The organism is Alloscardovia sp. HMSC034E08, assembly GCF_001813415.1.
Lineage (GTDB): Bacteria > Actinomycetota > Actinomycetes > Actinomycetales > Bifidobacteriaceae > Alloscardovia > Alloscardovia omnicolens.
Genome location: NZ_KV812460.1, coordinates 1 through 57,671 on the forward strand (window position 1 = coordinate 1; position 57,671 = coordinate 57,671).

A 57,671-nucleotide genomic window follows, 5' to 3' on the forward strand; every position below is an offset into this window, starting at 1 on the left:
TCCCTTATCATCCGCTTTTGTCATGTCTCACGACATAGTTCCGCTGGCTGTGTCGTGAGATTTTTTGTTTTCATGTGTTGTGGTGTGATGTTTTGTTTATTTTCCTCCATGCTATATCGTGTGTTGAAGTAATTCCAGAGCTGTACTATCTCTTGCAGGAACGATGTTATGGGACTGGTATTAGGGTATTCCTTGGGGATTGTGTGCTTGTGCGATGAGCTAAGAGCAACGGATCTGTCTGCATATTGCTAAGGTCCCTAGGACGTTTTGTGAGGTAGAATACGCCGGTGTAATCAATGAGTGCGTTTTGGTTTGATGTGCGAGTTCGACACGCACGGATAAAAACGGAATTATGCCATGACACCACACACCTGTTGAAGTGACTCGTGTAATGACCCACTTGTTCCCTAGGCAAGTAAAAAATGGTGTTTATGATTTATCTCGCACCTGCCCTAAAGATTTTGTTCGGCCTCGAGAGAGTGTATGGAACCATATTTTTGTTAATCATGGTTATAATTCAAATGATGAAAATAAAACACGTTTCCCTGAAGAGTGGACTGAAGAATATATTAAATATGCGGTAATGGAAAGTGTTACCAATCCTGATTATACAGAATTAAAAGGCGAGAATCGGAAATTCTGTTATAAAAAGGTCGGTAATCAGTTACTTCGAGTTTGGTTACAGAAAAGACGTAATACTTGCGGTCGGTTTATGGTTAATAGAGTGCATCCTGTTACTGAACAACAAAAGGAGATTATATGGGGGCAGATAGAGAGTATGAAGAAGCATACCAGCAGTTAAAAAAATATTGTGCTGGTACCCCTGTTGTTGATGAATTCGTCGATTTAGATGAGGGGGCTGATGCAGGTGAGCAGTACTATAGCTTAAGTTGGCTGTTTGCATCGATTCTTGAGCATCAAGTCGCGATTCCTAGAAACGTGCTTATTGATGTTTATGGTTTACTTCAGCAAGAAGATAGAGATGAATATCGTCCTGCAGTTAATAAGTTGTTATTAAAAAATTCCTGATTATATATAGATTTAGGGTTATACGACAAAATTGTTGGTGGGGTGTTATTCGTTGATTGTGTTGACATTTTGGCTCGACTATGCTAGTCCTGCCTAGCGTTGTCTTGCTCACAGTGCAGGCTACTGGGTGATTCGTTTGGCAATACGCTAGACGAGAATGTTGATGAATCCGTATAAGAATGAGCTGACTCATCCTGGTTCACCAAGGTGATGTCATTGACCTTGGAATCGTGATATTCCTGTGGGTTTCATGGTGGAACGATTCACAGCTTCACACAAAACTGGGGTACTGCATCCGGCTAGAAATTGAAACCCAGTACACTTCAGTAGAATACGCGAGAGCAACAGCTCTTCGAATTTAACGGGCGTGTAGGTTTAAGGCGCATGAAAGTTCGGATGCCATATGATAAGCCGTTTAAGGCGTGAGCGTCCTTAGAGTGAGCAACGCTGATAACAATATCATCTCTTCAAAAGCGGGAGGGGAATTGTGACGGATAAGTCCAAGACGAATCGTTCTTTGATTCTTCAACTGCATGAAGATGCTAGTCCCAGTTTGCAAGCTAATCTAGATGCGTTATATAAGAAGCATCAAGAAATGATTAAACAGATTGATACTGTTTTTAATCAACGTATAATCCAGCTTGAGGGTTCAGACGATTTTCTAGTACAAATTGAGTTATATCGTAATATCGTCACTGATTATGCAAAACAGTTGAGCGAAGAAGCTGCTCGTTACTACGCTGCTAGTCGCGAATTGTGGGCTACTGCATCGGATATAGAACTTGAAGATTATAACGAATTCATTGTTCAAGCAGACCAAGGTTTATATGATACGTTACATTGGTCTTCTCATACGAATTTTGATGACCTAACTTGGAAACAGGTATATACGGGATATGATTGTGCGCGTTTAACCATTGAAGATATGTGGGAGCAAGCAGTTGCTCAGTTCAATCGTAATGATTCTTTGCAGTAGATTAATCTTGCATATGATGTAGCGCATCGTACCTCGAATTTAACCACATTGTATACAGCTACGAAAGATTCACGCGCTGTACGCTGTGCGCGTGTTCCTCAAGATATAGCCTGTGGATGGTGTGTAATTATTGCTTCTCATGGTTTCGTATGCCATTCTGAAGATACTGCAGGAGAAACACATAAGTTTCATTTGCATGATAATTGTTTGATTATCCCGTCGTGGGGTAAGTAGTCTGTGCCCGACTATAATCCAGACAGGCTGTATGAACAGTACGCGAAGTGTCGCGATGCTGTAGAACAATATGCAAGCCGTGATCGATATCATCAATGGGTATTACAACAGCTTAAAGATACTACGATTCCGGGTTACGATGTATGGAAACGTAACCAGATACTCGCTGAAATGCGTACACGAGACCGCGCATGGCTTAACAATGGAACAAACAGCAGTGTTACGTGGAATGAGCCAGAGGAGAAGATAAAAAATGGCGTGGAACATCGGGATTATGATGTCTACAAGATACTTTCGGAGAACGGATTCAAAGATATCGCGACATTAAAGAGTCTCAATGGTGCGAAAGGCTCTGACATAGACGCAGCAATGAATTCGCAAATTTGGGAAATTAAGAGCCCAATAGGTGAGAGTCAAAAACTTGTAGAGAACAATTTCAGAACAGCAAAAAAACAATTCAAAAAATATTTTCAACGACCAAATCAGCCAGTTCGTGTCATTTTTAATAATTTGAATACAGGTTTATCAGATGACATTGTTATTGGGCTCATTCAGAGAAAGATGAAGGAGAGAGGTATAAACGAGTGCCTTCTCGTCGGTAAAGATAAAAAACTTTTGAGATTCAAAAATGATTAAGGCTAAACCAATCTCCCCAATACGGAGTGACCGTTTAGCCTTTCTCAGATTATCTCATTTGTTGCCGTGACAGTCAAGTGGTCAAAAATGCCAGATTGTAAAACCGAAGCAACTATTACTACGCAAGTTCGGTTCTTGCTCACGCTGCTTGTAAAAACATTCTCCGCTACGAGATATGGTCTGTGCATCTGCATGGCAGAGTGGTCAATAAAAATAGGGAAGACCACAAAATGACCGGACAAGAACCACCAATTCCACAAGATAACCGATGATGTTTCAGTCTCAATAAGTTCCTTGTAACAATGTTAAAAACAGTTAAATCGATGAAAAGTTATGGTGGATTACACATAAGTGGATGAACCGTAAACTATCGAGAGAACAGTACGTAAGCTACTCAATTTTGTCAATGGGTAACCAGGCAACCATGTGCTCAAACTACTTCCAAGAAATCAGTATCGACTACGACGCAAACAGCCCAATCATACGCGGATTTTACCGAGCTTGCACAATCGTTGCCATTACGCTGCAACAGGACATACAGTACCAGTTTCTTCTACGAAATTTGCTTTTAAACGTGTCTATAGTTTTCCTAAAACTTCGCCTTCCCAGCTGTCTTATAATAGTGTCTATCGGTACCGCAGAAATAGGTCAGCATGAAAAAGAAAATTCCAGCACATTGGCTATGCGCTATACTCACTCTATGTTGGTTTGTTTTCACGGTTATCGTCTGTTTTCTAGACAGTGTTCCTCATCAAAATGTTCTGATTAATCTTTATGTAGCTCATATAACTGCGCGGGATGTGTATTACATCTTAGGTTTTATTCCGCTGCTTTGGATCCTTTACGGTTTTATACGCCTATGGAAAATATCTGAGCGTATAGCTAGATTTCTTCTTGTTTTACTGGGATGGATTCCAATTATGCTGATTTCTTTTCTTGCCTCTTTTGTTTTGCTAATGAGTCATGCAGGAGCAAGTTATACAGAATTATCTTCTCCGGATGGTCAGCACACTCTTGTCGCGCAAGAACACTCATTTCTTTTGCTTGGTTCGGCAAGCTTGTATGAACGGACAAGTGTTTTAACTGTGAAAGAAATACCCGATGCCGTGTTTTGCCTGATGATGGTTTCGCGCCTTTTTCTGCTAACGAATACTGGGTGCAGTGGAATCAGCATAAAGTAGCTGTAGCTGTAAATATGAATGATAATCGTAAGTGGGATGCTTTGACTATGGATCTGTCTGCGTCAGATTATGACGTACATTATTATGAGTCACGTTCTTCGAAGCATACGAGTTTGAATGATTTTATAGAAAGAGTTATCAAATAACTGTCCATTTAGACGTGCAGCACACTTCATCCGCTAATAATTTGTCCTAAAACACGTTTTATCAATACATAGAGTGATACTCTCTCAAGAATTAGCGTATTAGTATCCGTGTTACCAGACACAGATAATGTGCCGATGTTATTGGGACTAGCGGAAGATCAATATGAAATCATATAAAACAAGATGTGGTCAAGGTCAAATCCTGTCGTATAAGTGGGTAAGTAATCCCAAACAGGGGATTGAGGAAGTAGCAGATAATCTGGCGGCGAAATTTGCTGGAGACGCGCTCGCTGACGGTTCAGTAAAATCATCAAATAAAGAGAAATATGAAGATGACTTATTCTGTTTCTTCCTAGCAAAACTTGAATTACTGTGTTCTGGCAGCCAGATTAACTGGTATATTGATTCACCTCGGCTCTGTCAAAAGGAAAAGCTACCTATCTTTGAACATCGATGGCGATACTTTACGAATCTGTATAAAAGTAGTTTACCGCCTTCGCAGAAAACTTTACAGATTAGGCATTATGTTGGTGAACCAATTATCCTCATTTAATTATAGGATTAGTGATTCATATGAAGCCGTGACCGCATAAAATCGACAAAATTGTTCGTGAAGAGCAAAATGAATGTATTCGACTTGCGATTCGTCTATTTAAGAGTAGTCAGTATAGTACTTTGTTGCAATAATATTAAATATAGCAATTTTCTGTTGGGCAAGGTTCGGATTATGCCGAATGAACTAAATGGGCAGAGGTGAGAACGCCGTCGTAACGCCTATGCAAACTATCGAGCTGTCGATAATATTCTTATGCAGATGACTGAATTGCGTAGAAAGCGTAAGATGACTCAGGGGCAGCTTGCAGAGAGCATGGGAGTGACGCAAACATATATTTCTCAGATTAAAAATGGCTATACTGGTATGCTCGACAACCTTGTCGATTATGTGCAAGGTGTTAATGGGCGTTTGAAACTTGAAATTATTGCTTCCGATGACTATGAAGACGAGAAAAGTGGTACATCAACATCCTTGAGTTTAGAGTCAGAGATGAAGAAAAATTCTATGTAGCGATCTTTGCATCAGTGGGGAACTCCAGTGTTGACTTTCAGTTAAAGAAGGTGAAAACTGATGGACATTGAACGAGTTACCCTTCTTAGTGATACCAGCCACAAAATTCTTCCTGCTGATAATACGTCTATTCTCAATAGTAGATTTACGCTACACTTCTCTATGGATGAGCAGAAAAATAATGGGTTTATTGATTTCGTTGTGAGAGCGACGATGAGCATACTTTCTGATATCGATAGTGAAGAACAAGGGTTTTTCTCAACAACGTGTGATTATGGAGTGAAATTTGCGGACGAACATATAGAATCTGGTTCTCAGATTGTTGTTCCAGTATGGCCGGTGATACGAGAATCAATTTTAGCGAAATGTCATGAGTATGATGTCAATACTCCGCCATTACCTTTTGTAGCGGATACGAGCAGCTTCCAAAAGCCATAGTTGCACGCATAGAGTGATGTCACTGGAGTCTACATATTGTCGCTTATTAGATCCGTAGAATCATTAAAGAACACATATCAATCGACTCACATCAAGTACAATAAAAACATTGCACCACACATACAAAGGAGTATTTTATGCACACGCGACACGCATCACGTTTAGGGACGCCTGTATCGGAAATTGGATTAGGTACGTGGCAATTAGGCACCGATTGGGGGAGAAGCTACACCAAAGGATGCTTATGCAGTGCTTGAGACCGTGGTTGAGCAAGGCGTTATTTTTATTGATACCGCCGGTGTATGTGGCGATGGCAGAAGTGAGCAGTTTGTAGGTCAGTTCAGAAAGAATCATCTGGATAAGAAACTTTTTATTGCTACGAAAATGGGACGCGGAGGGTCTCAGATTTTTCGATGAGTACGATCGAGATAATTTTATTGTATAGAATGACCGTTCACGCATTAATTTGCAGATGGATACTTTAGATTTAGTGCAGTTACATTGCCCTCCAACGGGTGTGATTACTGCACAGCGCACCTATGATTTCCTTGATGATATGGTAGAGCAAGGTCGTACCGCTCGGTATGGAGTGAGCGTAGAAACATGCGAGCAAGCTTTATTAGCTATGCAACGTGACCATGTGGCATCTATACAAATTATTATGAATGTTTTCCGCAGAAAACCATTAGAAGAAGTGCTTCCACGAGCAATAGAAACAGGAACAGCGATTATTGTTCGCGTACCTCTTGCATCAGGATTATTGAGCGGAAAATATACGAAAGATACCACTTTCGCGCCAACAGATCATCGCACGTACAATCGTCACGATGAGTCCTTCGATGTGGGAGAGACTTTTGCAGGTGTTCCTTTTGATGTTGGGGTAGAAGCTGCTCAAACATTTAGCGCGCTCGCACGCGAATATGTTCCTCAAGCCAGCCCTGCGCAAGTAGCATTGAGATGGATTTTAGACCAAGAAGGTGTAAGCACTGTTATTTCTGGAGGTCGTAATACCACACAGGTGAAGAGCAATAGTCAAGCTGCTGATCTTGCTCCTCTACCAGCACAATTACGTGAGGCTTTAGAAGATTTGTATAACGAGCATATTCGTCAGTATGTGCATGATCGCTGGTAAATAAATATGTGTGGCTTAACTTTCACGTGAGAGCTTGTTAAGCCACACATTGCTTTTTACCCTATATAAGAACAAAGCTCCGCAAATCCACCACTGAATAACACACGCTAACCAGTAACCATTCACTCCCAATAATGGGCATAAAAATATAGCAAGAGGCACGCGTATAGCCCAGATAGTTCCAGCATTAAAGAAGCTGGACACTAAAGTATCCCCAGCTCCTCTCAAAGCAGCAGAAGCTACAATCGACACAGCAAAAAATGGCTCAGCAAGAGTGCCAATCCTCAAAGCAGTCGAAGCAACGGACTGAATATCCTTATCAGGGGAGAGCAAAGCAATAATATAAGGCGCTCCAATAAACATCACTATGCCAGCAATACTCATAGTGACAATTCCCAGTGCAATAGAAAGCCAAGCGAAACGCTGAGACATAATACGTTGCTTTGCTCCAATAGATTGTCCAACAATGGCTGTAGAAGCAGAACCAATACCGTAACCTGGTTGATAACAAATACTTTCAGCAGTTACAGCAAAAGCATTAGCAGCAATTGCTGTGGTTCCTAAAGGCGCAATAATGCGTGTGCTCACCACTTGTGCACAATTAGTCACAGCATTTTCAACGGCAACAGGCGCACTAATTTTCAGCGCAGTCAATAAAATTGAACGATGAAAATGCAAACGTTCATGAGAGTGCAGTTTCAAAAATGGGCTGTGAAGAAGCATATACCACAGATAGATAAGTGCTCCCACAAGCTCAGCAAGAGCTGTTCCTAATGCTGCGCCGGCTACACATAAATTGGCTCCAGGCCACAGCACAGAATAATACCCCCAGCTATATGTGTGAGCAGGATAAATAAGCATAGAGTTGAAGAGAACGTCGCACAAGCACATAATAATGCTAACAACACTGGGGATTTTCATATTTCCAGTGCTTTGAATCATTGCGCTACCCAAAGAAGTAATCTGTAACGCGCACAAAGACGCACCAAAAATACAGATATATGCAGTCGAATCAGAACGAATTTCAGGGTCTCCGCCAAGCCATACAGGTATGAAAGCAGATAAAGAAATATTCAGCACAGATAAAAGGGCAGAAAAACACAATCCAACAATCAAACCTTGTTTCATTGTATTGCGAGCCACAGCATTGTGTTGCGATCCGCAGGCTTGAGCTACCTGAACACTAAACCCAGCGGTTAAAGCAAAACATAATCCTTGAAAAACCCATGTTACAGGCGAAACGAGACCAATAGAAGCCGACGCATGCGTGCTTAAATGACCAACCATACCAGCGTCAATATATTGCATCACAATATACGATAACTGCGCTGCAATTGTTGGTAAAGACAGAATAGCAACCAGATATATGCTACGACGAGCAGATAAGGTCTGCCCAGATTGAACCTGTTGAAGCAGCTGCGCTGACGAGGGAAAAGTTTTTCTCATGATGAGCTAACGCTATCATATAAAAGCACTTTCATAAAATGCTGCTAGAGCTTGTCGCGCAAGCGAGTATTTTCAAAAACAGTGCAATTACTGTTCGTTCGTGTCTTTCGATGGCGTGTATGGCGCTCGCGCAGGAGCAACGCCTTGCTCAAGTAAATCTCCTAAAATTTGTATAGTGCGCTCTCGAGGTACTTTCTTTCCTGAAAGAGCCCAGCGGCGAAAAACATTAACAGAAGAATACACAACAAAAGTGTTGATAAGCTCTTGCTCATCCTCAGTAAAATTTTTATACGGATTGTATCGTAATCTATTTGATTTCGTCGTATGGATAATAAATTGATCAGCAAGAGCACGATAACGTGGATGAGTAAATATTTTTTCTACCTGCTTGGACTGCGTATAAAAATCAAACATAATACGCGATAAAGTGTAATAATCGTATGGCAAAGGAAGATCGCGAATTATCTCACTGTATTGGTGCGCTAAGGTTTGCACATAATCTTCGTATACATCATCAATACTGGTGAAATGCAAATAAAAAGTTTTTCTATGAATTCTTGCATGCTGCGTTAACGAGGAAACTGTTATATCGTCTGGGCTGTGGTTCGATAGCATTTCAACAAAAGCACGTTCAATGGCGTGGTGAGTGCGCATCCAGCGTGAAGAATGTTTGTTGTGAGCCGTGTTCATAATATCCTTTCGCGCTGCTTTAGGCGGGTAATGCGATAAAAGCGGGTGAGCCCAATCACGAGTTTATACCCATTATCCCTTATTGTGTGGCAATGCCACAATTATTTCGTATGTGGTCATTGAGCACACTATGGCTTTCTATATATGCTCGTAGGGTCGCAACGAGGACTCTTTTCACTGGTGAAAGGAGGCGATATGAAGAAAGCGATATGAAGAAAGGATGACTGATGCTTGAACTTAATATAGATGATGTTCTTGCTGTGCTCGGTTCAGTACGGACATATCTTATTACTGCGGGCGTTATAGTTTTGATTGCGCTTTTGCTTACGATTGGTGTGAATAAAAAATTGGTTGCTCATCGTAGCGTGCGTAAATTGAGTCATTCGGGTACGTGGATTGTGGCGTTGACGACCATAGTGGTAACGATGTCGATGATGCTTTTGGGACCTTTGAGTAACGTGCTGACGTTATCTACGAGTGCGCGCCTAGCTCTTACGCACAGCACTGTCGATAAGACGAATGCTCTTGCTGTTAATCTTGAACGTGAAGGTGCAGTTCTTTTACAAAATAAGGAGAACACGCTACCAATTTCTCAGCCAGGGCGAATTAATGTTTTCGGGTGGGCATCTACAAATCCGATTTATGGAGGAACTGGTTCCGGAGCACTGTCTGATGCGTACCCAACCACATCTATTCTTGACTCATTGAAATCTGCTGGTTTTACTACCAACAAAGATTTAGAGAAGTTCTATACCGACTATTCCACAACACGTGGCGAAATTTCTGTGACTAAAGCAGACTGGACCTTGCCAGAACCTCCAGCAACTAACTATTCACAGCAACTGATAGATGGAGCACAAAAATTCTCCGATACTGCTGTTGTAGTCATTGGTCGCGTGGGTGGAGAAGGTCTTGACCTGCCTAAAAATATGAATGCTTCGGATGTGGTGTATACCAACAATTCTTCGCAGTATAAGGATTTTGAAGAGGGGCAGCATTATCTCGAGCTGAATCATACAGAAAAAGATATGCTTGACCTTGTTACACGTTCTTTTAATAAAGTAATCCTGTTGTATAACGGTGCAAATGCTTTTGAAATGGGTTTCCTGCAGGATTATTCGCAGATTAAATCTGTGCTATGGGCACCTCATCCTGGTCAAGCCGGATTCCAAGCTATCGGTGAGATTATGAAAGGAACAGTTAATCCATCTGGTAAAACTGCAGATACATTTATCAAAGATTTCACTGCCTCTCCAAGTTTCAATAATTTTGGAGACTTTAAGTATGTGAATGCTCAGGAATTTGAGATTGAATCTGCTCGAGGACTGCGTTCTCCTCGTTTTGTAAATTACGTAGAGGGTATTTATGTTGGATATCGTTTCTTTGAAACAGCATCTGACTTAGGTGTTATAAACTATGATGACGTTGTTCAGTTCCCGTTCGGATACGGTTTGAGCTACACGACTTTCCAGCAAACGATGGGCGATATAACGTATGCACAGGGTATAGTCAGCTTTGACGTAACAGTTACAAATACGGGTTCTGTGCCAGGCAAAGATATTGTGCAAGTCTACTCGAATCCTCCTTATACTGAAGGAGGAATTGAAAAAGCAACAGCAAATCTGATTGCCTACGACAAAACTGAGGAACTAGCTCCAGGACAATCTCAAACAGTCAAGATCTCTTTCGCTGAAGATGATTTAGCATCGTATGACTACAAGAATGCTCGTGCGTATGTGCTTGAGCAAGGCGATTACAATATTTCTATTCGCCAAGATAGTCATCATATTATTGACTCGAAGAATATTACTGTGGATTCAACAATAACGTACAATACTGCTGAGCATACGCATTCTCAAGATCAGAAAGTAGCGACGAATGTTTTTGATGACGTACAAGGTGGTGTAACCTATCTGTCTCGCCACAATAGTTTCGAAAACTATGCGCAGGCTGTGGCGGCTCCAACGAATTTTGAGATGTCAGATGAAGCTAAATCAACCTTTTACAATAACGGAAACTATGATCCGCACAAGTTCGATAAAGCTGATGATAAGATGCCAACAACAGGCGCCAAGAATGGTATTCGCTTGGCTCAGCTTCGAGGAAAAGCCTATGACGATAAATTATGGGACAAGCTTCTCGACCAGCTTAGCATTGATGAGATGAATAATCTGATTGCCAATGGTGGGTACTCGAATGCGGCGATTGATTCAATTGGCAAAATTCGCTTAGCAGATGTAGACGGTCCAGCAGCACTCAAAGATAATTTCACAGGTGTTTCTTCTATTGGTCTGCCAGCAAATATTGTGTTAGCCAATAGCTGGAACAAACAGCTAGCCCGTGAATTCGGTGAAAACATTGGTGTGATGGCTCACGAACTCAATATTGCAGGATGGTATGCTCCTTCAATTAATATTCACCGCAGCGAATTTGGAGGACGAAATTTTGAATATTTCTCTGAAGATCCATTACTCACAGGCTCTTTAGCTTCGGGACAAGTTCTGGGCGCTGCTCAGTATGGCGTATATGCTTTTACTAAGCATTTCGCGCTAAATGAACAAGAAACGCAGCGTAACGGGCAGCTGACAACATGGTCTAACGAGCAGGCTATTCGAGAAATCTATCTGAAGCCTTTTGAAACAGTCATCAAAGCAAATCTTAATGCAGGTGTGAACTCGATGGCGATTATGGGAGCATTCAACTATATTGGTAATACTTATGCCAGTGCTTCCTTGCCGTTGAACCAAACCGTCTTGCGTGACGAGCGGGGCTTTAGAGGAATGGTAGAAACAGACTACTTCTCTGGTCCAAACTACGGGTACCAAAATACTGATCAGCTTATTCGCGGCGGAACAGATATTATGCTTGCTACAGCAAAAACCACGAATTATGTCACTGACTTCAGTGCTACTGCTGTTATTGAAATGCGTCGAGCAACGCGCAATATTTTGTACACAACGGTGAACTCTTGGCGCTATGAGAATGGAGAACCTCGCGCTCGCATAGACACGTGGAAGATTATCTTGTTTGTTGTTGACGGTATTTGTGCGCTTCTTCTTGCGGCATGGGCTGTTATGGCTCTTCTTAAGTTTAGAACGCGCTGGACAGCTGAAACTTCTGCTCAATCAGTGGTCGATGCTGCGGGAGATGTTGCGGCTGCGAATAACTAAAGCTTTTGCCTCTTCATTATAGCTTTTGCCTCTGCTCGCTATCGTTATTGAGCGTTAAAGAGCGCGATACAAGCCCAAGCCCTGAACTACGTGAACTTTCTGCTCCTTGTTGTAAAACTGGGTCTGGCAGACAAGCTTAGTTCAGGGTTTTTTGTATTACGCATGATTGCTGTGTGTATATTCACATGACACGTGTGTATACACACATTTTGGAGTACAATTGGTAATGAGTTTATTTCAATGATGGAATGAGCTTAAGGATCTCAATGGAGAGAGGGTGAAATGAAAAAATGCAAAATAATAAACATTAGTTTATCTGTTATTACTGCTCTAATGTTGTGTATAGCTTTGCTCCCTCGAGTATATGCACATGAGCGTTCAGCAAATGACAGATTGATATTTTTAGTCAATAGTACTATTAATACTTCAGCGAACCGCATTGGTATTTCTCGTGGTGAGATTGCCCAATTTGTTCAAGAAAACAAGAAAGAGCTTTTCTTAGAAAATTAGTATCAAGGAAGTTCTGAACAATTTGTCAATAGTGTTTATGAAACTATCACTTCAGCAAATAGCATTTTGAAGAGTGGCAATAAAGAGATTTACCCTACAGGTCTTATCCATGAAAAAAGTGGAATTCGTTCTAAACGTTCAAAACCTAACGTCAAGTCGGAGATGTTCTGGTGGGGTTCTAGAACTACTTTCTACACGGATGCTGCTGCTGAAGATTATGCTGATGAGATGAATAGAGCAGCTACTATAAGTAATCTTTTTGCGCTATCAGCACTCTTGTTCCCGGGTATGGCGATACCAACAGGTTTGAGTGTCGCATATGCGAGTGCAGTTGAGAATAGCGTGAGATGGGCGGCTCGTCAGCCTGGAAATGGGGTAATACTCGAGACAAAAATATGGCTAGCTTATACTGCAGTTCCGAGGAAGTAATATTATGAATATTCAACTGATATCTTTTGGGATTATGAGCATACTTCTTCTTATTCCGTGGATTATTTTTAATAGAAAATGGAGTCTGCGAGTAAGACAGATATACGGTGCTTTTTATGTGCTATCAGTACTTCTTTTTGTTCTGATTATGGTACTTATAATAAAATTATAAAATTTATGCGGGGTAGGTAATATTACCCTGCATAAATTTTGTGTGTTTATTAAGCGCATACATTTGATTGCATGCATAGGAATCTATAGGAGTATTGCTACGAATACGACAGAAGTCGAATAAGCGTTCATTTCTGAACATATAATGAGCACCTTCAGGCTATATGGACAATCTCGACACGCCTAGAGAAAACAACAAAAATAAACAGTTTAAACTTGACTTTTCTTCTGCGAATAAATATACTTGACATGTTCTGACTTGTGTCATATTGCGGGCATGGGCTAAAAGCGGTGATGCAAGTGTATATAGCGGCTCTTGCTATCGCTTTCGATAATAACTCGAAAACAATGTAATTACAGCGAATGGTAAGGAATTCCCCTTGGCTGCTCAGAAAAGCAATAGTGCAACGGCAGTAATTGCACGCGCAGATGAGAATGACATCAAACTGCGTAAGGCAACTGACCGTGTTAATTTCGGCTCTATCCGTGAGCCAATTGAAGTGCCTGATCTTCTCGGCGTACAAACCGACAGCTTTGACTGGCTGATTGGTAACGAACGCTGGCAGGCACGTGTTACTGAAGATGAACAGAACGGTACTTTTACTGTTCCTCACATCTCCGGTCTTGACGAGGTTTTTAACGAAATTTCTCCTATTGAGAACTTCGCTCAGACCATGTCTTTGACCTTCTCCGATCCATACTTCGAAGATCCACGTCACACCGTGCAGGAGTGCAAGGAAAAGGATTACACTTATTCTGCTCCTTTGTATGTGAATGCGGAATTCACTAACTATGAGACTGGTGAAATTAAGTCCCAGACCGTGTTCATGGGTGATTTTCCACTCCAAACACCTCATGGTACCTTCATTATTGGCGGTACTGAGCGTGTTATCGTTTCTCAGTTAGTACGTTCCCCAGGTGTGTACTTCGATCGTCAAGCCGTGCAGTCTTCCGATAAGGAAGTTTTCGGCGCAAAGATTATTCCAAGCCGTGGTGCGTGGCTTGAGTTTGAAATCGATAAGAACGACGTTTTGGGCGTGCGTATCGATCGTAAGCGTAAGCAGTCTGCAATTGTCTTCTTGAAGGCCATTGGCATGACTGATTCCGAGATTGCTACCGCTTTCAAGGATTATCCTTTGGTTATGTCTGCTTTGGAGCAGGATAAGACAGAGAGCCAGGAAACAGCTCTTGTTGAGCTGTACCACAAGATTCGTCCAAACGATGCTGCAACTGCAGATGCTGGCCGTAACTTGCTTGACTCCTTCTACTTCAATACCAAGCGTTACGATTTGGCTCGCGTTGGTCGTTACAAGATTAATCAGAAGCTTGGTTTGGAAGCTGATGTTAACGATCGTTCTTTGTCTCGTGAAGACATTATCGCTACCATTAAGTACTTGGTCAGCTTGCATGCAGATAGCGAGACCTTCCCAGGAAAGCGCAATGGTGAAGATGTTGAACTGCGCGTTGACGTAGACGATATTGATCACTTCGGAAACCGTCGTATCCGTCAGGTGGGTGAGTTGGTTCAGAACCAGCTGCGCACTGGTTTGTCTCGTATGGAACGTGTTGTGCGTGAACGTATGACCACTCAGGATGCTGAAGCAATTACTCCGCAGTCTCTGCTGAACATTCGTCCAGTAGCAGCAGCTATTAAGGAGTTCTTCGGTACTTCTCAGCTGTCTCAGTTCATGGATCAGAACAATCCACTGGCAGGAGTAACCAATAAGCGCCGTCTTTCTGCTTTGGGTCCTGGTGGTTTGTCTCGTGACCGCGCCTCCATGGAAGTTCGAGATGTACACCAGTCCCACTTCGGACGTATGTGCCCAATTGAATCTCCTGAAGGTCCAAACATTGGTTTGATTGGTTCCTTGGCAACCTTCGGTCGTGTGAACCCATTCGGTTTCATTGAAACTCCATACCGCAAGGTTGTGGACGGTCAGGTAACCAACGATGTGGTATACATGACTGCAGATCAGGAATCCGAGCACTTCATTGCACAGGCTAACCAGAAGCTCGATGCTGAAGGTCGTTTCTTAACCCAGGAAGCTCTGGTACGAGATGCGAACGCAGAAGCAGAGGACGTTCCTGTTTCTCAGGTTGATTTCATGGATGTATCCCCACGCCAGATGGTGTCTGTGGGTGCTTCCTTGATTCCGTTCTTGGAGCATGATGAGGGTCACCGCGCATTGATGGGTGCTAACATGCAGCGTCAGGCTGTGCCTCTGATTAAGTCCGAACGACCATTGGTTGGTACGGGCACAGAATGGCGTGCAGCTGTTGACTCTGGTGATGTTATTAAGGCTGATAAAGATGGTGTTGTTATCTATGTGTCCGCTGATTTAATTCGCGTACTCAACGACGATGGCACTCAGTCTTCTTACAAGCTCGTTAAGTTCCAGCGCTCCAATCAGACCACATGCTACAACCAGGTTCCTTTGGTCAACGAAGGAGACCGCGTTGAAGTTGGATCTGTTTTGGCTGATGGTCCTGCAACTGATCAGGGTGAATTGGCTTTGGGCAAGAACTTGCTCGTAGCCTTCATGCCTTGGAACGGTTACAACTACGAAGATGCAATTATTATTTCTCAGCGTTTGGTTCAGGACGATACATTGTCGTCCATTCACATTGAAGAGTACGAGATTGATGCTCGTGAAACCAAGCTCGGCGCAGAAGAAATTACTCGTGATCTTCCAAACGTAGGTGAAGATGCTTTGGCTAACCTCGATGACCGCGGTATTATTCGCGTGGGTGCCGAAGTAGAGCCAGGCGATATTTTGGTAGGTAAGGTTACACCTAAGGGTGAAACTGAGCTGACTCCAGAAGAGCGTCTGCTGCGCGCTATCTTCGGTGAGAAGAGCCGCGAAGTACGTGACACTTCTTTACGCGTACCACACGGTGAGAATGGTACTGTTATTGGTATTAAGGAAATTACTCGCGAAGATGCCGAAGAAGACGGCGATGAACTTCCAACTGGCGTAAATCACATGATTCGCGTGTATATTGCCCAGCATCGTAAGATTACGCAGGGCGATAAACTCGCAGGTCGTCACGGTAATAAGGGTGTTATTTCCCGTATTCTGCCAGAAGAAGATATGCCATTCCTCGCAGATGGTACTCCAGTGGACATTATGTTGAACCCATTGGGTGTGCCTTCTCGAATGAATGTTGGTCAGGTTCTCGAATTCCACTTGGGTTGGATTGCTAAGTCCGGTTGGGACATTAGCATCGATCCAGATTTGGAAGCTGCATGGAAGAACTACATTCCAGAAGGTGCAGAAAAGGGTGAACCGGGTACTCCAGTAGCAACTCCTGTCTTCGACGGTGTAAAGCCAGACGTACTCAACGGTTTGTTATCTACCACCTTACCTAACCGTGATGGTGATCATATGGTGGGTAAGAATGGTAAGGCTCAGCTCTTCGACGGACGTACCGGTGAACCATTCGGCAAGCCAATTTCTGTGGGCTACATGTACATGCTTAAACTCCACCATTTGGTAGACGACAAGATTCACGCTCGTTCTACAGGTCCTTACTCCATGATTACCCAGCAGCCATTGGGCGGTAAAGCTCAGTTCGGTGGTCAGCGCTTCGGTGAGATGGAGGTATGGGCTCTGGAAGCTTATGGTGCAGCACATACCTTGCACGAAATGATGACTGTAAAGTCCGATGACGTAGACGGTCGCGTACGTGTATACGGAGCTATCGTTAAGGGCGATAACTTGCCATCTGCAGGTATTCCAGAATCCTTCAAGGTTCTGCTCAAGGAAATGCAGTCCCTGTCTCTGAATGTTGAAGTGCTTAACGCTGAAGGCGTTGCTATCGATATGAAGGAAGAAGACGGAGACCCAGTTTCTGCTACTGATGATCTCGGCTTCAATATTGGATCTCGCCCAGATGCATCTGCTGGTTATGAAGAGCCAGTAGCATCTGAGTTCCAGGTCTAAGCTGCTCGCTGAAGCCATAAGTAAGCCGATAAGTAGACGTAACAAACAGAAAAGACAGGACATTAAATGCTTGATGTAAACGCATTTGATCAAGTGCGAATTGGTTTGGCAACAGCCGAAGAGATTCGCGGCTGGTCCCACGGTGAAGTGAAGAAGCCGGAGACCATTAATTACCGTACCTTGAAGCCTGAAAAGGACGGTCTGTTCGGTGAGCAGATTTTTGGACCTACTCGCGATTGGGAATGTGCATGTGGAAAGTACAAGCGCGTGCGCTTTAAGGGCATTGTGTGCGAACGTTGTGGTGTGGAAGTAACCCGCTCCCGCGTACGCCGTGAACGTATGGGACACATTGAACTTGCTGCGCCAGTAACACATATCTGGTTCTTCAAGGGTGTTCCATCCCGTTTGGGCTACCTGCTTGACATGTCTCCAAAGGACCTCGAAAAGGTTATCTACTTTGCTGCCTATATGGTCACTAAGGTAGATGAGGATGCACGTCATAAGGATATGCCAGATCTTCAAGATGAGTTTGATGTAGAAATTAGCCGTTTGACTCAGCGTCGCGATAACGAGTTAGATACTCGCGCGAAGAAGCTCGAAGAAGATTTGGCTGAGCTCGAAGCAGACGGTGCAAAGTCTCCAGCTAAGGCAAAATTGCGTTCTAGCGCAGAAAAAGAACTCAAGAATATTCGCCAGAAGTACGATGACGAAATTGCTCGTAGCAGTGCTGTATGGGAGAAGTTCAAGAGTTTAAAGCCTGGCGATATGGAAGGCGATGTAGATCTGTGGCGTGAGATGGAAGATCGCTACGGTGATTACTTCGAAGGTTGCATGGGTGCTGAAGCTATTCGTCAGCGCTTGCTCGACTTCGATTTGCAGGCTGCAACTGAAGAACTTCAAGATGCTATTGCTACCGGTACAGGTCAGCGCAAGGCTCGCGCTTTGAAGCGTTTGAAGGTTGTACGTTCCTTCGTAGATACCGGCAAATCCCCAGCAGCTATGGTTCTGGATGTTGTTCCAGTTATTCCACCAGATTTGCGCCCAATGGTTCAGCTTGATGGTGGACGCTTTGCAACCTCTGATTTGAACGACTTGTATCGTCGCGTTATTAACCGTAATAACCGTTTGAAGCGACTGATTGAACTGGGTGCTCCAGAAATCATGCTGAACAACGAAAAGCGCATGTTGCAGGAAGCAGTTGATTCGCTCTTCGATAACGGTCGTCGCGGTCGTCCAGTAACAGGTGCATCCAACCGCCCACTGAAGTCCTTGTCCGATATGCTCAAGGGTAAGCAGGGTCGTTTCCGTCAGAACTTGCTGGGTAAGCGTGTAGATTACTCTGGGCGTTCCGTAATTGTGGTTGGACCATCCTTACGTATGCACCAGTGCGGTTTGCCAAAGTCTATGGCCCTGGAGCTGTTCAAGCCATTCGTTATTAAGCGTTTGGTTGATAAGGGCTACTCTCAGAACATGAAGAGCGCAAAGCGTCTTGTAGACCGCGGTGATGTTGTGGTGTGGGATGTTCTTGAAGAAGTTATTGCTGAACATCCAGTACTTCTTAACCGTGCACCTACTTTGCACCGTCTGGGTATTCAGGCATTCGAGCCTGTGCTCGTAGAAGGTAAAGCAATCCACCTTCCACCACTTGCTTGTGCAGCATTTAACGCTGACTTCGATGGTGACCAGATGGCAGTGCATTTGCCTTTGTCTGCTGAAGCTCAGGCTGAAGCGCGTACTTTGATGATGGGTTCCGACAACATTTTGAAGCCAGCAGACGGTCACACCGTAACCATGCCTTCTCAGGATATGATTATTGGTTTGTTCTACTTGTCTACTGTTGTTGACGGTGCTAAGGGTCAGGGTCGCGTATTCAGTTCCATGGCTGAAGCTCGTATGGCTTTGGACTTGGGCGAGATTGATATGCAGGCTAAGGTACTGATTCGTCAGCCTGAAGGCTTCGTTCTGCCAAAGAACTGGCAGCCAGGCGAGGTAGAGATTATTGATCCTATTGACGGCAATGTAACTGTTGCTCAGGAAGAGCGCTTTGCAGATGGTTCTGTGCTCTTTGCAACCTCTTACGGTCGTATGCTCTTTAACGAGACTTTGCCAGTAGACTACCCATTCGTCAATGAACAGGTAGCTAAGGGCAAGCTCTCTGGCATTGTTGATGACATTGCTGCTCGTTACTCTACGCAGCAGGTGGCAGCAACTCTGGATGCTTTGAAGGATCTGGGCTTCACCCGTGCACCATGGTCTGGTGTGACCATGGCATTCTCCGATATTGTTGCTCCAAGCAATCATCAGGAGATTGTAGAATCCTACGAAGAGCAAGCTCGTAAGGTTAACGACCAGTATGATATGGGTCTGCTGACCGAAGAAGAACGTAAGCAAGAGCTGATTAACCTGTGGACAGAGTGCACCGATAAGGTAGCAGACGCTATGCAGGAGAACTTCCATGACGATAATAATGTGAACATCATGGTTCAGTCTGGAGCTCGCGGTAACTGGATGCAGATTCGTCAGATTGCTGGTATGCGAGGCCTTGTGGCAGATCCTAAGGGTGAAACTATTGCTCGTCCAGTGAAGTCTAACTACCGTGATGGTTTGTCTGTGCTCGAGTACTTCATTTCTCAGCACGGTGCTCGTAAGGGTCTGGCAGATACCGCATTGCGTACTGCAGAGTCTGGTTACCTCACCCGTCGTCTGGTAGACGTATCTCAGGATGTTATTGTTCGTTCTCACGACTGCGGTTCCAAGAAGGGTCTGCCAATGCAGATTGCTGAACGCGATGCTGACGGCAACCTCGTATTGGTTAAGAACGCTGATGGTGGTCCATACTCCCGTATTTTGGCTGCAGATGTGATTGATCCAGCAGATGGCGAAACCGTTCTGTACAAGCGCGGCGATGCTTTGTCTATGGACGTGCTCAACGATTTGGTTGCTCACGGTGTAGAAAAGGTATCCGGTCGTTCCGTACTGACCTGCGAATCCACCAACGGTGTGTGCGCAATGTGCTACGGCTGGTCCTTGGCAACTAATCGCCTCGTGGATATTGGTGAAGCAGTAGGTATTGTGGCAGCACAGTCCATTGGTGAACCTGGTACTCAGCTGACGCTGCGTTCCTTCCACTCCGGTGGTGTTGCATCGGCATCTGATATTACGCAGGGTCTTCCTCGTGTTGCTGAGCTTTTCGAAGCACGTAATCCTAAGGGTGAAGCTCCAATTGCTAGCGATGCAGGTACTGTGCGCATTGAAGATAACGAAGTAGGGCGTAAGATTCTGCTCAGCCCAGATGATGGTAGCGATGTGATTGAATACCCAGTATCTCGTCGTAACCCAGTTATCGTTCAGGATGGACAGCATGTTGAAGCTGGTGACCAGCTGACCGAAGGTTCTGTTGATCCTAAGAAGATTACTGATATTCTCGGTGCTCGTGCAGGTCAGGTATCCATTGTGGAAGGTGTTCACGATGTATACCGTAGCCAGGGTGTAGATATTCACGACAAGCATATTGAAGTGATTGTTCACCAGATGCTGCGCCGCGTTACCGTTATCGAATCCGGTGATACCAAGTATCTGCCAGGTGAATTGGTTGATCAGCAAATCTTCCGCGCAGCTAACAAGGCTGCTGTGGCCGCTGGTAACAAGCCAGGCGTAGGACGTCCAGTATTGATGGGTATTACCAAGGCTTCCTTGGCTACCGAATCCTGGTTGTCTGCCGCATCCTTCCAGGAGACTACTCGCGTCTTGACCGAGGCTGCTTTGAGCCAGAAGGTTGATGATTTGAAGGGTCTGAAGGAGAACGTGATTATTGGTAAGCTGATTCCAGCAGGTACCGGTTTGTCTCGTTACGGCAATATTAAGGTAGAGCCAGATAAGGCTATCCGTGACACTATTTACCCAAGCTTCGGTTTGGATAATGATATGAACGGTGACTTCTCTGGTTTGGGCGATGCAGACTTCTCTGATGTTGACTTCGCAAACATTGACCTTGCTGATCTCGACTTGGGTCAGGAATTTAATCCAGATGACTTCCTCAACGATTTCGGAGGACAAACTGACGGAGGAGACCTGAACTTGGGTGGCTCTGCTGATTTTACTGAGTAAATTCAGCTAATATAAAAAGTCTCGTGCAGTTTATGAGAACTGTGCGAGACTTTTGTTTTGCCTGTATGAGTGAAGTCGATACGTGCAACTGATATACCACTTGTGAAGCCATTTTTGCGCATCAAAACTGGCATAAGAGGTGTATTAATCGGTTAAGTAGGGGGGGAGAAGGGTATGGAGCAGGGGGGGACAGGAGTTCAGGTGACGCGCGTAAAGAAGAACTCCCCAATTACTGATGCATAAGAGCTAAAGCATCCTTATGCAGGCCAATCTTAATAGCGGTTAATAAAACATACGCTTCATGAGAATCGGTGGCATCCCATCCAGTGAGTTGAACGGACTTTTTGAGACGATAACGAATTGTATTAGGGTGCACATTCAAAGCACGAGCAGTTTTTTCCAAAGAAAAACTAGTGAATAAATAATTCTTCAGTGTAGAAAGAATCTGCGTTTTGTGCTCCTCTTTCTTCATAGGAGCATAAACCTTATCATAGAGCTCATCTTGAGCATCAACGTCTCCGAAAAGCGCACGTTCAGCAAGTAAATCTTCTGCACGCATAGGATTTGGATGGTCAGGGTAAGCAAAACGAGCCTTAAAACCATTCACCGCAGCACGCAAAGATGCCGAAGCTCCTTCCAAACGTGAGCGTACAGGACCATAGCATACAGCAGGAATTTTTTCGAAGAGCTCAGTCATCACTTCTAAGAAAGGCTGACGAGAAGATTCTTCACCCATTCCCATTAAAAGAATAGTGTAGGAGTCATGAGAAGTAATGCAGGCTTGTCCGCCAAGCTTCAAAATAGCATTACGAAAATCAGCTTGAATAAAACTGGAATGTAAACTGTTCGAGGTATCAAAATTACCCACCACTCCAAAGAAACGTTCAGCTGGTTGCCATTTAAAATTGGCTATACGTGATTGAAGAGAAGGGGAGTAGTCCTGATTGAGTAGGGACTCAATAATAAATGCTTCATCGCGTGTATCCCAAATACTTCGTGTAGCTGCAACTCGTCCGTAAATACGTGCTGCAGAAAAGGCTGCTTCGCGCGAAAAATACATAGCTGCTCGCACATATGCTGCTTCCTGGCCTGCAGGAGCAAATAATTCAATATGATCTTCGATAATATCTACAACAATGCGAATAGCATCAATCACGTTTTCTAAAGTAATCTCGAAGGTAGTTTCGAGCGGAGCTAAGTTAAATAAATTATCGGCAGAAATATGTTCGTGATGAGTTTTATCTAAAGCATGGGTGCGCGTGTATTCTACGTAATCAGTAACAGCAGTGAGCAGAATAATGCGTAAATATTCTGCTTCTTTTGCTCCTAGATTTCTGTACCAATCTGTCTGAGCATAACATACGTCAAGGCAGCTAATAACAATAAACTCAACGGCTTCGCGCGTTTGTGTATCGAGAGTATCGAACTGAGGTGAACCAGTCATAAAGATATGCTCCATTCTGCCTTGTTGTGGTAAGCGTGCGCTATAAGAACGCACGCTTACCATTCTATAAGAAAAAACACAGTGTTATTAATGCTTACGAGCAGAACTGATAAAACCGATGCCCAAGGTAACAACAATAGCAATCACAGCTTTAATAATATCGAAAGTAACAAAGCCGAGAGAAGCGGTCATCAAAGCTGTCCACGACATGCCGGTAACCACGGACTGCACAGAAACGCCAACGCTGTAGAGGAAAATCATGCAGCCAATAATTAAAGCAGCAAAATATCCGAGAGTGCGTAGAACAGAAGAAGAGATTAGCGAGCGGATTGCGCTAATCAGAGCGTGAGAAATAACAACAGCTGGCAGGAATCCCCAGATAAAGCCACTGCTTGGTCCAAGCAAAGCAGCAGTGCTCATACCGCCAGAGAAAACAGGTGCTCCCAAAGCGCCTACAGTAATATATGAGGCAACAACGCTCACAGCTTCTACCTGAGAAAGATTCAGTGCCACAAGCATGAGAACGAAGGTCTGCATAGTAATGCCAACCTGTGTGCCCGGAATAGATACCTTGCCAGCCAAGCCTGCAGCAATAAAGAGAAGAGTAAACAAAGCGTACTTGGTAACAGAGAAGTTCTTAAAAGCCTTTGTAACGAAAGCATATAAATTTGAGGAAGTGAACAATTTTTATCCTTAAGACGAAGGGAAAGTCATAGGTGAATGACTTAGAGACATGCTACAAAACATTAAAGACGAATTGCAAGTCGAAACGTGGAAAATGCTGGAAATAAGCCGATATTATCTATTCTATTTATGTATAAGAGGTGAAGAGAAAAAATGTATTTGTATATAATCCACAAAACACGCGCATGAAATTTTGTGATTTTATCCATAGGATAATTCAGTTTTTATTGGTAGTTTTATATAAAGTTGTGAAGGAGACTATGTGGACTTATGTGAACACATGAGTGCGGTTACTGTTTCATCGGTCAAACAGTGGCAACACTACCAAACCATAGATTCTACGAATCTAGCGGCTTTACGCTACCTGCGCAAAGCAGATGCATTGTATCTGAGCAGTGCGGGCGAGAAGCCAGAAATACATACGATAATCAGCGCGAACGAGCAAACTCGTGGGCGTGGTCGTATGGGAAGAAACTGGGTAAGTAAGCGCAATCAAGGACTGTATGCCAGTTATATCTGTGTGATGTCTCGCAATTTCTACGATCAGCATGGCGCATGGTTGTCTACGGTTGCAGGAATAGGCGCATTGGAAGCTCTTCGCGAACTCAGCGGTGTGCAGGTTCAATTGAAATGGCCTAATGACCTTTATATCACTGATAAAAAACTAGGCGGTATTTTGTGCGAAAGTATCGTCGATGAGCAGGCTGAGCTTGTGCATGTTGTTGTGGGTATAGGAATTAATCTTCAATCCACTCCTAATCTGGATGCTCACAGCGATGTTCCTTATGTTGCAACATCTTTGGCACAGTGGGCGAGTAAAGACATCGTCTGTGACGATTCCTTGACGTGCGCATTAATAGAACGCATTGCGTATTATCTCAATAATCATTTAGCTCAGTATGATGCTGCTGCAATGCATGAGCTAGCTAAAGAATACAGTGCAACTATAGGCCGCCATATTATTGTGCAGTCTGTAGATGGTAGTCAGTATGAGGCTCAGGCAATTGATATTGCTGCCGATGGTGCTTTGGAAGTTCTTCCCGTGTCTGCTGCTCATGGCGATATTCAAAAGAATTATGCGGCCAATTCAATCGGAGATAATCCACACTCAGTTTTTATTCACGTAGGCGATGTGCTCCATGCGCGTCTTGCTTCAGGCGAGAATCCTACACTGTCCATCAATCAGAACGAGTAGAAAAGGAAATAAGAGGACATAATGAAAAAACTCTTAATTGCTAATCGCGGTGAAATTGCCCTGCGCGTTATTCGTACCGCGCGCGAAATGGGTATTGCCACTGTGGCAATCTATTCTGATCAAGATCGCAACGCTCCTTACGTGGACCGTGCAGATGAAGCTTTCCACTTGCCTGGCGATACATATAACGAAACATATTTGAATATGGATCGAATTGTGGACATATGTGAGCGCAGTGGCGCGGACGCAATTCATCCTGGATATGGATTTTTGTCGGAAAACTCTACTTTTGCTCAGAAAGTATTGGACGCAGACATTGTGTGGGTGGGACCTCGTCCAGAAGTTCTTGACGATTTGGGTGATAAAATTATTGCTCGCCGTTTTGCTGAACGTGCGCAGGTAACTCCTGTTCCTGGAATTTCTGATCCTGTAAGCGATGTGCATACGCTGATTTCTTTCTGCGATGAGCATGGTTACCCAGCGATGATGAAACGTGCTGATGGCGGTGGCGGCCGCGGTATTACTGTGGTGCGCACAGAAGACGATTTGCGTACCTTCTTTATGAGTCATGACTCTTTGCAAGGCGGCGACCTCGATAAGTATTTTATTGAGAAGTTCGTTAGCGAAGCTCGACACGTGGAAACACAGTGCGGACGTGATTCTTTCGGCACTTTTACTGTGTATTCTACACGTGACTGCTCGGTTCAGCGCCGCAATCAAAAGTTGATTGAAGAAGCTCCTGCACCGTTTTTGAGTGATGTAGTAGAAGAAAAACTGCGCGTTTTTTCGCAACGTTTGTTCGATACTGCTGGTTACGAGGGTTTAGGAACCTGTGAGTTTATGGTTACCCCTCATGATGACGTGTACTTCTTGGAAGTAAACCCTCGTTTGCAAGTGGAACATACCGTTTCGGAAGAAGTATGCGGTATTGATTTGGTCCGTGAGCAGCTGACGATTGCATCTGGCGGTTCTTTAACTGTTCCAGATAAAATGCGCGGACATAGCTTTGAATTGCGTATTACCAGCGAAGACCCTGAGAAAAACTTAACTCCAGGTTCGGGAGTTATTGAGAAGATTGCTCTGCCTTTAGGTCCTGGTATTCGCGTTGATTTTGGTGTGGCTCAGGGAGATACTATTTCTCCAAAATATGATTCCATGATGGGCAAGATTATTGTGACGGCAGCAACGCGCGATATGGCTATTGCTCGTGTGCATCGTGCGATTTCTGAGTTTCAGTTAGAAGGCGTGCCAACTCCGATTGCTTTGTATGACGAGATTTTTGCGCATGATGATTTTACAGCTAAAGGACGTTCCGCGCAGTTTAATGTGACTACCAAGTGGTTGGAAAACACCTTTATGAATGAGCACGCCAAGGCTACACGTGCAGGTCAGCCACATAGTGTGCTTGACCGTTCGGTCAATTCTGTGGAGCCAAGCGAACTTGGTTCTATGCGTGCAAATTCCCAGATTGGAAGTTCTCGCGATGTGCATAACACCACCTTTGTGGTGGAAGTAGATGACCGTCGCATGAAGATTTCCGTACCAGATTATGTGATTGCTGCTGTATCGACATCGCATAGGCCTATTGCAAACCGCAAGACACAGCCTTTGCGTGGTGCTGGTTTGAACATCACGGCATCGAGTAGTGAGAATACTCACGGTAGCTTAGTTGGTTCTAATGGTGAAATTAAAGCACCTATGCAGGCTGTGGTCACACGTGTGAATGTGGCTGTGAGCCAGCAAGTGGCTAAGGGTGATCTGCTTGTGGTTCTCGAATCTATGAAGATGGAAAACTACGTGTACTCTCCTATCGCCGGCACAATTTCAGAAATCTACGTGGGGCCAGCAGATGGCGTTGACGCGGGAGAATCTTTGCTCAAGGTCGATATGAATGCTGCGAACAAGAGTGCAGAGTCTGGCGACAATGAGGAGAGCAAAGATGGTGCGGTTGGAGAAGGCGCGAACTTAGGTGCAAGCTCAGTCGCAGTCTCAGGTGCAAGCTCAGTAGCGATCTCAGGCGCAAGCGACAAATCGGCAAACAAGGAGGAGAAGTAAATGGTTAATTCTGCAAGCTTAGATTCCTTGGCATGGGCATCGTCATCGATTATTGCCGGAGATTCGCATCAGCCATTGCGCACGGAAATTCGCCGTGCAGCACAATTGGCGTACGATAGCGAAGACCATGCGCGCGCACGTCAGCATCCTAAAGGAAAATACACGGCTCGCGAGCGTCTCGACTTATTGTTTGACTCCAACACTTTTATGGAGATTGGTCGATTCGCAGGCGGCAATATTAATAAGGGTGTGGCCGGCAGCGCGGTTGTGACTGGTTTTGGCATGATTCGCGGGCGTAAAGTGGGAGTTTATGCGCAAGATTTCTCTGTGCGCGGCGGCACCATGGGTGAGGCTGAGGGTGAGAAAATCTGCCACCTGCTGGATATGGCTATGGATATGAAGGTTCCTGTTATTGCTTTGATTGATTCGGGTGGAGCTCGAATTCAGGAAGGCGTAACTGCGCTTACCCAGTATGGCCGCATTTTCAAAAAGACGTGTGAGGCTTCGGGGTATATACCTCAGATTTCGCTGATTTTGGGGCCATGTGCGGGTGGGGCTGTGTATTGCCCAGCATTAACCGACATGATTGTGATGACCAAAGAAAACTCATATATGTTCGTTACCGGTCCAGAAGTTGTAAAAGAAGCTACCGGCGAGCGCATTTCTATGGATGATTTGGGTGGCGGTTATGTGCATAACGCGCAATCAGGCGTAGCACATTATTTAGGCGAAGATGAAGCCGATGCCATTGATTATGTGCGCACCGTTTTGGCATACTTACCAAATAGTTGTGATGAAAAACCTCCTGTGTACCCGTATTCTAACGGTCATGCAGAAGATGATGCAGCTAAACGTATCGGCACGATTGTGCCAGATAATGATCGTCAACCTTATGATGTGGTTGATGTTATTCACTGCCTCGTTGATTATGGTGAGTTCCTTGAAGTGCACGAACTATTCGCTCCGTCAGTAGTCATCGGTTTCGCCTGTATTAAAGGACAAAGCGTAGGTATTGTGGCTAATCAACCAGCAGTGCGCGCGGGCATTTTAGACGTTGATTCTTCAGAAAAATTAGCTCGCTTTGTGCGCTTATGCGATGCATTTAACTTGCCAGTTATCACTTTGGTCGATGTGCCAGGCTATAAGCCAGGAAGCGATCAAGAACATGCTGGAATTATTCGCCGTGGAGCTAAAGTTATTTACGCTTACGCGAATGCACAAGTGCCTTTGATTACCATTATTATGCGTAAAGCATTTGGTGGCGCATATATTGTGATGGGTTCGAAATCAATGGGTGCAGATTTCAATTTTGCATGGCCAAACTCGCAAATTGCTGTGCTCGGCGCTCGAGGAGCAGTCAATATTATTCACCGTAAAGAGCTGCGTAAAGCGCGCGATAACGGGGACGATGTAGACGTTCTGCGTGTTCAACTGGTTGCGCAGTACGAGGACAGCACAGTCAACGCAAATCTATCGCTCGAAAAAGGGGAGATAGACGCCATGATTGATCCTGCTCAAACCCGAGACATGATTGAAAAATCTCTCGTTCTCCTGTCTGATAAAAAAGCAGAACGTCCTCATCATCGCCGTCATGGTAATCAGCCTCTCTAAACAAAATTTACAGACTTTTATAACTCGAAAAAGATAGAAACAAAGGAATAATAATGTCTCAATCATGGATGAAGCGTGTAGAAACAGAAGCTTTTGCTCTGCTCTTTGGCGGACAATCTACACCATGGACCACAGCTCTACATGATTTATCTCAGAACGCTCATATCTTTGAACGTGTTGCGCGCGTGGTTGACGCTTCTCAAACGCTAATCAGCCCAGTAGCAGCAGACGCGCTCGCTATTGCAGGTCGTCGTATTGATGTGCTTAGTTATGCAAGCTCCTCTCCTGTACTTGGAGTAGCAGCTCAAGCTCAGGTTTCTGTGCCAGGTATTGCTGCCTCTCAACTTGGTGTTGTGCTCGATATGATGGATTTGGGTATTAATCTCAACTCAAAAACGCTTGTTTCTGTTCATGGTCATTCTCAGGGTGTTATTGCTGTGGAGCTTGTGCGCGTACTTGCTGCCGCTCAAGCAGGAACGCTGAGCCAAGACGAGGCAGACGAGAAACTGGCTGCTTTGCTTGCTATTGCGCGTTTGATTGGGCTAGCAGCTGCACGCACAGCTAGTGACGCTCATATGAACAGTGCCAGCGAAGCCACCGAAATGCTTTCTGTGAAGGGCGCTACCCGTGAACAGATTGACGCGCTGATTGCTCGCGTAAAGAATGCTCGCGGTCCATTGTCTGTGGCCGTGAAGAACTCTGCTAGCCACTGGGTATTGTCTGGATATCCAAGCGATTTGCAGACCGTTTTCGAACAAGTACAGCGTGAACATAATCATCAGGACGCTTTGCGCTCGGCTAAAGTGCGCGGCGGTAGCGTTTTCAATCCTCAGATGGAATATTTGGAAGTATCTGTTCCATTCCATAGCCCATTAATGGCTGATGCTGTTGAGCAGGTCGTAACTTGGGCACAGGCGTGTGGTTTGGATGTGAACAGCGCTCGCACTTTGGCTCAGCAAGTATTAGTAGATCCAGTTGATTGGGCTGCAGATATTGACTCTATTGTGCGCTCTGAAGGCGTGGATGCTGCTCAGTTATGGCTCGTTGATATGGGTCCTGGCTCTACTATTGGTAAGCTGGCTACTGCTCTTATTGATGGTACTGGTGCTGGCGTGATTAGCGCTGCTACAGCAGAAGATCGAGTAGCTCTTATTACTGAGGGCACTGAGTATGAGCGCACTACCAATTGGGTTGATTTTGCACCAGAAGTTATTGAAACCGGTCGCGGTAAGCAGGTGGTAACATCCTTTACTCGCTTAACAGGTCGCGCTCCTATTTTGTTGGCAGGTATGACGCCAACCACAGTAGATGCTGAACTGGTTGCAGCCGCAGCAAATGCTGGTTACTGGGCAGAAATGGCTGGCGGCGGTCAGGTAACTGAAGCTGTGTTCGACGCTCATATGGCTGATTTAGAGCAGCTTCTCGAAGAAGGTCGCACAATTGAATTTAACACCATGTTTATGGATCGTTATTTGTGGGGACTGCAGTTTGGTTCTCAGCGTATTGTGTCGAAGAAGCGTGCTTCTGGCGCTCCTATTGATGGTGTGATTATTTCTGCAGGCATTCCTGAATTTGAGGAAGCCGTTGACTTAATCCACAACCTGCAGGCTGATGGCTTCCCATATGTGGGCTTTAAGCCAGGAACTGTGGACCAGATTAAGCAGGTTATTCGCATTGCTCAGGCTGTTCCAGAAACCAAGATTCTTATGGAGGTTGAAGGCGGTATTGCAGGCGGTCATCATTCATGGGAAAGCTTGGATGATTTGCTGCTCAACACCTATGCTCGTGTGCGTGAAAATAACAATATTGTGCTTATTGTGGGTGGCGGTATTGGCGCACCTGAGCGTGCTGCAGATTATATTTCGGGTAGCTGGTCTCATGCATACGATATGCCATCAATGCCAGTAGACGGTGTGCTTGTTGGCACTGCTGCTATGACAGCGAAGGAAGCACATACCAGCCCACAGGTGAAGGATTTCCTTGTTCAAACTCCTGGTATTACCGAGTTTGAGAAGAACGATGCTCCTTTCGCTCCTCGCGGAGAAAGTTGGGTTCCAGCAGGCGGACATGTGGGTGGAGTTGCCTCTGGTCTGTCTCATTTGCATGCAGATATTTATGAGATTGAAAACTCTTCTGCTCAAGCAGGACGTTTGATTGCACACGTTGATAAGAACCCTGAAGAGCTTGTAACGCGCCGTGACGAGATTATTGAGGCTATTAATAAAACGTCTAAGCCATTCTTTGGTGAGGTAGAGGAGATGACCTACCTTGAGATGGTGCAGCGTTTTGCTGACTTGAGCTACCCATGGGCAGACTCAACCTATGTGGATCGTTTCTTGCATTTACTCCAGCGCGTAGAGGCACGAACTATTGATATGGATCATGGTGAGTTTGAGTCTATTTTTGCTGGCGTAGATGATGTGCGCGAACCAGCTGCAGCTATTGAGCGCTTGGTAGAAGCATACCCACAGGCAGCAGATATGAAGGTTAGCGCTACTGATGCTGCTTGGCTTCCACGCTTGTGCCGTGAATATCCAAAGCCAATGCCATTCGTTCCAGTTATTGATGGTGATTTATTGCACTGGTGGGGTCAAGATCAGCTGTGGCAGTCAGAAGACGCTCGATACAGCGCTGATTCTGTGCGTATTATTCCTGGACCAGTTTCTGTGGCAGGTATTACCACTAAAGATGAACCAATTGCTGATATTTTAGGTCGCTTTGAAAACGCATGCATTAACCGTGTTGCCGCTGAAAAGACGGATGATGCGCGCAACGCCTACTCAGGATTGGCTGATTCTGATAGCCCAGAAGACTTTATTCGCCAAGCTCCAACCATCTCGTGGGTAGGTCATGTGATGGATAACCCTGCCTACCAGTCTGTGGAAAGCGATGGTTACTACGAGATTAAGCCAGTAGGCAAGAAAGACGGTTGGCTCCAGTTTGACTTAGATATTCATCTCGATACTTTCTGGGATAACGATCCAGATGGCGGATTGAGCAAGCATGCAGTGCGCGATATTGTGGTGCCTTTGAATATGAACCCATCGCAGCCTGGACGTATGCCAATTGTGGATGGTGAGCGTTTATCTCAGCATGTTTACACTATGCTTGCAGCCGCTGCAGGTATTGGAAATACTGCTATTACAGGCGATAAGCTCGAAGCAATGCCTCAGATTGTGCCATCGAGTGAAGAACAGAAGGCTCAGCGACCATTCGGTACCGCTCACAGCTCCTACACCTTGAGTGCAAACCTCGGTTTCGACCATCAGGCAGCAACAGGTGGCGCGTTACCAAGCGATCTGGTAACCAGTGTTATTGCTCCAGATGCTTTGGTGGGACCAGCATGGCCAGCAATTTATGCTGCTCTTGGCTCCGTATATATTGGCACAATGCCAATTATTGAAGGTCTGCTCAATGCAGTTCATTTGGATCATATGATGGCATTGCGCGTAAGTGAAGGCGAACTGCTTTCTCATACCGGTGAAACTATTCACTTGACCAGTTGGGCAGAACAATACGCTGAATCGGCATCTGGACGTGTGGTGACCATTCACGTGCAGCACACCACAGAAGAAGGAACAGTGCTGGCAGACGAAGTTGAGCGTTTTGCAATTCGCGGACGCGCATACTCCAGCGCTTTGCCTGTAACCGTGCCAGCTTATGGTGGGGTAGAAGGAGAGGTAGAAGAAACTCCTCGCCGCCTATTGCGTCGCGTGAATGTAACAGCTCCAGACGATATGACCGCTTTTGCTCGCACTTCTGGTGACTTTAACCCAATTCACACATCCGTGCGAGGTGCTCGTGTGAGTGGTTTGACTGCTCCGCTTGTTCACGGCATGTGGTTGTCTGCAACAGCTCAGCATGCTGTGCAAAGCACTGATAGCAAGGGTGCTCATTGGGAGATTGAAGGCTGGACCTACACCATGTATGGCATGGTACAGCTCAATGATGAAGTAGAAATTTCTATTGAGCGCGTGGGCAAGGTGCGTCGCGGTGGCTTAGTTCTCGAAGTAACCAGCCGTGTGAACAAAGAAATTGTTTCTGTGGGAACGGCTATTGTGCGCACTCCAGAAAGCGCATATGTGTATCCTGGCCAGGGTGTGCAAAGTCAAGGCATGGTGCTTGATGAGCGTGCATCCTCACCAGCAGCTCGCGATGTGTGGGAACGTGCAGATAAAGTAACGCGCGACAAGCTTGGATTCTCCATTTTGGCTATGGTACGCGATAACCCAACCGAATTGACGGCAAAGGGCGTAACATATCGTCATCCTGAAGGTTTGCTCAACTTGACGCAGTTTACGCAGGTGGCTTTGGCTACCGTAGCTTTTGCTCAGAGCGCTCGCATGCGCGAAGCAGGAGTAACCTTTGAGCCTGCATACTTCGCTGGACACTCCTTAGGTGAATACAATGCTTTGGGTGCTTTTGCCCAGATTATTCCTTTGGAAACTGTGGTAGAACTCGTCTTCCATCGCGGTTCGGCTATGCATCACCTCATTGAACGTGATGCGAAGGGTCGTTCCAACTATCGCATGGGAGCGTTGCGACCAAACCAATTCGGCGTTACCGATGCGACGGTGAAGGATTACATTGCGGGTGTGGCGAAGGAGTCTGGTGAATTCTTGGAGATTGTGAACTACAATCTGGCTGGATCCCAGTACGCTATTGCTGGAACTATCGCCGGTTTGGAATACCTCAACCGCGATGCTTCAGCTCGTGCTCAGGCTGCAGGTGGTAAGCGTCCATTCATGTACGTTCCAGGAATTGATGTGCCATTCCATTCCTCAAAGTTACGTTCAGGCGTGCCAGAGTTCCGCGATAAGCTAGATGCTCTGCTGCCAGCACACATTGACTACTCCATTTTGGAAGGCCGCTATATTCCTAACCTTGTAGCTCGTCCATTCGAGATGACGAAGGACTTCGCTCGCTCAATTCTTGAGGTTGTGCCTTCTGAGCGTTTGCAGGCTGCTCTCGATGATGATGCTGTGTGGAACGAGTATGCTGCTGATGACCAAAAGCTCGGACGTTTGCTCTTAACTGAGCTGCTCAGCTGGCAGTTTGCTTCTCCTGTGCGTTGGATTGAAACTCAGGCTTTGCTCTTTACTCCTCGTGAGCTTGGCGGTTTGGGAGTAGACAATTATGTTGAAGTTGGCTTGGGTAACGCTCCAACTTTGGCGAATATGGGTGCGCGCACTTTGAAGCTGCCTCAGTTTGCTCACTTACAAACAACCGTATATAACGTAGGTCGCGATGAAGCTCGCGTATATCTGACTGATAACGACGCTGACTCCCTTATTAAGAGCGCTGCTCCAGTAGAGGAAACTCCTACTCCTGCTTCTGCTGCTCCGGTAGCTGCCGCTCCTTCTGTTCCTTCTGTTCCTTCCGCGCCTGTAGCTGCTGCGGGAGCCGCACCTGCAGAAGATATTACTTTCACAGCATCTGATGCTATCGCTACACTGCTCGCATACAGTGCAAAACTGCGTCCAGAACAAATTGGAGACACAGATACAACCGACAGCTTAACGAACGGTGTATCATCCAAGCGCAATCAGCTGCTTATGGATATTAGCTCTGAACTGTCTGTAGCCAGCGTAGAAGGTGCGGCAGAAGCAACCGTCGGCTCGCTGTACGGTATTGTTAATGTAGCAGCTCCTCACTATAAGGCTTTCGGTCCAGTTTTGAGCGATGCTGTGCGTGAACGTTTGCACGCACTGTTCGGCGCTGCAGGCGTAAAACCAACACAGATTGCTAAGCGCGTTAACGGAGCATGGGGCTTAGGCGATGGCTGGGTATCTGCCGTTACAGCAGATATCGTGCTAAATACGCGCGAAGGTTCTAGCTCTCGCGGCGGTGATTTGGCTAGCTTACCAACCGAAGCTGTTTCTAATGCAGCCGGAGCAGACGCTCTGATTGACGCTGCTGTACAAGAAGTAGCAGCCTCTCGAGGCGTAACAGTAGCAATGGCTAGCGCAGGAGCAGGTTCTGCTGGAGCAGTAGTTGATTCTGCTGCTTTGAACGAGTTTGCTGACAAACTGACCGGCGAGAACGGCGTTTTGGCTCAAACTGCTCGCTTTTTTTTGCAGCAGATTGGCGCTACCCCTGAACCAGCTGCACTTCACAGCGATGAAAACGCTGCTGTTATTGAAGCAGTAGAAACTGAGCTGGGTCGTAACTGGGTAAAGCAGGTAGAGCCTCGCTTTGACGCTCGTAAAGCTATGTTGATTGATGATCGCTGGGCAAGCGCTCGCGAAGATTTGGCACATATGTATGCTCAGGCAGATATGTCGTATGCTTCTCATGCATTCGAAGGTGCAGGTTCTGCTCTTGCTGCTCAAGCAGCATGGTATGCTCAGCGTGCTCAAGCAGATGGCAACGGTCAGCTGGCAGACGCATTCAAGCAGATTGCTCAGCGTGCCAGCTCAGCTCTAGATGCTGCACATGCTCAGTTTGCATCGGATGTAGCAGTAGTAACGGGCGTGTCTTCTCACTCAATTGCAGGTGAAGTAGTGGCAGCTCTGCTCGCAGGTGGTGCAACAGTTATTGCAACCAGCCACAGCTTTAAGCCAAGCGTTAAGCAGTGGGCGAAGGATGTATATCGTACGCATGCAGTTGCTGGCGCACAACTGTGGCTCGTACCAGCAAACTTGTCGAGCTTCCGCGATGTGGATGCTCTTGTACAGTGGGTGGGCACTGAGCAGAAGGAAACACATGGTGCAACTACAACTGTGGTGAAACCAGCGTTGGGCCCAACATTGTTCTTCCCATTCGCAGCTCCTCCAGTACACGGTACGTTGGCTGATTCGGGTGAGCTCTTCGAATCTCAAGCTCGTCTGATGCTGTGGGGTGTGGAGCGTGCTATTGCAGGATTTGCTCCACTGGGCACCGAAACAAATGTGGCTCATCGTTTGCACGTTGTTTTGCCAGGTTCTCCAAACCGCGGTATTTTCGGCGGTGACGGTGCATATGGTGAAGTGAAGTCTGCTTTCGACGCCATCGTAACGCGTGCACATGCAGAAACTGATTGGTCACAGCACGTAACCTTTGCTCATCCTCGTATTGGTTGGGTTCGTGGAACTGGTCTTATGGGTGGAAATGATCCACTCGTAGAAGTTGTTGAATCACGCGGAGTACGCACCTACACCACAGCTGAGATGGCAGAAGAACTTATCAATCTGTCCACTCCAGAAGCACGTCGTTTGGCAGCTCAGTCTCCACTGAGCGTGGACTTGACCGGTGGCTTAGGTAATGAGCCACTCAATATTACTGAACTGCGCGAAGAAGCTATGGCTCGTGCTGCTCAAGACGCTGCTTCTGAGACTGCGCAGAGCGCACAAGGTACTGTGATTAAGGCTCTGCCAACGCCAGAAATTCCAACTCAGACTGCTTCTCATGCTTCGGATTGGACGCAGGTAAGCGCTCGCCCTGAAGATGAAGTGGTGATTGTGAATATTGGTGAGTTGGGTCCTTGGGGCTTTGGCCGCACCCGTGTTCAAGCTGAATTGGGTATTCACTCCGATGGTTCTGTTGATTTGAATTCCACTGGTGTTCTTGAATTAGCATGGAATATGGGCTTGATTTCTTGGGCAGACGCTCCAGAACCAGGCTGGTACGATGTGGACGGCAATATTGTTCCAGAAGGAGATATTTACGAACGCTTCCATGACGAGGTTGTGGCTCGAAGCGGTATTCGACCATTCGATGACGGTATGGGCAATGATTTTACTCACGGAACGAATGAAGATGCTGCTGAAGTCTTCCTCGACCACGACATTAGTTTCGCTGTGGCTGATGAGAAGACCGCGCGTGAATATGTGGATGCAGACGAAACACATACTAGCATTGTGTTTGATGAAGAAAATGGCGAGTGGATTGTTACCCGCATACAAGGTGCTTCCGTTCACGTTCCACGCCGCACAACCATGACACGCACAGTAGGTGGTCAGTTCCCAGAAGGCTTCGACCCAACTCGTTGGGGTATTCCAAGCTCCATGGTGGGAGATGTGGATCAGATTGCACTGTGGAATATTGTGACAGCTGTAGATGCCTTTATTTCTGCAGGCTTCACACCGGCAGAGATTTTGCAGTCGATTCACCCATCGCAGGTGGCCAGCACGCAGGGCACAGGCTTTGGTGGTATGTCGTCTATGCGCAAGCTCTACTTGGATCGCTACCTGAACAAGGATTATCCAAGCGATATTCTGCAGGAAGCTTTGCCAAATGTGGTTGCCGCTCATGTGATGCAGTCCTACATTGGTGGTTACGGCAACATGATTCAGCCAGTATCTGCATGCGCAACCGCAGCAGTATCTGTCGAAGAAGGCTTCGACAAGATTAAGTTGGGCAAGGCTGATTTCGTGGTAGCTGGTGCTATTGACGATATTGGTACCGAATCTGTGAACGGTTTCGGCTACATGAACGCTACAGCAAACTCGCAGGAGATGTACGACAAGGGTATTGAAGCTCGCTTCTTCTCCCGTGCAAACGATCGTCGCCGCGGCGGCTTCGTGGAAGCACAGGGTGGTGGTACCGTTTTGATGACTCGCGGTGACATCGCGTTGAAGCTCGGTCTGCCAGTTGCTGGTGTGATTGCTTACGTTCGCTCCTTCGCAGACGGTGCTCACACCTCGATTCCAGCTCCAGGTTTGGGTGCTTTGGCGGCAGCTCAGGGTGGCGAGCATTCTCAGCTCGTACGCGACTTGGCTCAGTTGGGTGTGTCTGCAGACGACATCGCCGTGGTGTCCAAGCACGATACCTCCACCAACGCCAACGATCCAAACGAGTCTGAACTGCACAATACTGTGGCGAGGGCGATTGGGCGCAGTGAGGGCAACCCTCTGTATGTGATTTCGCAGAAGAGTCTGACTGGTCACGCTAAGGGTGGTGCTGCAATCTTCCAGATGCACGGCTTAACCGATGTATTCCGCACGGGAATTATTCCTGCCAATGCATCTTTGGATGTTGTAGATTCTGCTTTGGAACGCGATGATCACATGGTGTGGTTCACCAAGCCACTGCATATCGGTCATGAGCACGATATTAAGGCTGGTTTGATTACGTCCTTGGGCTTCGGTCACGTGTCTGGTTTTGTTGCTGTTGTTCATCCGGGTGCTTTCGAAGCAGCAGTGCGCAACACTGCAGGCGAGGACGCAGTAGAGCGGTGGAAGAGCCGTGCGAACGCTCGTTTGGCTGCTGGTCATCAGCACTTGGAGAAGGCTATGCGTGGTCAGGTAAGTCTCTTCGAGCAGATTGATAACCGTCGTTATCACGAGGATAAGCGCGGATACAATGCTCACGAAGTAGAGAAGGCTATGCTGCTCAATCCTCAAGCTCGCTTAGGTGAGAGCGGATACTTCGAGAAGTAAAATAATTTAGATTAGTTGCGTGTGGGGTCTAATCAGAATCTGGTTAGACCCCACATGTATATCGTGTTTATGTGAAAAAGTTGTTATCTTTTCTTACAACATTGTTTTTATATGATGTTTTGGAGAAGGGCTTATTCCGAGCTATCTTCTGATGAAAGATTTAGGTATTCTCGATACTATGTGGGTATTTATTATTCCTGGCGCTTTCAATGTTTATAACATGATTATTACGCGTTCCTTCTTTGAAACTTCTATTCCGGAAGAACTGTATGACGCTGCTCAGGTTGATGGATTACATTATTTTGGGTATTTTATGCGCGTTGTTCTTCCTCTGTCTGGAGCAATAGTTGCTGTTATCGGTTTGTATTATTTTGTTGGGCATTGGAATGACTACTTTACGGGTTTAATTTATATTCGTGATTTAGATAAACAGCCTTTGCAAAATATTTTGCAGATGATTTTGCTTTCTAACCAAACCCAGCAAGGCGCGGCTTCTATGAGTGCTTTGGAATCTCAGAACTTTGCTGATCAAATTAAATTCGGCGTGATTATTGTATCTACTCTTCCTTTGTTGATTATTTATCCGTTCTTGCAAAAGTACTTCAATAAAGGAGTGATGATTGGTGCAATTAAAGGATAGCAGTGATTGCTATACGTGAATCTGCACTAGGATACGAAAAACGATGCAGAATAATATGGATACTTTTTGTTCTGCATATGTGTTTTCTGATTCATACGCTGATGGGCTTGATTATTGCTGGTTTCTTTCCATCTTTAGCGGCAACGTACGCTACGATACGCACATGGTTTCTCGATGATGATGACCGGTGGACGTGGCGCACAGCGTGGACAGTTTTTCACGACGTATGGAAAACAGATTGTGGTGCAGCGAATCTTTTTGGATGGATGCAAGTGATGATAGGTCTTTTTCTTGGATGGGACTATTATCTGGTGCAAACGCATAACTTTGGTCATCTTTTTACAGTGGCGGTATCAGGTGTTCTTCTTGTGGTAAATATGTTCTACTGGCTGTTTGCCATCATGAGTTGGCTTATTCGCGCGCATTTTCAAGAGAATACATGGCGGATTGTGCGTATGAGCATTGCTATGAGTATTGCGCGACCTCTCTCATCTGTGTGCATTATTGTTTTTTTTGCAATTACGCTGTGGGTATGGATGCATTGGCCAGGCATTTTTATGACTTTTGGAATTATTGTGCCGTTATACGTGTGCATTGCAGCTATATATACTTTTGCTAAAATTCCTGGATTTAGTGGTGGGGTTTCGTCGAGCTTGACGGACTTAGCGGGGTTGGCAGACTTGTGTAGGTTTTTCGGTTGCATGTGCGTGGAGGCTGTGAGCGTGGCGTGCTGACAATGCTGGAGTCTGAATCTGATTCAAAAATAGGGCTACAGGTTCGTCAGCATTGTGAGCGCTGAACGCTAACGACGTTGGCGTCCGATTTTCAGGTGATATTAGCTCTTTTGCGTTCCTGAAAGTTGCTAGCGATACACGCACACAACGCTCACGTCCATAATTACGGTGAAATGAGCGCTCAGGAGTGCGTGACAGTTGGTAGCGTGGAACGCTAACAACGCTGGCGTCCTGTTTTAGGGGTGAATGAAGTCCTCGTTTGTGTGTGAATCATGGAATGCTAGAACACAGCATGATTCGTGCTATGTTTTACCCCTTTGGAAAGTGTGTACACATCTAAGTTCTGTCAATCCGCATGTTGTATCTGATGACGTGTTAAACGTGTTCTCTCTCACAGCAGTCAAACCCCTGAAAGTAGCAGTCTGTGGTCGTCCGTGTTTTTTGACTGTGTGCGATGCAACAAAAATACGAAAGCTTGAGTCTTTCGATTATTGTCTGCAGAGCAGGCTCGGTAACCTGTTTTAGTCAAGCGTGTGATGCACGAAAAGTAACACCGCTAGATAACGCGCATATTCAACCGAGTTAAGCTAAAATCCTGTGATTGGCTTTGTCCCGGTATGCAGTGGCAGACGGGTGCATGACGAATAGCGGTTTTACTGGGTTGAGATAGGGATCAGACGGGGATGAGGTTGGTTTTTATCTGTTGGGTGGCGGGTGACGAGAGATGAGATAGATGCAAATTCTTTAGGTCATCAGTGCTACATTTACTCCTATGACGTGTTTAGACGGTGTGGAGAGTATGGCTTGTATTGCGGGTATGGGGCATGACATTGTTGATTGTGTAGCATTTAGTGAGCAAGTGCAGCAGCCGGGAACACGTTTTGAACAGCTTTTTTCTTCACGTGAGCGTTTGCAATGTCGCATGCGTGGCGGTAGTAAAGATGATTACGCACGTCATCTGGCTGTGCGTTGGGCTGGAAAAGAAGCTTTTCTTAAAGCATGGTCGCATGCGCTAAGTCCTGAACTAATAATGCCGTATACTATTGAGGACTTCCCCTGGGCATCTGTTGAAATTGTTAGCGATTCGCTTCGCAGACCTTCTGTATATATAACAGACGACGTGCAGGAGAAATTGTATGCGAGTTTGAGAAATCGTGGCCTTGTAAGTGCTGGGCAAAGTGTGCGATGCCATATATCTGCCAGTCATGACGGCTCTATGGCAAGTGCGGTTGTTCTTCTGGAAATTATGAGTGCGGCGGTTATGAGTACGGCAGTCCATCATACATAGTGATTACAATAAAGAAGTGAGAAAATGAGGTTCGAAGGAGATTCATGCGTGCATTAATTATTGTGGACGTGCAACCAACATTTTGCGAAGGTGGGGAACTGCCTGTACAAGGCGGGAATGCGGTAGCTGAGCGTATTGCTCAGTATGTGCGCGCGCATCGAGAGGACTATACATTCCTCGCTACCACTCAGGATTGGCATATTGAGCCGGGCAATCATTTTAGTAAAACACCTGATTTTATTGATACGTGGCCTCCTCATGGAGTAGCAGGTAGTGATCATGCAGCGCTGCATCAAGATATTCAATATCTCGGAATTACTCGCCATTTTAAGAAGGGTCAGTATAGCGCAGCATATTCGGGTTTCGAAGGTATAGAAGATAATAATAATGCCGTAGAAAGTCGCGAAGCAGTCGAGGCTGCTGAATCTGCTGGACGCACCCTAGAAAATGCTTTACGCGCTGCATCTATTTCTGAGGTTGATGTGTGTGGATTAGCATTGTCTCACTGTGTGAAGGAAACAGCTCTTGATGCTCGTCGTTTAGGCTTTGAAACCCGTGTATTAACGAATTTAAGTGAGCCAGTAAGTCCAGAACAGGGCATTGCCGCCTGCGATATATTACGCGAAAATGGCGTAGAGCTCGTCGAAGTAGAGATTTAATTCACGGTAAGTGGGGTAGACATGGCCAGAGTTTCACCGGAACAAGCATATGTAACGGTGTCAGCGCAGATGAGGGAGCAGGTAGAAAGCAGTCATAGCGGTCAAGATGCTGCGAGCCATGCGCGCGCATGGTTAATTACTGGTGCGCCTCGAAGTGGTAAAACGAGCTTGGCTCTCGATCTAACTGCCCATGCTATTGAACTGTATGGTTCCGATAAAGTGAGCCATATTGTTACTAATCGTTTAGTTGCAGACGATGCAAACCGCGCTTTAATTACACGTCTGACCGTTCTGGGACAGCGCCGTTTAGCTACGACGTTAAGCGCTTTAGCTTTCCGTATTATTGAGGAGCGTCAGCTTCTTGTCGGAGGTCCTGCTCCTAAGCTGCTGAACGGAGCTGAACAAACTGCTTCACTTCGCTCTGTTTTGGATGCTCATATTGAACATGCTCGGTTGGGTGAATTATGTTCAACCTGCATGTTGTTACGCTCGTATTTTTTGGGAGATTCAGCTGCTCATGGCAGTGAAGAAAGTAATCATACGGTTGCAACGCGCGATATGTGTGACGCGGACGTAACGCGTCACTCAGTCGCAACGCGCGATACGGTCAGCCTTTTTGAAAGCTATATAACCCCTACATTCCTGTTGCAATTGCGCGATATGTTCGCCCGCATGAATGAGCTGGGAGCTTCGCACACAATGGAAGACAAAATCCTCCAAGCTCTATCTTCTACCTCAACTGAAGTGATGTCTGCCAGTGCTCTCAGCCATGCTCACACACAAATTGAGCTATCATATGCTTTGCGTAAGGAATATGCTCAGCTGGTTCAAGAACAATATTCAGACCAGTTGCGTTTTGATTCTTCGAGATTGTTGCGCGAAGCGGCATTAACAGTTCGCAATCATGATGGTTCAGAAAACTTGCATTATCCGCGATTTATAGTGGTGGACGATGCTCAAGAGCTTACTTTGGCTGCTATGTTCCTTCTGCAGGAACTGTATAAGGCGGGAGCAAGTATTATTTTCTTGGGAAATCCAGATGAATCCGTGCTGGGTTTCCGTGGCGCTTTTGGAGAGTTTTTCTTCAATCGTGTGTGTGAAACGCAAGTGGATAATGAGGAATCAGAGCAAGCGCATCTGTTCTTAGCACCTGATTTCGCTTGTTTCCAGGCTCAGCGCATTGATTTGCTTAGCAGTGTGCCAAGCGTAGAAGACATGGACTATAAAACACGTATTGCTTCGCGTGTTGCTTTGAATATTCCTGCCACATACTCCACAGATATTCCTTTGACTCAGCGTGTGCATAAGTTCCCTGATTCCATAAATCGCTTGAGCGATATTTTTGACGAAAATGCTCAGAATACACAAGATTCTCAAGATTCTTCGGTGCACACGCATATTTTCCGATCACCACGCGATGAGATGAGTTATATTCTCAAACAGATTATGCGTGAACGAATGCGCACTCCGAAGCCTTCGTGGAACTCTATGGCAATTATTGTGCACGATAATGCTACGGCTCGCGCTTTTGGCCGACGTCTGCAAGATGAGGGCATTCCTGTGCGATTTTCCTCTATTACGAAGCCGCTTGGAGAAGATCCGGTTACTGTGGGCTTGTTCGCTGCTATCGAGTTAGCTCGCTTGTCTGTTGATTCTGTTGATTTGGCTGATTCGGCTGGATCTGCTGGGATTGTTGCGGTTGCTGGGTTTGCTGGTTCTGTTGATATGCTTAATCGTCGCGTTGGACAGTTGATGCGTCAGTTTGCTTCTAGTCCGTTTGCTGTTGGTGACGATAATAAACCGATGAATCTTTCGCATGTGAACGCTTTACTTGAGGCAGTGAGCACGCTGATTCATGCAGCTTCGACTGCGCAAGTGCAGGTGGACTATGATTTTTCGGCTGTACGTGAAGCATGGGATAGTGTGTGTGCGCATGATGGGCAGGGGCGGAACGAAGAATTGCATGCTTCGGCATTAGGGACTTTGATTGTGACGGATGCGCATGGTGTGCGTGCCGAGATTCTCAGTCTTCTCGAAGCTATGGATTCGCAGTATTCCAATGATATGAAGTGCTTGAAACGCTTGATACGCATGATAGATGCTGTGCGTGAGGCAGTAGAGAGTGCGAGCGTTTACGATATTATTGCGATTTTGTGGGCAGCATGGGATGCTGCTGATGTCTCTGACCAGTGGCAGATAAAAGCTCTTGATTTTTCGGACTTCTCCCAACGATTACGCTATAACGAGTGGTTGGATGGAGCCATGCGCTTGTTTGATTATGCGAATCAGAAAGCTTCATCAGTCGGTATAGATGCGTTTATAGAGCGCGTGCGTAATTTAGATATTTCTGCGGATTCTTTGGCTCATTTAGCACCGCTAGATGAAGCAGTTACGGTAACTACGCCGGCGTCTACTGCGGGTGCTCAGTGGGAACAGGTGTGGATGCCAAGCATTCAAGCTGGAGTATGGCCAAATCTTACATTGCGTAATACCATGCTCGGAGCAGATAATTTAGCAGAAATTATTATGACGGGACGGCTGCATCAATCTCCTCATGACCGCATGATTGAAGTGTTACACACCGAGAAACGCAGTTTCTTAGTATCTCTTACGCGCGCTCAGTCTGTTGTTCATATGAGTGCAGTATGGAATGATGAAACCTCTCCATCTGATTTTCTCTATACCTATGCTCCTGAACGTTTCCCTCGCGTTGATGCTTTAGATAAAGCAAACTTTACAGACGTTCCTCTCGTCCAGCTTGCTACCAGCGGTTCGGAAAATCACGATACTCTGGTTAGCACAACCATGACGGATGTTATTCGTCAAGCTCGCGTTATTCTGAGCGAAGAGCTTGCAGACAATCCCGAAGGTTTAAGCGAGCGCGGACGTGATGCTTTAGATACTCTTAGTTATGCGCGTAATAAGGGGTATCGCAGTGCTGTTCCTGAACAATGGGCTTTTACTGATGCTGAAGAAGCAGTTGAGCTACCAAACTTTAGTAAGGGCGAAACCGTTAATTTATCTCCGTCAAGCGTAGAAAAACTGTGGGGATGCCCTATTTGTTATCGTTTGGAGAACCGTTTTGGAGGTCCAACGGCTTCCACAGCGGCCTCGTCTTTCGGTACTCTTATTCATACCATCGCCCAGTGGGCGAGCGAAGAACAGCAGTGTGATAGTAAGGAGTTCTACGCTCGAAAGTTGAAGGAGCTTGGCTCAGATGAAGCAGTTATAGACGCTATAACTAGCATCATGATGGAGCAGTATACGCGGCTGAAAACAGAGCCTAATATTGATAACGTTGCAGATGCTTATCTGAAGGAAATCAATAACGATAAACTAGCTGAGTCAATCCTAAATAATATTGCTACGTATTTTGTGCATGCGCATACAGAAGGTTTAGCAGGGTTGGCAAGCAAAACAGAATTCCATCCACCGTATATGCCTATTGAACATGCAGAAGCAGAGAAGGCTTTCTGTGCGGATATTACATTGGAAGATATACGTTTTGCTTATAATGCTATTCCTGACCGTCCGCATATAAATCGAGAAGAGTTCGAAGAACTTATACGTATGCTGGTCGACGGCATGCCTGAAGGTTTTGATTATAACACGACTGTGCGATTAAAAGGTGTTATTGATCGTGTGGAATGGCATGGTCAAGATAATGGGCGAGACCTTATGTATCTTGTGGATTATAAAACAGTTGCGAAGCCTCATAATATTACACAGCAGTTTAGTAATCTGCAGTTAGCATGTTATCAGCTTGGCATACTTTTTGACCAGCAGGAGCACACGACTGACGAGCAGCGAGCGCAGATTTTCGACAAGGCTCCCAATATTGCCATGTCTGTTCTTTTTGATGTGAAGCATGAAAATTCTCCAGCTGTAACTCGACACGAAGCTTTTGGAAAGTATCAGCCCGCATTATTTGTCAATGGACATCTGGGCTATGAGGTTGCAACACGTTCTTATAATACAAGTCATTGGGGCATGATGAGCGATACGTCAAGTATTCTGGTTGATCCTGATGCTATGGATGCATGGCGTGCGGAAGTAAAAGAGCGCGTAGAAAAAGAAATGGAAGAGAAAGCTGTAGATCGCACTCTTATCTCGCTGAGCTTGGTGGCACGTATTTTTTATGCTGCCGCGGTTTTGCAATCTAATGTTGTTCTTTTAGATGGTCCGCGATCAATACACAAGGTACAGTACTGCAACTTTAAGCATGTATGTTCGGCGTGTGCAGGAGGAGATATTTCGGTTATGGAGGAGTGGCTAGCATGACAGAGATTACATATACTCCTGAGCAGAATGCTGTTATTTCGGCAGATACTTACGCCAGTATGCTGATTGTGGCAGGAGCTGGATCGGGAAAAACTTTTACCATGACCCAGCGTATTATTGCGCTGATTAAGCAGGGCGTATCTCCTGAGAAAATTTTAGGTTTAACATTTACGAAGGCTGCTGCAACAGAACTGCTCACGCGCGTATCTTCCCAGGTTTATGTTCACCGCGCTCATACACGCCAAGATGAGGAAACTGATGCAGATTCTGCATTTCTTAAGCCCGAAGTCTATACGTACGATGCATTTTTCCAGTCGATTGTGCGTCAATTCGGTTTGCTTGTGGGAATGGATCCTCAGACTGTTCCGCTGAGTGAAGCTGGAACATATCAGCTTATCGATAGCGTTATTCAGGAACATATTCGTGAGGCGTTAACGGCTATAGAAGATGCAGAAAGCACTGATTTAGACGATGACACTGAAGATATAGGGTCATACGGGACATTTGTTTCTGAAGTTTTGAGTTTATCGGATGCTATTAGCGCTAGCATGATTGATTCTGATTGCACGAGTATTGATGAGGCTGTTGAACGTGTAGAGAGCTGGGATAGTGCGTTTATTGAGCACATCAATGGGATTATTGATAACGAGTACCCCGCGGAAAAAGATCTTCCTAATTTCGGTGAGAAGGTCAAATTATCTGGAGCGAAAACTGAAAGAGGTTTTCAAAAGTGGATTGATGAGAAGAGCCGTGATTATCTTGCATACCTTCTCGTAGATTTACGAAAAAATACAAGTAGACGCTCACTATTGCTCAAATATGTGAAACTGTTTCACCAGAAAAAACAAGAATTACATGTGGCACAGTTCGCAGATTTTACGATTGCAGCTATGCAATTAGTGGAACGTTTCCCTTGGATTGGGCAGTATTATCGCTCCCGATTTACTCACGTCTTTCTTGACGAATATCAGGATTCTTCAACTGTTCAAGCCAACCTCATAGCCCGCCTTTTCGCACCACAAGGTGTTCACGCACCATCTGCGAGTGCTCTCACTGCAGTAGGAGACCCGTATCAGGCCATCTATGCATGGCGTGGCGCAGCCCCAGGCGCTTTCGTGAACTTCCTACGAGCCACACAAGCCCCATCGCCATTGTCTTTAAGTGCCAGTATGCGCAATCCTCTCATTGTGCTCGATATGGCGAATATGCTCACCAATCCGCTACGTATCGGTCATAAAGATGTGTATAACCGTGAAGGCAGCATCGCTTTGCATGAGGTGGACGTCAAAAAGCTATCCGTTTTCACGCCGCAGAGCGCAAAATCCGCTGAGACGCGCGCCGAAAGCCAGGAATCGCAGCGCGCCGAAAGCCAAGCATCACACAGCGCAACCCAAACCCCACAGCACACGAAAAACGTAGATTCAGAGAGAAGGCAAACCTCCGAACGCCAAGGCAGCTTCGCCGCCCTCATATACCATACGAAACGTCAAGAAATAGACGGGGTAGTGCGCTATGCAAAGGCTGCAATCGAACGCAGTAAAAGCGAAAATAATCAGCGCATTGCTCGCGGTCAGAAGGCTCAAGCGGGTCCTTATGTTGCTGTTCTGATGCGCGCTAAAACTCATATGGCGCAATATGCGCAAGCGCTTACTGAAGCTGGTTTAACCGTGCAGGTCGATGGCATCAACAGTGTTCTTGACCGTCCAGATGCACAAGACATGCTGTATGTGCTTAACTGTGTGAGCAATCATGCAGAATCTACAGCTTTAGTCAATCTGCTTGCTAGCACTCGCTATGCGTTGACAACCGAGGATTTGCAGTCCCTTTCGCGTGCTGCATCCGCCTATAATACGTCTATTTCTGAGCGTTTAGCCGCACATGTTGGCTTGCATCAGCAGGAAGTATCTTCTCGCAATCACGATACGCCAGTAATCATGACTTTGGTAGATGTGTTGTTAAGCGATAATCTCTCATGGATTCTCGACACCCATTTCCACGGCAGTGAGCGCGCTCGAACTCGCGTTAGTCAATGTGCTGCCATGTTGCGTAAGGTAGAAGCTGCCCAGAATATGGGGGTGGAGAAGTGCATACGAGTTGCTGGCGAAGAACTAGGATTAGATATTGATATTGCAGTAGCATATGCAATGTCTCGAGCGAAAAAACTGACTAAGGAAGCTGCTGCACTCTCCAGTATCGACACTTTAGTAGACTTAGCGCATACCTATGCTGACGAGCTGATAGATGGGCAAAGCGAAAGTCTGTCGGGTTTTCTCGCATGGCTTCATAATCAGAAGGGCTCTGCTTTACCAAAGAATCCAACAATTATTGGTTCAGATAATGCAGACATTATTATATGTACTATTCACCACGCCAAAGGTTTGGAATGGGATAGTGTGATTATTCCTTCAATGGAACAAAACAGTTTCCCTTCTAGCCAAGGCAGTGGTCTCAAAATAGAGCAGGCATTGCCTGAAGGTCCTGTTCCTTTCGGTCAATATGATGCGTCCGCGAAAACGTGGCTCTCTGATCCTTCTGCAGTGCCAAATCCTGTGCGCAGCGATAAAGATGCTGTCTCTCATTTTGCAGATGCTACAGAATTTAATCAGTTCATTCCAAACGCAGCCGTTTTAGAAAAACTTGTTTATAATCAGATTCGTCTACCAAAGCGCGAAGAGCTGAGCGAAAAGATGAGTATTCGTGAGGAAAGCGCTCAAACTGTGTTGGAAGATGAACGTCGTTTAGCATACGTTGCCCTCACTCGCGCTAAACGAGATGCCATTATGCTCGGGTATGTAGAGAAGGAGTCAGACGCGCTCGATGCGTTTGCACCTGTCCGTTTTACTCCGCAAGGTCAGGGAGATCCGAAAACCCAGCAAAATATTGAAAATATGAACGGTATTTCTATCTTCCTTGCAGAATGCCATGAGTATCTCGCTTCCGAAACTTTAGGCGATGAACAGTGGAGAGATACGAAGATAGAAGCGAGCAGCTTAGCTCAGAACTTTGAATTTGATAATACTCCATACGGTTTTTTCGTGGGAGATTTAGCAGATTATTATGCGCATGAAACTGTTTACAATGCTTTGGAAGCCGCTTGCTCTGCACAGCAGCGCACGGAGGGCGAGCTTTATATGCATCCTCGCATGCTGAATAGTGCAATAGGACAGACTCTGGAACGTACAAAACAAGCTGTTGAGCAGCATACACATACGCGCTCGCTGGACGATGCTGGTGAGCAGACGAACGCACACGCCGAGCAGCACAAGAGTGCGACGAGTCTGCTTGATACAGCCGTGCGTGTGCATGAAACTATCAGCACTTTAGGATATGTGCACAGCGCTCAGGTTGAAGCAACTGGCAATCAACAGAACGCACACAATAAGCCAAGTTCAGACGATCAACTTATTGCTCAAGCCAAGCGTATTCAGTTATCACGCAATACCTCAGTTACCGCAGTACAGCGCGAGCTGGGAGAACAGAGTAATACATCGTCTGCGTTCCAACAGCTTCAACGCGCTCGCGCTATTATGAGACCTGTGCCATCACGCGCAGTTTATGAGAGTAATGCTCAGCTGTCGGCCGCTACTTTAGGTACTGTTTTCCATGCTTTTGCTCAACGATACTTTACTCCTGAGCAGGAGAGGGACGATGATTTTGCGCAGCTACGTGCTTCTATGTGTGAAGAGGTAGCGACTGAGCAGCCAGACAGCGCTTTAGATAAACAGATGCATGACTGGAAACAGCGGTTAATCAGCAGTGTTTTTGATCCGCAAGACTGTGTGGGAACAGAAGTTCCATTTGCTTATGCAGTGCGTTCTACAGGGCAGACCGTTGTTGGCATTATCGATGCTGTTTTTGCAGGACAAGTGCTGGACGATTCACCAATTTCTCAACATGCGCGCGAGAATAACACAACAATTTCCTACACGATTATTGACTGGAAAACAGGGCATAAGCCTTTAACTGCTCAAGAACGCGATGAGAAGTTGTTGCAAATAGATATGTATCGTGAAATTTGGGCTACATTGCGAGGCATAAGTGTAGACCAAGTGGACGCTGCCTTGTACTATGTAAGTGAAGCTGATGAGAGTAACAGAGTGCTTTATGCTCACTATAAGAGTGCACAGCAGATAGAAGAGCTTTTCCAAACACAAGTAGACAATAAAGCGGACAATAAAACTGTTTCACAATACGATTAACGTTGTTCGTCATGCGAAAGTGCAGATGGAAATGCATCAAGGGGTATTCCTGATTCTTGTGAGAGTTTACCCCTAAATTTTTATTCATTTCAATAAAGATTTTGATAACCCGTCGCTATGCGAGTATTGTGTGGTGAGTTTGAACAATATATAGAGGCACGAATGAATAACTGGTTTTTGAATATTTATATTGACAGAGGGTGGGTGATGTGGACGGCTATTGCCATCACAACAGCCCTTGTTCTTCTCCTTCTTCCTATCGGACATAAGCAGGTAGTTCTCGCGCATCAGCATGAGCAAGCAAATAACGCACAAGAAGCTCATGCGCGTCAATCAGGATGGTGGCAACGCCATTGGTATACAATTATTGCTGCGCAAGTCTTTTGGACAGTTCTTATGGGTGTGCTTGGATGGATTATTGTGTATCTACTGTCCAATGTTTTTGTTGTTTTTGGCGTAGGCCTGGGAGACAAAGTCTTTATGCGTGTGGCATGCGGATTTGCAGGTGTGGGCTACGCTATCAGTTCCGCAGTTATGTATCGAGGATGGCGCAGAACAATAGCTTTTTGTTTAATTCCAGCAGCAATTGTCTTAAGTGCTCTGCAAGTCAATGCAGCGTATGGTCAATACTCGACTGTTCGTGATGTGCTTGGCATGCCACATTTTACTGAAGCACACAGCTTTCCTCGCGCTACCACAAGTGTTGATGACTATCTGGAAAAAGTAAAAGCAGGTAGCATTGAAGTTCCCAAGCATGGTCGCATTCATAGTGTAGCTATTCCAGCTACTGAATCACATTTCAAAGCCCGCCATGCAACAGTATATATTCCTCCAGCGGCATTAACGAAGGATGTTCCGTTCCTACCTGTTCTTATGTTTTTGCCAGGTCAGCCAGGAAATCCAAGCACGTTTTTCACGGCAGGACATATGGGGGAGATTGCTGACGCTTATGCATCCAAACATCATGGTTTAGCGCCGGTTATTATTTCACCTGATCAGCTGGGCAACCGCTTCCATAACACTTTGTGCGCAGACACTATTAAATACGGGAAAGCACAAACGTACCTCATGAAAGACGTGGTTAATTGGATGGAAAAGAAACTTCCAGTCACCACAAATCATAAGCAGTGGGGAATTGGAGGATTTTCTCAAGGAGGCACTTGCTCAGTAGAGTTAGGTCCAGCATATCCGCATCTTTTCCATTACGTTATTGATGTTGCCGGTGAAGATGGGCCTCATGCAGGCTCCGCTCAAAACATGATTGAGAACTATTTCGGCGGTAATAAAGCTGCTTACAAGCGTCATCTGCCAAAAAATACCTTCTCTTCTCATCCATATCAAGGTCAGCGCATTATTTTCGGCGCAGGACAGCTCGATACTTTAGGTCAGGCAAACTGCCGTAATGTCAGTCAATACGCTCGGCAAAACGGGTGGTCTATTCAATCCGTTATGTCGTATGGTTCAGCACATGATTGGACGACTGTTCGCGCAGTTACGACGTATGCTCTTGCTGATTTTGGGTATATGAACGGTTTGGGTGATAAACCTGATTTCAGTTCGTTCAAGGGCATAACGCATATTGCAGGTATTGAACCGACCGCGCATCATGCGCATACATCACGCAATACTCAACACTGATGCTCGATACTTAGGAGTAAAGAATGACGGACACAGTAGAGAAAAAAGAACAGGTCGCCCGCAGTAATCACGATAGTCGTAATAATAGCGATAAAAAGAAGCGTAAAAGCCGCGGTATTGCTCAATCGGTGGGCACAATCCTTTTGGACGTAATTAAGTTTCTTACCGACCGCCCACTGACTTTGTGTATGGCAGGTCTGTTTGTGCTTGTTAATATCGCTATGCGTATTGCATGGGATGCCAGTATTATCGGGCCGAAATACGATTCCGTTATTAGCCCGTTCTCGAAGGTGAATAAATTCCCGGGAGAGTTCTTTAACGTAACTTTGCGTGATTTGCATGGTTATGGATGGGCACGCAGTTTAGGCACAATATTTATTGTGAACACGGTGACCGGTCTTGTTGTAGGCGTTTTCGTGATTATTGCCTTGTTTGGTGTAGCAGAATCCAAATTGGGGTGGCTTAAAGCTCTTACTGTGTCTGTGGTGAGCACAACTATCGGCTTATCCTCAGCATTTGGTTTATATTTTGCCGCGTATTCAGGCACTCATCGTTGGGCAGCGCTGAGCAGATTCCCGTTAAATTATGGTATTACTGTGTTGGTTATTGGCGCTTTTATGGCTGCTTCATCAACGATGAATGCTCTGTGGCAGCGTCGTATTTCTATTGTGATTTATGCCGTCATGATCACACTGATTTTATATCGTGGAGCATTTATTGATTACGCTATTATTTTGAGCGCTTTTATTGGCCATATGTTTGGCTATATGATTTCGAGCAATAATTTATCGCAGGTTGTGTCTGCATACCGCTATATCGGTGTGGTTGAACGTCGCCGTATTTTAGCTGTTGTGTATACGGTTTTTGCCACTGGTCCGCTGGTAGCAGCTTTCTCCCGCGTGCACGCTGGGCCGCTCTCATCCTTAGGTATGCTTTTGAGCGCTGATTCCGTTAGTGCATCGCATCATATTACGTGTGAGAATAATTCTTTGGGAGCAGACTGTCTTATTTTCCATCGTGCTTTGGGCGCTGACCGCGTTTTGAGCATGACCTTAAGTATTATGCTACTTCTCGTTATGCTTACTATTGCTTGGGGATTATTGCGAGGATTAAGAGTAGCAGCCTGGTCTGCGATTGTTTTGAACGCTATGATTGCGTTGACAACATCAGGTTTTTATATTTTCTTACCTCTGACGCGGGATACTGCTGTAGATGTGTCCTTCGCTGAACGTATCAAGTTTGTTGTATCTAATGGAGGTCTTTTTAACCTCGCACTTATGGCAATTATGACTATTGGTTTTATTATTGCCATTGTTGTGAACTTTGAATCTTTCCCTTATGCCACTAACCGTTCACGCCTCATAAATGGCGGCGGTATTATTGGTTTTTCGGCTGTCACTCTTATTGGCTTGTGCATTATGCTTTCGAGTGATTCTGTGAAATGGTCAACAAGTTTCGGTCGCATTGTGCTCGACTGTATTGCTTTGTGCCTCAATATTTTGTTGCATTTCTTCCCTATGGGCTTCTTGCGTCACACCTGGGGAATGGAACATGGTGTGCTCAATTCCTCTACTGGTATTTGGATGATTCAGCTGAGTGGTTTAATCTTCTGGCTGATTGTTGAAGGCGTTTTCCTGCGATGGTTTAGCACTGTAACAGCAAGTAAGAACGAACAGAGCGCTCACGTGGATGCAGTATTGCGCAAGGGCGGTGAATCCATGTCGTTTATGGCAACATGGGACGGGAACCGTTACTGGTACAGCAAAGACGGAAACACAGCTATTGCTTACCGCGTATACCTCAATATTGCTATTGCTGTAACAGGCGCTTTCGGTACTCCAAGCGCATACGAGCAGGCTCTTAAAGAGTTTACTCAGTTCTGTGAAGAACACGGTTGGACTCCTGTTATGTACAGTGTGCATAATAATCAGCGAGAAATCCTCGAAAACTGGGGATGGAACTCTCTAGACGTGGGTACGGAAATGATTATTAATCCGCGTGAATGGAAAACCACAGGAAAGAAGTGGCAAGATATTCGCACGGCTATTAATAAAGCAAAACGTGAAGGTATTACTGACGTTCTATCTACTTTTAAAGCTGAACCGATCGAAATCCGTCAGCAAATCATGGATATTTCTGAGGAATGGACGGAAGAAAAGGCTCTGCCGGAAATGAAGTTTACGCTCGGCAGTGTAGAAGAACTGATGGATGAGCGCGTAAAAATTCTCTATGCTATCGATGAACAAGGAGTAGTGCAGGCCGTAACCAGTTGGATGCCAACTTACCGTGACGGAGTTATTGTGGGATGGACGCTTGATTTCATGCGTCACCGCGATAACAGCATGAAGGGTATTATGGAGTACCTGATTGCACGTATGGCAGAACGGCTGCATGACGACGAGAATAGCACTGTTGAATTCCTGAGCTTGTCGGCTGCTCCGTTATCGGGGATGGCTGTGCATGATGGGCAATCTGAACTTCTGTCGCATACCTTGGAATTAGTGGGTAAATTGCTTGAACCAGCTTACGGTTTCAGCTCCTTATTCTTCTTTAAGAAGAAATTCCAACCACAAGAAGATCATGTATTTATTGTGTATCCTGATTCTGCGAAACTATTACAGGTATCGTTAGCAATTAGTCATGCGTATTTGCCACAGATATCGGCAAGTGATTTGATTACATTGTTAAAAACAATGCGAGGATGAGGATAGTGTGATTTATGAAAGATAGCGTTCATCTGCGTGCAGTACGTTCGAGTGATATTGCACAGTTAGCTACCATCATGTTTGACACGTGGTATGCGCAGGATAGTCAAGAGGCAACTGCGCAGCAGCGAGAACTGTTACATTCCATGGCACTATTCGACGTTGCACACTACTGCGAAACATCTACGCACGTCATGGTTGCTGTAGATGATGACTCGCATATTCCTGATATGGATATTCTCGGTGTAGCTATGTGGCGCAACGATACTGACTGGGAGCAGGGGATTAATCAAAAAGACGTGGTGAGCAATGACCTCAATGCTATTGCGAAGTTGCGTTCTTCGTCTGCACAGTTCAACCTGATGATGGAAGAATTTGAAGCAGATGCGGCACGTACACTAGAGCTTGCTGAGGCAGCCGCTCAATCCAGTGGCGCAGAACTGCGCTTATTTATGATTGCTCAACACGCTCGAGGGCTCGGAGTTGGGAAGTGTTTGCTCGGCAGCGCTGAAAGTTCCATGCGTCTAAGTGGCGCTCAGCGTTATTATCTGTATACTGATAGTGAATGTGACTACAGCTTCTACGATCATCGTGGAATGACTCGAGCCACACAAGCTCTTCAGGTTCCAGGACCTGGAGGAAAAATTGTAGATAAATATATTTATATGCAAAACTTGTAGCCCGACTTGAGGCGCATGTAACACGGTATGTTTTCATACGCGCAGACTCATCGGTGACACAAAGAGTGAAAGCTAGGATAAGAAGTGTATAAAAAGATCTTCTCTATTCCTGGCGCCGCCGCTTTCTGCGTCTCCGCAGGAATGGCGCGCGCTACAATGTCAACCATTGGTTTAAGCATGATTTTGTGCTTAAACAATATTTATAACGAGTGGACCTCTGCTGGCATTATGAGTGCTGTGTATGTTATTTCTGCAGCAGTGGTTACTCCTCTTTACGCAAAACTTTTCGATACCTTTGGGCAAAAACGTGTGGGATTAATCGTTGCACCTGCACAGTTTGCTGCTCTGCTCACCTTTGCAGTCGCAGCGTATATGCGTGCACCTTTAGCCCTGCTCTTCGGACTTGCTGTAGTAGTGGGACTGAGCATGTATTCGGTGGGAGCAGTGGTGCGAACACGCTGGGCATGGGTTTTGCGTGATAAACCAGAAGCGTATTTGAACACTGCTTATGCTTTAGAATCTGCTGTGGACGAACTGATTTTTATTATCGGTCCTATTGTGGCTGCGTCCATCGCAACAAGCTTCCCGCCAGTATCTACCGTTATTCCGTTTATACTTTTCGGCGGCATCAGCTTTATCGGTTCGCTCATTTTCTACAACCTCAAATCTTCAACGCCTCCAGCTGTGAAGACCATGCGTAATGTGGATGTGAATAATGTTGAACCAGCATCGGCTCATATGTCTGCTGTGCTGCGCGATCGCAATATTCTGTTCTATCCAGGCGTACTCATGCTCACCATTGCAATTGTGCTGTTCAATTCCACTTTCTCGGCATTTGACGTAACGATGACTGCTGTTATGAAGAGCGTGGGACTATACCACTACACTGGATTTATGCTTGCAACCATTGCTATTGGTTCGCTTATTGGTGCGCTTATTTTCGGTTCACGCTCGCATACACACAATCCGTGGATGCGCATGATTGGTTTCATGATCTTGCTTGCTGCCGGCATTTCGGGCGTGGCATTTAGTGTGCAATGGTTGTTTGTTGCAGCCCTGTGGGGAGTATTCGCAGGACTTTTCGTAGCACCAACCTATGCCTCTGCCAATATGATTGTTCGAGAAATTGCTCCGGCTAATAAGCTGACCGAAGGATTAAGCTGGGTATCTACAGGTGGAACAGTAGGTGCTTCTTTAGGCTCGGCAATGAGCGGTATTTTCCTCGACAATTTGGGAAATAATGCCACCTTACACACTTTGTGGTTATGTGCTGTTTTGGCTATACCATTCTTCTTCCTCGGATACCTCCAAGTGCGTTCTTTCGAAAAGAAGCACGGCGCTCTAGCTGCGGGTGCAGAAGATAGGTTAGAGTAACTGGGATGGCTGGAACAGCTGCTCAAGTGGTTGTTGTGCGTGGGTTTGCTGCTATATAAGCGGCAAACCCACCTTTTATGTGCGCGCTCTTGGGGGGGGGCTGGGTGGTGTCATATGCGGTTTTCTGTTCCAATCCGCTTTTACCAGGACTGATGTAGTTGATCATCCGATAATCAACTTAACCGATTAATACACTTACTGTGCCACTTTTGACGCACAAAAATGGCTTCAAAACTGGCGTAACGGTTGCGCATATCGCCTGCGCACTCCACCAGCACACGCTCCCGCACCCGCGCCCACATCCACCGCCATGTGTCGCACTTCAATTGCATAATGCAATCAAAAGAAAAGCGAGCAAAACTGAGCAAAAGCAAGGAGATAAAATGATTCGTGTTTCTGTTATTGGCGCTCAAGGTCGTATGGGTAGTCATGTAGTCGCAGCAGTGAATGCTGCGCGAGACATGCAATTGGTTCATGCTCTCGACCGCGACGATGATTTGAACATCATCAGCACAGATAATACAGACGTCGTTGTGGAGTTTTCTGTTCCAGATGCTAGTTTGAAAAATGTACTTGCCATGGTTAACAAGAATGTGAATGTTGTGGTGGGTACTACGGGTTGGACCGAAGAGAAAATGGATACTGTGCGCGAAGCACTCGAAGAGCATTCAAATATCAGCGTATTTATTGCTCCTAACTTTGCTATCTCCACAGTGCTTGCCGAGCATTTCGCCACACAAGTAGCCAAGTATTTCGAGTCAGCGGAAATTATTGAACTGCATCATCCAGATAAAGTTGATGCGCCAAGCGGAACAGCTTTGCACACAGCTCACAAAGTAGCTGCAGCACGTAAGGCTGCGAATATGCCTGAAATCCCAGATAATACACAGACAGATGGCGGTTCACGCGGTCAAGTCGTTGAAGGTATTCATGTGCATGCTGTGCGTTTGCGCGGTCTGAACGCTCATGAAGAAGTTCTGTTTGGAAATGCGGGAGAGCAGTTAGTTATTCGTGCTGACTCCTTCGACCGTACGTCCTTTATGCCGGGCGTTTTGCTGGCTGTACGTCATGCAGGCGAAAAGCCGGGGCTGAGCGTCGGCTTGGATAACTACTTAGATTTATAAACGTAGAGAAGAAACTATTGCGTTAAGTCAATGCCAAAGGGTACTTTGAATATCATGACTACCGAGATGCATCTGTTAGAAAGTGCGCCATTCGGACGAGTAATCCCAGCTATGGTTACTCCAATGAAGGCGGATGGAACTGTTGATTACGAAGCTGCTCAAGTATTAGCTAAGCACCTCGTTGAAGATGGGGCAGATGGCATCCTACTTAATGGAACTACAGGAGAATCTCCAACCACGCACCTTGAAGAGAAGATTGACCTTGTGCGTGCGGTAAAAGAAGTAGTGGAGGTTCCTATCCTCACCGGAGCAGGATCAAATGATACCGCTCACTCCGTGCGCATGGCTGAACATATTCAGGAAGCTGGAGCAGACGCTCTGCTCATTGTTGCGCCATACTACTCTCGTCCTTCCCAAGAAGGCATTTATCAGCACTACAAGGCTGTAAATGACTCCTCGGACGTGCCAGTAGTTATTTATGATGTGCCAGGACGTACCGGCGTGCGTATTTCCACGGAAACTTACGTACGTTTGGCAGGATTATCGCAAGTTAAAGCTGTAAAGGACGCGACTGGCGATTTGGCTGCTGCGGTGGTCAAGAAAATGGAAACAGGCTTAGCTTGGTATTCTGGTGATGATGGCGTCTATCTGCCATTTCTCTCTATTGGTGCTGTGGGTATTATTTCTGTGATTGCT

General features: G+C 45.7%; 35 protein-coding genes and 1 pseudogene (1 of these 36 running past the window's edge). 32 read left to right on the forward strand and 4 right to left on the reverse strand.

What is annotated here, in order from left to right; all coding sequences use genetic code 11:
- The first annotated feature begins 379 nt into the window (after window positions 1-379).
- From HMPREF2909_RS08980 to HMPREF2909_RS00460, 12 genes are all read left to right on the forward strand, one after another.
- Window positions 380-802, forward strand: a complete 423-nt coding sequence (locus tag HMPREF2909_RS08980) for a hypothetical protein (RefSeq protein WP_148130754.1) — start codon at window positions 380-382, stop codon at window positions 800-802.
- Window positions 760-1,029 (forward strand): hypothetical protein, encoded by a 270-nt coding sequence (locus HMPREF2909_RS00425; protein WP_071414816.1) that lies wholly within the window; start codon window positions 760-762, stop codon window positions 1,027-1,029. Before HMPREF2909_RS08980 ends, HMPREF2909_RS00425 begins: the two co-directional genes overlap by 43 nt.
- A 487-nt stretch (window positions 1,030-1,516) precedes the next feature.
- A complete protein-coding gene (locus tag HMPREF2909_RS00430; RefSeq protein WP_071414817.1) occupies window positions 1,517-2,005 on the forward strand; it encodes a hypothetical protein in 489 nt (162 codons plus the stop codon).
- A complete protein-coding gene (locus tag HMPREF2909_RS09950; protein ID WP_441294122.1) occupies window positions 2,006-2,239 on the forward strand; it encodes a VG15 protein in 234 nt (77 codons plus the stop codon).
- Between the two features lie 3 nt (window positions 2,240-2,242).
- Complete coding sequence (locus tag HMPREF2909_RS00435; RefSeq protein ID WP_071414818.1) at window positions 2,243-2,875, forward strand: hypothetical protein; 633 nt, start codon at window positions 2,243-2,245, stop codon at window positions 2,873-2,875.
- 653 nt (window positions 2,876-3,528) lie between these two features.
- A complete protein-coding gene (locus HMPREF2909_RS08985) occupies window positions 3,529-4,056 on the forward strand; it encodes a hypothetical protein (protein ID WP_148130755.1) in 528 nt (175 codons plus the stop codon).
- Between the two features lie 14 nt (window positions 4,057-4,070).
- Window positions 4,071-4,202: a hypothetical protein gene (locus tag HMPREF2909_RS09595; RefSeq protein WP_256375673.1), complete on the forward strand. Its 132-nt coding sequence runs from the start codon at window positions 4,071-4,073 to the stop codon at window positions 4,200-4,202.
- Between the two features lie 163 nt (window positions 4,203-4,365).
- Window positions 4,366-4,755, forward strand: a complete 390-nt coding sequence (locus tag HMPREF2909_RS00445) for a hypothetical protein (protein WP_071414820.1) — start codon at window positions 4,366-4,368, stop codon at window positions 4,753-4,755.
- A gap of 261 nt (window positions 4,756-5,016) precedes the next feature.
- On the forward strand, window positions 5,017-5,268 hold the full coding sequence (locus HMPREF2909_RS00450) for a helix-turn-helix domain-containing protein (protein ID WP_071414821.1): 252 nt from the start codon (window positions 5,017-5,019) through the stop codon (window positions 5,266-5,268).
- A 60-nt stretch (window positions 5,269-5,328) separates the two neighbouring features.
- Window positions 5,329-5,706, forward strand: coding sequence for a hypothetical protein (locus tag HMPREF2909_RS00455; RefSeq protein WP_071414822.1), 378 nt, complete (start codon window positions 5,329-5,331; stop codon window positions 5,704-5,706).
- A 261-nt stretch (window positions 5,707-5,967) separates the two neighbouring features.
- Window positions 5,968-6,123 carry an aldo/keto reductase gene (locus tag HMPREF2909_RS09600; protein WP_256375676.1) on the forward strand — a complete coding sequence of 52 codons (156 nt, stop codon included), beginning with the start codon at window positions 5,968-5,970 and terminating at the stop codon, window positions 6,121-6,123.
- Window positions 6,124-6,178: 55 nt separating this feature from the next.
- The gene (locus HMPREF2909_RS00460; protein ID WP_256375674.1) at window positions 6,179-6,838 is read left to right on the forward strand and encodes an aldo/keto reductase; all 660 of its coding nucleotides are present in this window, start codon (window positions 6,179-6,181) and stop codon (window positions 6,836-6,838) included.
- A gap of 15 nt (window positions 6,839-6,853) precedes the next feature.
- Here HMPREF2909_RS00460 and HMPREF2909_RS00465 read toward each other — a convergent pair whose 3' ends face one another.
- Both HMPREF2909_RS00465 and HMPREF2909_RS00470 read right to left on the reverse strand, forming a co-directional pair.
- Window positions 6,854-8,284: an MATE family efflux transporter gene (locus HMPREF2909_RS00465; protein ID WP_071414823.1), complete on the reverse strand. Its 1,431-nt coding sequence runs from the start codon at window positions 8,282-8,284 to the stop codon at window positions 6,854-6,856.
- An 87-nt stretch (window positions 8,285-8,371) separates the two neighbouring features.
- Window positions 8,372-8,974: a TetR/AcrR family transcriptional regulator gene (locus tag HMPREF2909_RS00470; protein WP_084797171.1), complete on the reverse strand. Its 603-nt coding sequence runs from the start codon at window positions 8,972-8,974 to the stop codon at window positions 8,372-8,374.
- A 227-nt stretch (window positions 8,975-9,201) separates the two neighbouring features.
- Between HMPREF2909_RS00470 and HMPREF2909_RS00475 the strand changes: the two genes are divergently transcribed.
- The 4 genes from HMPREF2909_RS00475 to HMPREF2909_RS00495 all read left to right on the forward strand — a co-directional run bounded on the left by HMPREF2909_RS00475 (window position 9,202) and on the right by HMPREF2909_RS00495 (window position 21,305).
- Entirely contained in the window at window positions 9,202-12,144 is a 2,943-nt protein-coding gene (locus tag HMPREF2909_RS00475; RefSeq protein WP_071414824.1) for a glycoside hydrolase family 3 protein, read from the forward strand.
- Window positions 12,145-12,426: 282 nt separating this feature from the next.
- Window positions 12,427-12,654: a hypothetical protein gene (locus HMPREF2909_RS00480; protein ID WP_071414825.1), complete on the forward strand. Its 228-nt coding sequence runs from the start codon at window positions 12,427-12,429 to the stop codon at window positions 12,652-12,654.
- Between the two features lie 980 nt (window positions 12,655-13,634).
- On the forward strand, window positions 13,635-17,198 hold the full coding sequence (gene rpoB / locus HMPREF2909_RS00490) for a DNA-directed RNA polymerase subunit beta (RefSeq protein WP_071414827.1): 3,564 nt from the start codon (window positions 13,635-13,637) through the stop codon (window positions 17,196-17,198).
- Between the two features lie 66 nt (window positions 17,199-17,264).
- On the forward strand, window positions 17,265-21,305 hold the full coding sequence (locus HMPREF2909_RS00495; RefSeq protein ID WP_071414828.1) for a DNA-directed RNA polymerase subunit beta': 4,041 nt from the start codon (window positions 17,265-17,267) through the stop codon (window positions 21,303-21,305).
- A gap of 229 nt (window positions 21,306-21,534) precedes the next feature.
- On the opposite strand, the gene HMPREF2909_RS00500 is transcribed toward HMPREF2909_RS00495, so the two are convergent.
- A complete protein-coding gene (locus tag HMPREF2909_RS00500; protein WP_071414829.1) occupies window positions 21,535-22,749 on the reverse strand; it encodes a PucR family transcriptional regulator in 1,215 nt (404 codons plus the stop codon).
- An 87-nt stretch (window positions 22,750-22,836) separates the two neighbouring features.
- Complete coding sequence (locus HMPREF2909_RS00505; RefSeq protein WP_022856764.1) at window positions 22,837-23,433, reverse strand: biotin transporter BioY; 597 nt, start codon at window positions 23,431-23,433, stop codon at window positions 22,837-22,839.
- A gap of 262 nt (window positions 23,434-23,695) precedes the next feature.
- Here HMPREF2909_RS00505 and HMPREF2909_RS00510 point away from each other — a divergent pair, with 262 nt between their 5' ends.
- The 16 genes and pseudogenes from HMPREF2909_RS00510 to dapA all read left to right on the forward strand — a co-directional run.
- Window positions 23,696-24,628, forward strand: coding sequence for a biotin--[acetyl-CoA-carboxylase] ligase (locus HMPREF2909_RS00510; RefSeq protein WP_148130756.1), 933 nt, complete (start codon window positions 23,696-23,698; stop codon window positions 24,626-24,628).
- Window positions 24,629-24,649: 21 nt separating this feature from the next.
- Window positions 24,650-26,683 (forward strand): acetyl/propionyl/methylcrotonyl-CoA carboxylase subunit alpha, encoded by a 2,034-nt coding sequence (locus tag HMPREF2909_RS00515; protein WP_084797173.1) that lies wholly within the window; start codon window positions 24,650-24,652, stop codon window positions 26,681-26,683.
- A complete protein-coding gene (locus HMPREF2909_RS00520; protein ID WP_071414831.1) occupies window positions 26,684-28,294 on the forward strand; it encodes an acyl-CoA carboxylase subunit beta in 1,611 nt (536 codons plus the stop codon).
- 53 nt (window positions 28,295-28,347) lie between these two features.
- Window positions 28,348-37,653: a type I polyketide synthase gene (locus HMPREF2909_RS00525; RefSeq protein ID WP_071414832.1), complete on the forward strand. Its 9,306-nt coding sequence runs from the start codon at window positions 28,348-28,350 to the stop codon at window positions 37,651-37,653.
- A gap of 118 nt (window positions 37,654-37,771) precedes the next feature.
- Window positions 37,772-38,293 (forward strand): annotated as a pseudogene (locus HMPREF2909_RS00530) (carbohydrate ABC transporter permease); the annotation flags it as partial.
- A gap of 2 nt (window positions 38,294-38,295) precedes the next feature.
- Complete coding sequence (locus HMPREF2909_RS00535) at window positions 38,296-39,027, forward strand: YesL family protein (protein WP_256375675.1); 732 nt, start codon at window positions 38,296-38,298, stop codon at window positions 39,025-39,027.
- Window positions 39,028-39,799: 772 nt separating this feature from the next.
- A complete protein-coding gene (locus HMPREF2909_RS00540; protein WP_246815488.1) occupies window positions 39,800-40,315 on the forward strand; it encodes a holo-ACP synthase in 516 nt (171 codons plus the stop codon).
- Window positions 40,316-40,359: 44 nt separating this feature from the next.
- Entirely contained in the window at window positions 40,360-40,974 is a 615-nt protein-coding gene (locus HMPREF2909_RS00545) for an isochorismatase family protein (protein ID WP_022856771.1), read from the forward strand.
- A 21-nt stretch (window positions 40,975-40,995) separates the two neighbouring features.
- Window positions 40,996-45,255: a PD-(D/E)XK nuclease family protein gene (locus HMPREF2909_RS00550; protein ID WP_084797175.1), complete on the forward strand. Its 4,260-nt coding sequence runs from the start codon at window positions 40,996-40,998 to the stop codon at window positions 45,253-45,255.
- Window positions 45,252-49,454, forward strand: a complete 4,203-nt coding sequence (locus HMPREF2909_RS08990) for a UvrD-helicase domain-containing protein (RefSeq protein WP_071414836.1) — start codon at window positions 45,252-45,254, stop codon at window positions 49,452-49,454. Before HMPREF2909_RS00550 ends, HMPREF2909_RS08990 begins: the two co-directional genes overlap by 4 nt.
- 162 nt (window positions 49,455-49,616) lie before the next feature.
- Window positions 49,617-51,092 (forward strand): alpha/beta hydrolase, encoded by a 1,476-nt coding sequence (locus HMPREF2909_RS00560; RefSeq protein ID WP_168165250.1) that lies wholly within the window; start codon window positions 49,617-49,619, stop codon window positions 51,090-51,092.
- A 23-nt stretch (window positions 51,093-51,115) separates the two neighbouring features.
- A complete protein-coding gene (locus tag HMPREF2909_RS00565; protein WP_084797177.1) occupies window positions 51,116-53,797 on the forward strand; it encodes a phosphatidylglycerol lysyltransferase domain-containing protein in 2,682 nt (893 codons plus the stop codon).
- 14 nt (window positions 53,798-53,811) lie between these two features.
- Window positions 53,812-54,477 (forward strand): GNAT family N-acetyltransferase, encoded by a 666-nt coding sequence (locus HMPREF2909_RS00570; protein ID WP_071414837.1) that lies wholly within the window; start codon window positions 53,812-53,814, stop codon window positions 54,475-54,477.
- A gap of 84 nt (window positions 54,478-54,561) precedes the next feature.
- Window positions 54,562-55,851 (forward strand): MFS transporter, encoded by a 1,290-nt coding sequence (locus HMPREF2909_RS00575; protein ID WP_071414838.1) that lies wholly within the window; start codon window positions 54,562-54,564, stop codon window positions 55,849-55,851.
- Window positions 55,852-56,234: 383 nt separating this feature from the next.
- Entirely contained in the window at window positions 56,235-56,975 is a 741-nt protein-coding gene (gene dapB, locus HMPREF2909_RS00580; protein WP_071414839.1) for a 4-hydroxy-tetrahydrodipicolinate reductase, read from the forward strand.
- Between the two features lie 66 nt (window positions 56,976-57,041).
- Window positions 57,042-57,671, forward strand: partial view of a 4-hydroxy-tetrahydrodipicolinate synthase gene (dapA, locus tag HMPREF2909_RS00585; RefSeq protein WP_161797683.1) — the 5' portion only. Its footprint extends 267 nt past the window's final position; only the first 630 of its 897 coding nucleotides appear in the window; its start codon is at window positions 57,042-57,044; its stop codon lies beyond the right edge, outside the window.

Excerpts from the sequence above, each read along its gene's own strand:
- HMPREF2909_RS00450 (WP_071414821.1), top strand. The coding sequence starts at position 5,017 with ATGACTGAATTGCGTAGAAAGCGTAAGATGACTCAGGGGCAGCTTGCA.
- HMPREF2909_RS00495 (WP_071414828.1), top strand. The coding sequence starts at position 17,265 with ATGCTTGATGTAAACGCATTTGATCAAGTGCGAATTGGTTTGGCAACA.
- HMPREF2909_RS00540 (WP_246815488.1), top strand. The coding sequence starts at position 39,800 with ATGACGTGTTTAGACGGTGTGGAGAGTATGGCTTGTATTGCGGGTATG.
- HMPREF2909_RS08985 (WP_148130755.1), top strand. The coding sequence starts at position 3,529 with ATGAAAAAGAAAATTCCAGCACATTGGCTATGCGCTATACTCACTCTA.
- HMPREF2909_RS00460 (WP_256375674.1), top strand. The coding sequence starts at position 6,179 with ATGGATACTTTAGATTTAGTGCAGTTACATTGCCCTCCAACGGGTGTG.
- HMPREF2909_RS00455 (WP_071414822.1), top strand. The coding sequence starts at position 5,329 with ATGGACATTGAACGAGTTACCCTTCTTAGTGATACCAGCCACAAAATT.
- HMPREF2909_RS00550 (WP_084797175.1), top strand. The coding sequence starts at position 40,996 with ATGGCCAGAGTTTCACCGGAACAAGCATATGTAACGGTGTCAGCGCAG.
- HMPREF2909_RS08990 (WP_071414836.1), top strand. The coding sequence starts at position 45,252 with ATGACAGAGATTACATATACTCCTGAGCAGAATGCTGTTATTTCGGCA.
- HMPREF2909_RS00565 (WP_084797177.1), top strand. The coding sequence starts at position 51,116 with ATGACGGACACAGTAGAGAAAAAAGAACAGGTCGCCCGCAGTAATCAC.
- HMPREF2909_RS09595 (WP_256375673.1), top strand. The coding sequence starts at position 4,071 with ATGAATGATAATCGTAAGTGGGATGCTTTGACTATGGATCTGTCTGCG.
- HMPREF2909_RS00475 (WP_071414824.1), top strand. The coding sequence starts at position 9,202 with ATGCTTGAACTTAATATAGATGATGTTCTTGCTGTGCTCGGTTCAGTA.
- HMPREF2909_RS00500 (WP_071414829.1), bottom strand. The coding sequence starts at position 22,749 with ATGACTGGTTCACCTCAGTTCGATACTCTCGATACACAAACGCGCGAA.
- HMPREF2909_RS00515 (WP_084797173.1), top strand. The coding sequence starts at position 24,650 with ATGAAAAAACTCTTAATTGCTAATCGCGGTGAAATTGCCCTGCGCGTT.
- HMPREF2909_RS00520 (WP_071414831.1), top strand. The coding sequence starts at position 26,684 with ATGGTTAATTCTGCAAGCTTAGATTCCTTGGCATGGGCATCGTCATCG.
- HMPREF2909_RS00545 (WP_022856771.1), top strand. The coding sequence starts at position 40,360 with ATGCGTGCATTAATTATTGTGGACGTGCAACCAACATTTTGCGAAGGT.
- HMPREF2909_RS00465 (WP_071414823.1), bottom strand. The coding sequence starts at position 8,284 with ATGAGAAAAACTTTTCCCTCGTCAGCGCAGCTGCTTCAACAGGTTCAA.
- HMPREF2909_RS00560 (WP_168165250.1), top strand. The coding sequence starts at position 49,617 with ATGAATAACTGGTTTTTGAATATTTATATTGACAGAGGGTGGGTGATG.
- HMPREF2909_RS00470 (WP_084797171.1), bottom strand. The coding sequence starts at position 8,974 with ATGAACACGGCTCACAACAAACATTCTTCACGCTGGATGCGCACTCAC.
- HMPREF2909_RS00480 (WP_071414825.1), top strand. The coding sequence starts at position 12,427 with ATGAAAAAATGCAAAATAATAAACATTAGTTTATCTGTTATTACTGCT.
- dapB (WP_071414839.1), top strand. The coding sequence starts at position 56,235 with ATGATTCGTGTTTCTGTTATTGGCGCTCAAGGTCGTATGGGTAGTCAT.
- HMPREF2909_RS00445 (WP_071414820.1), top strand. The coding sequence starts at position 4,366 with ATGAAATCATATAAAACAAGATGTGGTCAAGGTCAAATCCTGTCGTAT.
- HMPREF2909_RS00570 (WP_071414837.1), top strand. The coding sequence starts at position 53,812 with ATGAAAGATAGCGTTCATCTGCGTGCAGTACGTTCGAGTGATATTGCA.
- HMPREF2909_RS00525 (WP_071414832.1), top strand. The coding sequence starts at position 28,348 with ATGTCTCAATCATGGATGAAGCGTGTAGAAACAGAAGCTTTTGCTCTG.
- HMPREF2909_RS00425 (WP_071414816.1), top strand. The coding sequence starts at position 760 with ATGGGGGCAGATAGAGAGTATGAAGAAGCATACCAGCAGTTAAAAAAA.